This window comes from Kitasatospora sp. NPDC005856 (assembly GCF_040629945.1).
Lineage (GTDB): Bacteria > Actinomycetota > Actinomycetes > Streptomycetales > Streptomycetaceae > Kitasatospora.
In genome coordinates this window covers 1-57,051 of record NZ_JBEXWT010000060.1, presented here as the reverse complement: position 1 = coordinate 57,051, position 57,051 = coordinate 1, and the positions used below count along the sequence as shown (strand labels likewise).

Genomic DNA, 57,051 nt, shown 5'->3' with positions numbered 1-57,051 from the left:
GCTCGGCCGTGTGGAGGTCCTCGGGCCGCCGCACCCGGTTCACGTCCAGCGCCGGTTCGGCGACCGGCCCGGGCAGGCGCAGCATGATCGGCATCTGCCAGCTGCGCATGCCCAGGTGGCTCAGGTCGGTCGAGTCGAACGGGTCCTCGACGTTCACCGGGCCCGCGGCCCGCCGGACCAGCTCGCTCAACTCGGCCACGTCGCCCGGGTCGAGGTCGGGTTCCTGGATCAGGATCCGCTGGCCCGCCCGCTCGTCGCCGTCGACCGCGACGAAGCCGCGGCGCCGGATCACCTCGTGCCCCCGGCTCCGGCCGGTGGCGATCCAGAAGGCGGCGGAGTTCCGGGCCTGGCACACCGGTGCCTCGGCCAGGGACACGGGCTGGTCGGTCGAAGTGGATCCTGTTGTCATTGCGCCTACGGTAGTACGGAATTGACCCACCGCACGGGCCGATGACCTGCGAGCCGACCGGGCCGCCTCCGGCCCGAACGGCGGCAGGCCCGAACGGCGGCGGGCCCGGACACTCGCGTGCCCGGGCCCGTTCGGTGAGGGGGCCGTCAGTGCGCGGCGGCCTCCCAGTTGGGGCCGACGCCGACGGAGACGTCCAGCGGGGCGCGCAGCGGGTAGGCGCCCGCCATCTGCTCGCGGACGATGGCCTCGACCTGCTCGCGCTCGCCCGGGGCCAGCTCCAGCACGATTTCGTCGTGCACCTGGAGCAGCATCCGGGAGGTGAGTCCGGCCGTGCGCAGCGCCTCGTCCACCCGGAGCATGGCGATCTTGACGATGTCGGCGGCCGAGCCCTGGATCGGGGCGTTGAGGGCCATCCGCTCGGCCATCTCGCGGCGCTGGCGGTTGTCGCTGTTGAGGTCCGGCAGGTAGCGGCGGCGGCCGAGGAGGGTCTCGGTGTAGCCCGTCGCCCGGGCCTCGTCGACGACCCTGCGCAGGTAGTCCCGCACGCCGCCGAAGCGCTCGAAGTAGGTGTCCATCAGGCCCTGGGCCTCGGCCGGCTTGATGCCGAGCTGCTGGGAGAGCCCGTACGCGGACAGCCCGTACGCCAGGCCGTAGGACATCGCCTTGATCTTGCGGCGCATCTCGGCGTCCACCGCGGCGCGCGGCACCTCGAAGACCTGGGAGGCGACGGTGTTGTGCAGGTCCTCGCCGGAGGCGAAGGCCTCGATCAGTGCCTCGTCCTCGGACAGGTGCGCCATGATCCGCAGTTCGATCTGCGAGTAGTCGGCGGTGAGCAGCGACTCGTAGCCCTCGCCGACGATGAAGGCGCGGCGGATGGCCCGGCCCTCCTCGGTGCGGACCGGGATGTTCTGCAGGTTCGGGTCCTGCGAGGAGAGCCGGCCGGTGGCGGCGACCATCTGGTTGAAGGTGGTGTGGATCCGGCTCTTGGGCGAGACGGTCTTGAGCAGGCCCTCGACGGTGGTGCGCAGCTTGGCCTGGTCGCGGTGGCGCAGCAGGATGACCGGCAGTTCGTTGTCGGTCTGGGTGGCCAGCCAGGTGAGCGCGTCGGCGTCGGTGGTGTAGCCGGTCTTGATCTTCTTGGTCTTGGGGAGCGCGAGCTCGCCGAAGAGGATCTCCTGGAGCTGCTTGGGCGAGCCGAGGTTGAACTCGTGCCCGGCGGCGGCGTGCGCCTCCTCCACGACGCGCTGGATCTCGGCGGCGAACTGGGCTTCCAGGCCGGTGAGCCACTCGCGGTCGGCGGCGATGCCGTAGCGCTCCATCCGGGCCAGCAGGGCGGCGATGGGCAGTTCCATGTCGTGCATCAGCCCGGCGGCGCCGACCTCGGCGAGGCGGGTGTCGAAGAGCGCGGCGAGGTCGAGCACGGCGCGGGCCTGGAGCATCAGCGACTGGGCGTGCGCCGTCGGGTCCTCCTCCGGTGCGTCGAAGGCGAGTTGGCCGCTCTCGGTGGCGGGGGCCGGAGTGAGCGAGCGGGCCAGGTACTCCTCGGCGAGCACCTCCAGGGTGAAGGTGCGGCGGCCGGGCTTCTCCAGGTAGGCGGCGAGCGCGGTGTCGGCGACCACGCCCTCGATCGTCCAGCCGCGCTCGGCGAAGGCGCGCATGACCTGCTTGGCGATGTGCAGGGCCTTGGGGGCGGCGGGGTCGGCGAGCCAGGCGGCGAAGGCCCGTTCGTCCTCCTCGGCGAGCAGCGCCGGGTCGAACCAGGCGGCCGTCTCCCCGGCGGCCAGCGCCACTTCGGTGACCTCGCCGGAGCCGAGCGCCCACTGGTAGACGGCGGCGAGCGCGACGGTGGTCTTGCCGTCGCGGGCGTGCTCGGCGAGCCAGCCGGCCAGGGTGCCGGGGTCGATGAGGAGTTCGCCGTCCACCTCGACGCCGGGGGCGAGCTCCACCTCCCCCGAGTCCTCGCCGGCGGACGGGTCGAGGCCGAAGACGCGGTCGCGGAAGTTGGCGTTGCGGAACTCCAGGGACTCCATCAGGGTGCCGACGGCGTCCTTGTCGAACGGCTTGCGGTCCAGGTCGGCGACGCCGAGCGGGAGTTCGACGTCGCGGACCAGTTCGGTGAGCACCCGGTTGCGCTTGACCGAGTCGAGGTGGTCGCGCAGCTTCTCGCCGATCTTGCCCTTGACCTCGTCGGCGCGGGCGACGAGTTCGTCGAAGGAGCCGAACTGGTTGACCCACTTGGCGGCGGTCTTCTCGCCGACGCCCGGGATGCCGGGCAGGTTGTCGGACGGGTCGCCGCGCAGCGCGGCGAGGTCCGGGTACTGGCGCGGGGTGACGCCGTACTTCTCGGTGACCTTCTCCGGGGTGAAGCGGGTGAGCTCGGAGACGCCCTTGGTCGGGTAGAGGACGGTGACGTGGTCGGTGACCAGCTGGAGCGAGTCGCGGTCGCCGGTGACGATGTCGACGTCGTAGCCGGCCGCCTCGGCGGCGGTGGCCAGGGTGGCGATGATGTCGTCGGCCTCGAAGCCCTCGACCGTCAGCCGGGGGATGTGCATGGCGTCGAGCAGTTCGCCGATCAGGCCGACCTGACTGCGGAACTCGTCCGGCGTCTTGGCGCGGTTGGCCTTGTAGTCGGGGAACTCGACGGAGCGGAAGGTCTGCCGGGAGACGTCGAAGGCGACGGCGAGGTGGGTGGGCTGCTCGTCCCGGACGGTGTTGGCGAGCATCGAGGCGAAGCCGTAGACGGCGTTGGTGGGCTGGCCGGTGGAGGTGTTGAAGTTCTCCACGGGCAGGGCGTAGAAGGCCCGGTAGGCCATCGAGTGCCCGTCGAGCAGCATCAGCCGGGGCCGCGGGCCGGCCCCGCCGCCACCCGTCGCGCTCTTGTCCGTACTCTGCGTAGCCACGTCAACGTCCGTTCCTGCCGATTCCACTACCGGCCACCGATCCTATGGCCCGGCACCGACAAAAAGGACGCCGCGCCGGTCCGGCCGCAGCCGCTACCTCCGAGTAGGACGGTCGTACGATCTCAGGCGGCACGTCCCGACACACCCGCCAACACGTCCCCAGCACCTCCCAGCGGCAGGAGTTCCTCCCCATGACCGACGCGGCCCCCGGCACCGCCCCCGACACGGCCACCGCCACCGGCCCCGCCCCCGACGCCGAGCACGTCCTGAAGGTCCCGCAGGACGTCCTGGACCACTTCGCCAAGCTCGGCGTGAGCCCGGAGACCTTCTCCGGCGGCCACCTCGGCGAGAAGCTCGGCATCCGGATCGTCGAGGCCTCCGGCGACCGCGTGGTCGGCACCATGCCGGTGGAGGGCAACCAGCAGCCGTACGGGCTGCTGCACGGCGGCGCGTCGGCGGCGCTGGCGGAGACGCTGGGATCGATCGGGGCGATGCTGCACGCCGGTCCCGGCCGGTACGCGGTCGGCGTGGACCTCAACGCCACCCACCACCGCTCGGCCACCTCCGGACTGGTGACCGGGGTGGCGACGGCGGTGTTCAAGGGCCGCACCGCCGCCACCTACGAGATCGCGATCACCGACGACACCGGTCGGCGGATCACCAGCTGCCGGCTGACCTGCATGCTGCGCGACCTCTGACGGCAGCTCGGCCGCGGCCTCCCGTCCGACAACGTCCGCACCGCGGCCACGAGTTCACTCCGGACGACATCAAGTCCCTTTTCCGCCCCCTTGTTTGACCTTCCGCCACCTTGGGCAGGCGTTGGTCTGGACAAGGGGGCGTCGACATGCCCGGGCGCGGCCGGCGCGCATCCCGCGCCCGGTCGGCACGAATCCCGTGCCCGGCAGGCGTGAATCCCACCCCTGTAACGCTGCGTAACAAGTAGGAAATCCGATCAATTGCCGGTTCCGCGACCCCCGAGCGCCACGGGACCATCCGGCCGCGCCCTCTCTGTCCGAAATACGGACGCTCAAGGTCGAAAGCAGAGCATCGGACACAAGCGTCCGATAATCGACGCTGCCAGCTGCAACCCCCATTTCTGGCCCTTACATCGCCCTACCAGCGGGTAAACGCCCACCATCGCGGGATCGATCGAGCCGGAACGACCACATGGTGAGACAAATGCTCCGTGTGCTCATAACAAGAGAATCACAGCCTGCTCCCAGCACTGCCCGAGCCGCCCAACGGCATCTAGAGTCACGGCCAGTCACCGCGCCATTCGATTGGGCCAGGCCCTCCGCGCACTCCGGCTCCCGCCATTCCGGCGCGGGCGCCTCCCGAACCGAAGGGGACCCTCGTGCGTCATCGTTCAGCAGTTGTCGTGAGCATTGCCGTGATCGGCGCCCTCAGCCTCACCGCCTGCGGCTCCCGCGGAGAGAAGAAGGGCGGCGACGGCGGCAGCGCCAACTCCGGCTCCACCACGGTCGTCATCGGCGTCGACGCCCCCCTCACCGGCGACCTCTCCGCCCTCGGCCTCGGCATCCGCAACTCCGTCGACCTCGCGATCAAGAAGGCCAACGAGAGCAACGAGGTCCCCGGCGTCAAGTTCGAGATCAAGGCCCTGGACGACACCGGCAAGCCCGCCCCCGGCCAGCAGAACGCCACCCAGCTGGTCGGCGACAGCAAGGTCCTCGGCGTCGTCGGCCCGCTCAACTCCAGCGTGGCGCAGTCGATGCAGCAGATCTTCGACGACGCCGGCCTGGTCGAGGTCTCCCCCGCCAACACCGGCGTCGCCCTCAGCCAGGGCGAGAAGTGGGCCAGCGGCGAGAAGAAGCGCCCCTTCCAGTCCTACTTCCGCACCGCCACCACCGACGCCGTCCAGGGCCCGTTCGCCGCCCAGTTCCTCTACACCGACGCCAAGAAGACCAAGGTCTTCCTCATCGACGACCAGAAGACCTACGGCGCGGGCCTGGCCGGCACCTTCAAGGGCGAGTTCACCAAGCTCGGCGGCACCCTGGTCGGCGAGGAGCACGTCAACCCCGACGACCGCGACTTCGCCGCCATCGTCACCAAGGTCAAGAGCTCCGGCGCCGAAGCCGTCTACTACGGCGGCGAGTACCCCGCCGCCGGCCCGCTCTCCCTCCAGCTCAAGGAGGCCGGCGTCAACATCCCCCTGATGGGCGGAGACGGCATCCAGAGCGGCGACTTCATCAAGCTCAACCCCAAGAGCCAGGGCGACTACGCCACCGCCGTCGGCCTGCCCGTCGAATCCCTCGACACCGCCAAGAAGTTCATCGCCGACTACAAGGCCGGCGGCTACAAGGACGCCTACGAGACCTACGGCGGCTACTCCTACGACAGCGCCTGGGCCATCATCCAGGGCGTCAAGCAGGCCGTGAAGGACAACAACGGCAAGGTCCCCGACCGCAAGGCCGTCCGCGACGCCGTCCAGAAGGTCACCTTCGACGGCGTGACCGGCAAGGTCTCCTTCGACGAGTTCGGCGACACCACCAACAAGCAGCTCACCGTCTACACCGTCAAGGACGGCAAGTGGGCCGTGGAGAAGTCCGGCACCTTCAAGGGCTGACATGCCGTCACGGAACGCATCCGCCTGACACGACGTCACCACCAGCACCACCGGCGCCACTTCACCACCACAGCGCGCGGGGGCGCCACGAGTGCCCCCGCGCGCACCCACATCCACCACCCACGCGGACACCCCCGAACGCACTACGGAGGCCCAGCGGTGCACGACCTACCGCAGCAGCTGGCCAACGGCCTGATCCTCGGCGCCCTCTACGGGCTCGTCGCGATCGGCTACACGATGGTCTACGGCATCGTCCAGCTCATCAACTTCGCCCACGGCGAGATCGTCATGGTCGGCGGCTTCGGCGCCCTGACCGCCTACCTCGCCCTCCCCGGCGGCACCACCCTGTGGCTGGCCCTACCGCTCATGCTGATCGCCGGCATCCTGGTCTCCACCCTCACCGCCGTCGCCGCCGAGCGCTTCGCCTACCGCCCCCTGCGCAACGCCCCCCGGCTCGCCCCGCTCATCACCGCCATCGGGCTGTCCATCTTCCTCCAGCAGCTCGTCTTCTCCTTCTACCCCGACGCCAAGAAGGCCCGCGTCTTCCCCAAGCTCCCCGGCGACCCGTTCAGCCTCGGCTCCGTCACCATCCAGCGCAGCGACCTCTTCCTGATCATCGCCGCCCCGCTGTGCATGCTCGCCCTCGGCTGGTTCGTCACCCGCACCCGCTCCGGACGCGCCATGCAGGCCACCAGCCAGGACCCCGACACCGCCAAGCTGATGGGCATCGACACCGACCGCATCATCGTCATGGCCTTCGCCATCGGCGCCGCGTTCGCCGCCGTCGCCGCCGTCGCGTACGGGCTGCGCAGCGGCCAGGTCGACTTCCGGATGGGCTTCATCCTCGGCCTCAAGGCCTTCACCGCCGCCGTCCTCGGCGGCATCGGCAACATCTACGGCGCCATGCTCGGCGGCCTCGCCCTCGGCCTCGCCGAAGCCCTCGCCACCGGCTACATCCAGCACCTGCCCGGCATGCACCTCTTCGGAGGCGGCGCCTGGAAGGACGTCTGGGCGTTCGTTCTCCTCATCCTCGTACTGCTGATCCGGCCCCAGGGCCTGCTCGGCGAGCGCGTCGCGGACAGGGCGTGACCACCATGACCACCACCCACACCGAAACCACCCCGGTCATCCCGCTGCCGGCCCGCGCCGCCGCGGCCGTCACCGCACTCGGCGCCCTCGCCACCGCCGCCTCCGCCGCCATGTCCTGGACCTGGACCTCCGACTTCCCCGGCGACCTCACCTACTACGGCTCCCCGGCCGGCCTCCAGTGGCTCGCCCTCGCCGCCGGACTGCTCACCCTCGTCCTGCTGCTCGCCGCCCAGGGCGTCCCCGGACTGCGCTGGGCCGCCCCCACCCGCAGCAACAACGCCGTCCTGCTCGCCGCCACCGGCGCCCTCGCCGTCGCCGTCTACTCCGTCGCCGCCGTCTCCGTCGAACTCGGCGGTCTCGCCAACCTCGAACCCGGCGGCTGGGTGCTCACCGCCGGCGGCCTCATCGCCGTCCTCGGCGCCCTCGGCCTGCCGCTCGACCGGCGCACCGCCGTCCCGCTGCGGATCCTCGACAAGCGCCTCTTCGTGCTCGTCCCGGTCGCCCCCGCCGCCTGGTTCGGCGCCCACGCCGTCCCCACCGACAAGCCGGTGGCCCCCGTCCTGACCGCCCTCGCCGGCGGGCTCGCCATCGCGGCCGGCGCCGTCCTGCTGCTCCAGCTCGGCCACCTCGCCAACAGCGCGCTGCGGCTCGGCCGCATCGACCGACCGCTGCCCCCGCCGCGCGCGCTCCCCTCCTGGGCCGAGGTCCTGCTCATCGTCCTCGCCTTCGGGCTCGGACTGTTCGCCATCACCTTCGGCATCGACACCGAGTACGGCGAGCTCTTCACCGGCTACCTGCTGCTCGTCGCCCTGGCCGTCCCCGCCCTGGCCAAGGCCGGCCTGCTCGCCCGGCTGCGCGCGCTGACCGTCAAGCACCGCCCGGTCACCACCGGCGCCGCGTTCGCCGCCGCCGCCAGCTTCCCGTTCACCCAGACCAGCGACCAGTACACCTCCGTCGCCACCAACATCCTGATCTTCGCCACCGTCGCCCTCGGCCTCAACATCGTCGTCGGCCTGGCCGGCCTGCTCGACCTCGGGTACGTCGCCTTCCTCGGCGTCGGCGCCTACGCCGCCGCCCTGGTCTCCGGCTCCCCCGCCTCCCCCATCCACGTCCAGTTCCCGTTCTGGGCCGCGATGCTCACCGGCGCCGTCGTCTCGATGGTCTTCGGCGTCCTGATCGGCGCCCCCACCCTGCGGCTGCGCGGCGACTACCTCGCCATCGTCACCCTCGGGTTCGGCGAGATCTTCCGCATCACCATGCTCAACCTCAACGGCACCACCGGCCCCAAGGTCACCAACGGCTCCAACGGCATCCCGCGCATCCCCGACCTGAAGATCCTCGGCTTCGACCTCGGCAAGCCGCACACCGTCCTCGGCGTCGAGCTCGGCCGCTTCTCCAACTACTACCTGCTGATGCTCCTCGTCACCGCCCTGGTCGTGCTGGTCTTCGCCCGGGTCGGCAACTCCCGCATCGGCCGCGCCTGGGTCGCCATCCGCGAGGACGAGACCGCCGCCGAGGCCATGGGCATCAACGGCTTCCGGCTCAAGCTGCTCGCCTTCGCCCTCGGCGCCCTGCTGGCCGGCCTGGCCGGCACCGTCCAGGCCCACGTCAGCTACACCGTCACCCCCGACCAGTACACCTTCGCCGAAGCCCTCCCGCCGAACTCCGCCTTCCTGCTCGCCGCGGTCATCCTCGGCGGCATGGGCACCATCAGCGGCCCGCTGGCCGGCGCCACCCTGCTCTTCCTCATCCCGAAGAAGCTCGAATTCCTCGCCGACTACCAGCTCCTCGCCTTCGGCGCCGCCCTCATCGTCCTGATGCGGGTGCGCCCCGAGGGCCTCATCCCCAACCGGCGCCGGCAGCTGGAGTTCCACGAGGCCGCCCTCCCGGCCCAGGCCACCGGCGAGCCGACCGCACTCACCAAGGCAGGGGCGTGACCGACCCGATGACCACCACCGCCGCACCCCTGCTCGAAGTCACCGGCGTCACCATGCGCTTCGGCGGCCTCACCGCCGTCAACGACGTCTCCCTCACCGTCGGCGAAGGCGAGATCATCGGTCTCATCGGCCCCAACGGCGCCGGCAAGACCACCTTCTTCAACTGCCTCACCGGCCTGTACGTCCCCACCGAGGGCGCCGTCCGCTACCGCGACACCCTGCTGCCGCCCAAGCCCCACCTGGTCACCCAGGCCGGCATCGCCCGCACCTTCCAGAACATCCGGCTGTTCGCCAACATGACCGTCCTGGAGAACGTCCTGGTCGGCCGGCACACCCGCACCAGGGAAGGCATCTTCTCCGCCATCCTGCGCGGCCCCGGCTACCACCGCGCCGAAGCCGAGAGCCGCGAGAAGGCCATGGAACTCCTGCAGTTCACCGGCCTCGCCGAGAAGGCCGACCACCTCGCCCGCAACCTCCCCTACGGCGAGCAGCGCAAGCTGGAGATCGCCCGCGCCCTCGCCTCCGAACCCGGCCTCCTGCTGCTCGACGAACCCACCGCCGGCATGAACCCCCAGGAGACCCGGGCCGCCGAGGAACTCGTCTTCGCGATCCGCGACAAGGGCGTCTCCATCCTCGTCATCGAGCACGACATGCGCTTCATCTTCAACCTCTGCGACCGCACCGCGGTGCTCGTCCAGGGCCAGAAGATCGTCGAGGGCGACCGCGAGACCGTCCAGAACGACGAACGCGTCATCACCGCCTACCTGGGCGCACCGCTCGAAGGCACCACCCCGGCTGTTCCGGAGAGCGTTCCGGAGAACGTTACGGAGACCGACCAGTGACCGCACTCCTCGAGGTCGAGGACCTCCGCGTCGCCTACGGCAAGATCGAAGCCGTCAAGGGCATCAGCTTCACCGTCGAACAGGGCGAGGTCACCACCCTCATCGGCACCAACGGCGCCGGCAAGACCACCACCCTGCGCACCCTGTCCGGCCTGCTCAAGCCCACCGCCGGACGGATCACCTTCGACGGCCGGGACCTCTCGACCGTCCCCGCCCACAAGATCGTCGCCCTCGGCCTCGCCCACTCCCCCGAAGGCCGGCACATCTTCCCCCGGATGACCATCGAGGAGAACCTCCTCCTCGGCGCCTTCCTGCGCACCGACGCCGCCGGCATCACCGCCGACGTCGAACGGGCCTACGGCCTGTTCCCGATCCTCGGCGAACGCCGCCGCCAGGCCGCCGGCACGCTCTCCGGCGGCGAGCAGCAGATGCTCGCGATGGGACGGGCGCTGATGTCCCAGCCCAAGCTGCTCATGCTGGACGAGCCCTCGATGGGGCTCTCCCCGCTGATGATGCAGAAGATCATGTCCACCATCGTGGAGCTGAAGTCCTCCGGCACGACCATCCTGCTGGTCGAGCAGAACGCCCAGGCGGCGCTCTCCCTGTCCGACCGGGGGTACGTCATGGAGACCGGCCGCATCGTCCTCTCGGGGACGGGAGCCGACCTCCTGCACGACGAGTCCGTCCGCAAGGCCTACCTCGGCGAGGACTGAGCCACACCATGCGAAAGGGCCCGGCAGAAACGTTCTGCCGGGCCCTTCGCGCACGCCTTACTCGGACTTTCCCTCTTCCGCCTTCTTGCGGTCCTGGGCCTCGCCCTCCTCGATGACCGCCTCGGCCACCGCCGCCATCGTCATCCGACGGTCCATCGAGGTCTTCTGGATCCACCGGAAGGCGGCCGGCTCGTTCAGCCCGAACTTGGTCTGCAGCACGCCCTTCGCCCGGTCCACCAGCTTCCGGGTCTCCAGCCGCTGGCTGAGGTCCCCGATCTCCTTCTCCAGCGCCCGCATCTCGGCGTACCGGCAGACCGCCATCTCGATCGCCGGCACCAGGTCCGACTTCGAGAACGGCTTGACGATGTACGCCATCGCCCCGGCGTCGCGCGCCCGGTCCACCAGCTCCCGCTGCGAGAAGGCCGTCAGCATCAGCACGGGGGCCAGGTGCTTCTCATGGATCTGCTCGGCGGCCGAGAGCCCGTCCAGCACCGGCATCTTCACGTCGAAGATCGCCAGATCCGGCTTCAGCTCCTCCACCAGCCGCACCGCCGTCTCCCCGTCCCCGGCCTCACCGACGACGGTGTACCCCTCCTCCTCCAGCATCTCCTTCAGATCGAGGCGGATCAGCGCCTCGTCCTCGGCGATCACGATCCGGGTGATCTGGGGCGTATCGGTCTCAAGCGGCTGCGCCTGCTCGTCGGCGGTGCTCACGGGGCTCCTAGTTCCGGCGGGGTACTGCATGCACGAGGGTACCCAGACACGGTATGTTTGAGTCACCTGGTCGAGCCTTCGGGCTTCGATTCGTAGGCCCCGATAGCCCAATTGGCAGTAGGCAATGGTCTCAAACACCATACAGTGTGGGTTCGAATCCCACTCGGGGCACTTTTCCTTCGAATCGAAGGGATCCAATAGCCGGACATCGGTTGGCGACCTTCACCGGTTCGAGTGAAGTTTCGACCATTCGCCAGACCACCCGTGAGCATTCGCACACGCTCGGCACCATGCACGAGTTCTCTGTTCGCGAACAAGCTGTCCATCTCCTGCGGCGTGGCACCGGAACCGCTGAAACAGCCCGTCGACTCGGCCTTCCCGTTGGCACGGTCTCCTGGTGGAAGCACCAGGATCTAGCCAAGCGCGGCGAACTCCCCGGCCGAAAGCGCTCCCCCTGCGTGCGCTGCTACGGCGACGACCTGGACCGCCCCGCGTACTCGTACCTACTCGGGCTCTACCTGGGCGACGGTCACATCAGTCACCCGAAGCAACACCGAGTCTCCAGCCTGTCCATAGCCTGTGACGACAAGTGGCCCGGGATCATGGACGCCGTCGAAGCGGCCATCCGGCAGGTGCTGCCCACTCTCACCCCGTGTCGCGTGCGGCGGCCCGGTTGTCACAACGTCAAGGTGTACTCAAAGCACCTGGCCTGCTACTTCCCCCAACATGGTCCCGGCAAGAAGCACGAACGCACCATAGCCCTGGAGCCCTGGCAGCAGGAGATCGTCGACGCCCACCCCTGGGAGTTCCTGCGCGGGCTCATCCACTCCGACGGCTGCCGCATCACCAACTGGGCGACCAAGACGGTCGACGGCGTTGTCCGCCGCTACGAGTACCCCCGATACTTCTTCACCAACACCTCGACCGACATCACCGGCCTCTTCACCGCCACCCTCGACGCCGTCGGCGTCCAGTGGAAGGCCTCGATCCCCCGCCCCACCGGTCAGGTCAACATCTCCATCGCCCGCAAGGACTCCGTCGCCCTCATGGACGCCCACATCGGCCCCAAGTACTGACGGCGGCGCGGCGCCCTGAGGGACCGCGCCGCCGATGGGAGCTCAGGCGTCCAGGGTCCCCACGTGGTGGACGCGGACGAGGTTGGTGGAGCCGGCCAGGCCGGGCGGGGAGCCCGCCGTGATGACGACGATGTCGCCCTTCTGGCAGCGACCGAGGGACAACAAGGCCGCGTCGACCTGTTCGACCATCTGGTCCGTCGTCGGGGCGAACGGGCCGAGGAAGGTCTCCACGCCCCAGGTGAGGGCGAGTTGGCTGCGGACGGCCGGTTCGTAGGTGAAGGCGAGCACCGGGATCGGCGAGCGGTAGCGGGTGAGCCGGCGGGCGGTGTCCCCGGACTGGGTGAAGGCGATCAGGTACTTGGCGTGCAGGAAGTCGCCGATCTCGGCGGCCGCACGGGCGACGGCGCCGCCCTGGGTCCGCGGCTTGCTGCCGGTGGTCAGGGGCGGCAGTCCGGCCGCCAGGATGTCGTTCTCGGCGGCCTCGACGATCCGGGCCATGGTCTTGACGGTCTCGACCGGGTACTTGCCGACCGAGGTCTCCCCGGAGAGCATCACCGCGTCCGTGCCGTCCAGGACGGCGTTGGCGACGTCGGAGGCCTCCGCTCGGGTCGGCCGGGAGGTGTTGATCATCGAGTCGAGCATCTGGGTCGCGACGATGACCGGCTTGGCGTTGCGACGGGCGAGCTTGATGGCGCGCTTCTGGACCAGCGGGACCTGTTCGAGGGGCATCTCCACGCCCAGGTCGCCGCGGGCCACCATGATGCCGTCGAAGGCGTCGACGACGGATTCCAGGTTCTCCACCGCCTGCGGCTTCTCGATCTTGGCGATGACCGGGACGCGGCGCCCCTCCTCCGCCATGATCCGGTGGACGTCCTCGACGTCCCGCCCGCTGCGGACGAACGAGAGCGCGACGAGGTCGGCCCCGGTCCGCAGCGCCCACCGCAGGTCGGCGACGTCCTTGTCGCTGAGTGCGGGGACGGAGACGGCGACGCCGGGGAGGTTGAGGCCCTTGTGGTCGGAGACCAGGCCGCCCTCGATGACGAGGCACCGCACGTGCGGTCCGTCGACGGCGACGACCTCCAGGGTGACCCGGCCGTCGTCGACCAGGATGCGCTCGCCGCGGCCGACGTCCCCGGCGAGCCCGGAGTAGGTGGTTCCGCAACGGTCCTTGTCCCCCACGACGCCCTTGTCGGTGGAGATGGTGAACTCGTCGCCGCGTTCGAGTAGTACGGGTCCGTGGGCGAAGGTGTCGAGCCGGATCTTCGGGCCTTGAAGGTCGACGAGGACGCCGACGCTGCGGCCGGTCTCGTCGGCGGCCTTGCGGACGCGGCGGTAGCGTTCCTCGTGCTCGCTGTGCGAGCCGTGACTGAGGTTCAGTCGGGCGATGTCCATCCCGGCGTCGACCAGGGACTTGATCTGGTCGTACGAGTCGGTGGCGGGCCCGAGGGTACAGACGATTTTTGCTCGGCGCATAGTGCTGAGACTAGGCATTACCGGCGCGTAACCACGACGTGGGTCCGGACTGCGGGATGGCCTTTGCGGTAAGGCGAGTTGAACAATCTGACACATCCTCGGACCGCTGTGCGAGCGCCCCGCTCCCCACCGCGCGCGCACGCCTCCCGAACACCTCCCGCGCCGTCCTCCGATGCGATTCCGTGAAGGGGTGTTCACCCGTGGTTCACCGCCGCGTCCGCCACCGCTCCCCGCCCGGCGAGACGCTCGTCACCCCCGGGCTGCTGCCCGGGCGCCCCGGGTCACCACCCGGACGAAGGAGCGGACGAGGGGGAGGCGTTCGGTATGCGACGCGCACTGGGGGTGGTTGCGGCCCTGGCCCTGTTGGGCGGGGTCGCCTTCGCGCTGATCCCCGACGACCACGAGGACGACCCGAAGAAGGACGCCAAGACGGTCACCGTCACCGGCCTGATCGGCTCGGAGAAGCGTGCCTTCTTCGAGAACGACGAGGTCAAGGCCGAGTTGGCGAAGCAGGGCCTGGAAGTCCGGACGGACTCGACGGGCTCCTGGACGATGAGCGACCAGGCGGGCAAGAAACCGGGGCTGGACTTCGCCTTCCCCGCGAGCGCTGCGCCGGCCCGGGAGATCCAGCGCATCTGGAACCTGCAGGACTCCCCGCTGGTGCCGTTCTACTCCCCGCTGGTGATCGTGGCCCACGAGCCGGTGGCCAACGTCCTGAAGCAGAACAGGCTGGCCGAGAAGGACCCCACCGGCGTCTGGACGTTCCGGATGGACGAGTACGTCAACGCCCTGAAGAGCGGCCGCAGATGGGAGGACCTCGACGGCGCCCGCGAGCACCCCGAGCTGTCCGGCCAGCTCTTCGTGACCACCACCGACCCGGAGAGTTCCTCCTCCGGCGCGATGTACCTCGCGCTGCTCTCGTACGTCGTGAACAACCACCAGGTGGTGTCGGACGACGCCGGCGTCGCCGCCGTCAAGGACGTGGTGCACACCGCGAACGCGCTGCAGGGCATCCAGAAGAGCAGCAGCGACGAACCGTTCCGGGACTTCGGCGCGGGGATCGGCAGCCCGCTGATCTTCGCGTACGAGTCGCAGGCCGCCGCCCTGTCGCTGCAGGGCAAGCCCACCGGGGACATGGTGGTGCTGTACCCGGACACCACGGTCTACTCGGACCACACCGTCGTGGCCCACAGCGCCAACGGCCGCAGGCTCGCCGAGGTCCTCCAGAACGACGAGGTGCTGCGCGGCCTGGAGGCCCGGTTCGGGCTCCGGCCGCAGGCCAAGCCGGAGGCCTTCGCGAACCTGATGCACGGCAAGAGCCCGACCTTCGCACCCGATCTGACCGCCGCCAGGATCAAGCAGGCGACGCTGCCCTCGCTGGACAACCTGCTCAAGCTGACCGCCGTGGCGAAGGGGACCAAGTGACCATCCCGATGAAGCGGCGCGGCCGGCTGGTGGCCGCGCTGGCCGCCGTGCTCGCCGCGGCGACCGCCTGCACCTCCGGCGGCTCGGGCCCCGGGCCCGGCCCCAGCGACCCGCCCGCCGAGACGGCCCGTTCCGGGGTGCTGCGGGTCCTGGCCGGCAGTGAACTCCAGGACCTGGCACCGGTCCTGGAGGACGCCCGGAAGGCCACCGGGGTGACCGTGCAGTTCTCCTGGACGGGCACCCTGGACGGCGCGGACACCGTCTCCTCGGGCCGGGCCGACGGCAAGTACGACGCCGTGTGGTTCCCGTCCAACCAGTACCTGCGGCTCGATCCGGCCGGCAGGTCCAAGGTGGTCTCCGAGACCCCGGTGATGGTCTCGCCGGTGGCGATCGGGGTGCGTTCCTCGGCGCTCGGGGAACTCGGCTGGGGCGACGGCTCGAAGGTCACCTGGGCGCAGGTCGGTGCCGCGGCGGCGGCCGGCAAGCTGCCGTACGGGATGGCCGACCCGTCCCGCTCCAACTCGGGCTTCTCCACGCTCGTCGCGGTGGCCTCGGCCTTCTCCGGCGCGGGCGCGGCGCTGACCGACGCGGACGTGCAGAAGGCCACGCCGCAGCTGAAGGAGTTCTTCAAGGGCCAGAAGCTGACCTCCGGTTCCTCCGGCTGGCTGGCGCAGGCGTACACCCGGGCCGAGTCGGGCGTGGTGGGCGCGCTGGTCAACTACGAGTCGGTGCTGCTGTCGCTGAACAGGACGCTGCCGCCGCAGCAGCAGCTGACGGTGGTGCGGCCGGTGGACGGCGTGGTGTCGGCGGACTACCCGCTCTCGCTGATGGCCGCCGCAGCGCCGGAGCAGCGCGACTCCTTCCAGCGGCTGACCGCGTACCTGCTCAAGGAGGACGTGCAGAAACGGATCTCCGAGGTGACGCTGCGCCGCCCGGTGACGGCGGGCGCGGCCCCGGCGGCCGGGCTGCCCACGGACCGCCGCAGGGAGCTGCCGTTCCCGGGCACCAGGGCGGTCGCGGACGGCCTGCTGGCCGCGTACCAGAACGAGCTGCGCCGCCCGTCCCGGACGGTGTACGTGCTGGACACCTCGGGCTCCATGGAGGGCTCGCGGATCGCCGCGCTGAAGAGCGCGCTGGGCCGGCTGACCGGGGCGGACGACACCCGCGGAGTGCGCCGCTTCCGGGACCGCGAGGAGATCACGCTGCTCTCCTTCGCCTCCGCGGTCAAGTGGACCAAGACCCACGTGGTGCCGCCCACCGGCAGCCAGCCGGGCCCGCAGGCGGAGCTGGCCTCGATCGACGCGGACGTGCAGTCGCTGGCCGCCTCGGGCGGGACGGCGGTGTACTCCTCGCTGGAGGAGGCGTACCGGGTGATCGAGCGCCAGCAGGCGGCGGCCGGCGACGACCGGTTCACCTCGATCGTGCTGATGACGGACGGGGAGAGCAACGCCGGTGCGACGGACGCCGACTTCAAGCGCTTCCACGACGCGCTTCCGGCCGGGGAGAAGTCGATCCCGGTGTTCCCGATCAAGTTCGGGGAGGCGGCGGTGGGCCAGCTCCAGGGGATCGCGGACCTGAGCGGCGGCAAGCTGTTCGACGGCACGGGCTCGCTGGACGGGGTGTTCGAGGAGATCCGTGGCTACCAGTGACGGTGACCGGTTCGGCCCCCGGGTGCTGCGCTACCTGGAGTCGGCCCGGAACCTGGTCGGCTGCGCCGGCGGCGCGGTCGGCCTGGGGCTGCACTTCGCCGGGCTGGGCGGCGTCTGGTGGCCGGGGGTCGTGGCCGGGCTCTACGGGGTGGGCGCGCTGCTGACGCCCGCCCCGGGGCCCCGCGGGGGCCGCCGCGGGGTGTCCCGCGGCGGGACGGGGACGGCCCTCGGGGGGACGGGAGCCGGCGGGGCGCGGGCGCCGGAGCACGGGGCGCCGGAGCACGGGGGGCCGGAGCACGGCGGGTCGGGACCAGGGCGGCCGGAAGCCGGGGCGCCAGTGCACGAGCAGCCGGAGCACGAGCGGCCGGTGCACGAGCGGCCGCCGCTCCCGGCCCCCGGGCCCGACCCCGAGCTGGTGGCGCTGGCCGCCTACCTGGACACCGTGCCGCTGCCGCCCTCGGCCGGGGTGGACGGCCTGCTGGCGGCGCTGCGCGCGGCCGGCCCGGGTCCGGTGTCGGAGCGGATCGTCCGGCAGCGGCTGCCGGTCGCGGTGGCCGGCTACCTGCGGGCGCGGACCTGGCAGCCCTGGGCGGGGCCGGGCGATCCGGACCCCGCGGTCCAGCTGGGCCGCGAGGTCGACCGGCTGGTGGGCGAGCTGTCCTGACCGGGCGTCGACCGGCTCGTGGGCGAGCAGTCCTGACCGGGCGTCGACCGGCCCGCCCCGCTCCCCACCACCCCGCGTCCGCCCCCGTTCCCGTCACGAACGAGTCGCCAAGATCTCACCGATTGGACAGGTCAGGGGACTGTTCAGCACCCTGGCCCGCACGGCACACTTCTACGCGCGTCCCTCTACGCGCGTCGACGCGTGCACGCACACTTTTGTTCACGAATACCAGTTGACGGTCCATCCGCCGTCGCCCCACTCGGGAGAGTCGTCCATGCCCCTGAACCGCCGTGACTTCGTCACCCGGTCCGCCGCCACCGCCGCCGGTGCCGCCCTGGCCGGTGGCGCCGCCCTGGCCGCCGCCCCCTCCGCCGCGGCCGCCCAGCCGGACACGGCGGCCGCCAAGGGCCAGCAGCGCAAGCCGCGCAAGCAGGCCTTCACCGTCATGGGCACCACCGACCTGCACGGCCGGGTGCTCAACTGGGACTACTTCACCGACGCCGAGTACACCGACAAGGCCCACAACGCGGTCGGCCTCGCCAAGATCTCCACCCTGGCCAACCAGGTGCGCGAGGAGAAGGGCTGGGACCGCTGCCTGCTGATCGACTCCGGCGACACCATCCAGGGCACCCAGCTGTCCTACTACTACGCCCGGATCGAGTCGATCGACACCGAGGCCAACACCGTGCCCGACCACCCGATGGCCGTCGCCATGAACCTCATGGAGTACGACGCCGCCGCGCTCGGCAACCACGAGTTCAACTACGGCATCCCGCTCCTGAAGGCCTACGAGGACCAGCTGGAGTTCCCGCTGCTGGGCGCCAACGCGCTCAACGCGAAGAACGAGAAGCCGGCCTTCAAGCCCTACGTGATCAAGGAGCTGCGCCTGGGCGGGGGCCGGCCGGTGAGGGTCGGCATCCTCGGCCTCACCAACCCGGGCATCGCGATCTGGGACAAGGCCAACGTCAGCGGCAAGATGGTCTTCCCGGGCATCGTCGAGACCGCCGCCACCTGGGTGCCGCGGATGAAGGCCGCGGGCGCGGACGTCATCGTGGTCTCGTCGCACTCCGGCTGCGACGAGGCGACCACCTGGGGCGACCAGCTGCCCTGGGGCGAGAACGTCTCGGTGGCGCTGGCGGAGACCGTCCCCGACGTCGACGCGGTGCTGGTGGGCCACGCCCACAAGGAGATCGCGCAGCGCCTGGTCGTCAACAAGAAGACCGGCCGCACCGTCGTCCTCTCCGAGCCGCTCTGCTACGGCCAGCGGCTGACCTGCTTCGACTTCGAGGTCGACTTCGTCGACGGCGTCTGGAAGGTCACCTCGGTCTCCTCCCGACTGCTGAACTCCAACACCGTGCCGGAGAACCCGGAGATCACCAACGCGATCGCCGAGCAGCACAAGAAGGTCGTCGCGTACGTCAACCAGAACATCGGCACCAGCAAGATCGAGCTGTCGATCGCCGACGCCCGCTTCAAGGCCACCCCGATCATCGACCTGATCGGCAAGGTCCAGGCCGACGCCGTCAAGGCCGCGCTGGCGGGCGGGCAGTACGCCAAGCTCCCGGTGCTGGCCCAGGCCGCCCCGTTCAACCGCACCGCCGTGATCCCGTCCGGCCAGGTCAAGCTGCGCGACGCCGCGGGCCTCTACATCTACGAGAACACCCTGGAGGCCCGCATCCTGACGGGCGCCCAGCTCAAGGACTACCTGGAGTACTCGGTCAAGTACTACAACCAGCTCGCCCCTGGGGCCCCGGTCGACAAGGAGGCCCTGACCGGCGCCGAGGCCACCCCGGACTACAACTACGACTCGGTCTACGGCCTGAGCTACGACATCGACATCGCCCAGCCGAAGGGCTCGCGGATCGTCAACCTGTCCTTCCAGGGCAAGCCGATCGACCCGGCCGCCGAGTTCGTCCTCGCCGTCAACAACTACCGCGCCAACGGCGGCGGCAACTTCCCGCACGTCGCCAAGGCCAAGGTGGTCTGGTCGAACTCCGACGAGATCCGCAACACCATGATCGCCTGGGTCAAGGCCAAGGGCACCATCGACCCCGCCGACTTCTTCACCGACTCCTGGCGCCTCGTCCGCGCCGGCCAGCCGGTCTTCTGACCCGCACTCCCCCGTCGGAAGGCCGTCGCCCGCCGGGCGACGGCCTTCCGGCCCTTCCGGCCCTTCCGGCCCTTCCGGCCCTTCCGCTGGAGAATGGCGCCGTGAGCGAGTTCCAGATCCCCGACCGCCATGCCCGGCTGCCGGCCTACGCGCAGAGCCTGACGCCTCCGGCCGGGTGGAAGATCGAGATCTCCGGCGACGAGATCATCACGATGGCCGGGCCGTCCGTGATCCACCAGCGCGACCTGCTGCTCGTGCGCAAGCACCGGCTCAGAAGGGGAAGACCGCGCGCTCGTGCTGGACGGAGATCCACTTCACCGTGGTGAAGGCGTCCACCGTGGACTCGCCGTTGAGGCGGCCGACGCCGGAGTTCTTCTCGCCGCCGAAGGGCACGCCCGGCTCGTCGGCGATGGTGCCGCCGTTGACGTGGATCATGCCGGTCTCGATCCGCTGGGCGAGCTTCACGCCGCGCTCGACGTTCGCGGTGTGCACCGCGCCGCTGAGCCCGAACGGCGTGTCGTTGGCGAGCCGCACGGCCTCGTCCTCGCCGTCGAAGGGCACCAACAGCACGACCGGGCCGAAGAGTTCGTTCCGCAGGATCGGCGCGCCCGGCGCCAGGCCGGTGAGCACGGTCGGCGCCATCAGGCTGCCGACCGTGGTGCCGCGCAGCAGCGCGGTGGCGCCGGCCGCGATCGCCCGGTCGACCTGGGCGTCGAGGGCGTCGGCCTGGACGGGGTTGATCAGCGGGCCGATGTGGGTGGCCGGGTCCTTCGGGTCGCCGACGGTGAGCGAGGCGACCTTGGCGACGAACTTCTCGGTGAACTCGGCCTCGACGGCACGGTCCACCAGCACCCGGTTGGCGGCCATGCAGACCTGTCCCTGGTGGACGAAGCGGCTGAACACGGCGGCGTCCACGGCGTGGTCCACGTCGGCGTCGTCGAGGACGATCAGCGCGCTGTTGCCGCCGAGCTCCAGCACCGTCCGCTTGAAGTGCGCGGCGGCGACGGTGGCGACGTGCCGCCCGACCTTGTCGGAGCCGGTGAAGGAGATCACCTTGGGCACCGGGTGCTCCAGGAAGCTGTCGCCGATCTCGGCGATGTCGGTGACCACCACGTTCAGCAGGCCGGGCGGCAGCCCCGCGTCCTCGAAGAGCTTCGCGATCAGTCCGCCGCCGACCACCGGGGTCTCCTGGTGCGGCTTGAGGACGACGCCGTTGCCGAGCGCGAGCGCCGGGGCGACGGCCTTGAGGGCCAGGAACAGCGGGAAGTTGAACGGGCTGATCACGCCGACCACGCCGACCGGCAGCCGGTAGAGCCGGTTCTCCCGGCCGGGGGCGGGCGAGGCCAGCAGCCGGCCCTCGGCGGCCACCGAGAGGTGCAGGCACTCCCGCAGCACGTCCTTGACCAGCGACAGCTCGAAGCCGGCCTTCAGCGCGGTGCCGCCGAGTTCGACCATGATCGCCCGGACGATCTCCGGCTCGCGCTCCTCCAGCAGCCGCAGCGCGCGTTCGAAGACCAGCCGCCGCCTGTACGGGTTGGCGGCGGCCCATGACTTCTGGGCGCGCTCGGCGGCGCGGTAGGCCCGGTCGACCTCGGCGACGGTGGCGACGGTGATGGTGGCGAGCTTGTCGCCGGTGTAGGGATCGACGTCGACGATGTCCCAGGAGCCGTTGCCGCCGCACCACTCGCCGTCGATGTACTGCAGCGCCAACTCGGAGAAGTACGACATCTGTTCCCTCTCGTGCACCGATCTGATGGGAACTCATCGTACTGACGGGCTACAGCTCCTGGCGCATCGCGTACAGCAGGTCCCGGGTCGGCGCCGGGTCCAGGCTGTCCGCGACGAGGTCGTCCATCGCCTGCCGGTACTCGGCCACCTCGGCGGGCTTGTCGAGGTAGAGCGCGGTGGTGAACTGCTCCAGGTACACCACGTCCGCCAGCTCGGTCTCGGTGAAGCCCAGGACGGTGAAGGCACCGCTCTCCGCGCTCAGCCCGGCGTTGCCCAGCGGCAGCACCTGGAGCCGGACGTTGGGCAGCTCGCCGAGTTCCAGCAGCCGGTCCAGCTGGCCGCGCATCAGCTCCGGCCCGCCCCAGGGCCGGCGCAGCGCGGCCTCGTCCAGGACGGCGACCAGCTGCGGCGCCCGCTCGGCGGTCAGCACCGCCTGCCGCCCGAGCCGTACGTCGACCCGGCGCTCGATCTCCTGCGGCCCGTGGGCGTGGCAGCCGGCGGTGACCACGGCCCGGGCGTAGTCGGCGGTCTGGAGCAGCCCGTGGACGAACTGGACCTCGTAGCTGTGGATCTCGGCGGCGGCCTCCTCCAGCCCCAGGTAGTTCTGGAACCAGCCGGGCAGCACGTCGCCGTACTCGTGCCACCAGGAGCTGGCGTTGGCGTCGCGCAGCAGCCCGAGGACGCCGGCGCGCTCCTGCTCGGCCTCGACGCCGTACAGGGTCAGCAGGTCGGCGACGTCGCGCTCCTTGAAGCCGACCCGGCCGAGCTCCATCCGGCTGATCTTGGACTCGGAGGCCCGGATCGAGTACCCGGCCTCCTCCCGACTGACGCCTCTGGCCTCGCGGAGCTTGCGCAGCTGGCTGCCGAGCAGCAGACGCCGTACGGTGGCGCCCCCGCCTGCCTGAGTCGTGCCCATCGAAGTCGTCCTCCGCACTCGCCCAGCCCCCCGGCCGTCGGCCGCAGTCTGCCACCTGGCACCGACGAACAACAGCCCACTTGCGGGATCCCGCCGCGCGGTGGACGACTCCGGACGCCCGGCACCGCCGCACCGTCGGAGAACGTCGCAGGACCGTCGGAGAACGCGGCCGGGCCTTCGGGAAACGCGGCCGGACCGTTCGGAGAACGCGACGGCGCCCGCCCTCCAACTGGTCGGGGAAGAGGGCAGGCGCCAGGAGACCGCGTTGGCCCGGCGACGCTGGCGGGGGCAGCGGGTTGAGCTCCCGGCGATGCGGCGCCGGGCGTTCGGTGGGGGCCGGTCGGACCGTCCGTCCGTCAGACCACCAGGGGGCGGTCCGTGGGCCGGATCGGGGCGGGAAGCGGGGTCTTGCCGCCCAGGTACCTGTCCACCGCGGCTGCGGCCGAACGGCCTTCCGCGATGGCCCAGACGATCAGCGACTGGCCACGGCCGGCGTCTCCGCAGACGTACACGCCATCGACATTGGTGGCGAACCGGCCATCGCGGGCAATGTTACCGCGCGCGTCGAGGTCCGCTCCCAGCTGCTCGACCAGCCCGTTCCTGACGTCCGTCCCGGTGAAGCCCATGGCCAGGGTGACCAGCTGCGCCGGGACGGCCCGCTCGGTGCCGGGCACCGGCTCGAACCGGCCGTCCTTGAACTCCACCTCGACGAGGTGCAGTTCCTGGACGTTGCCGTCCTCGTCGCCGGTGAAGCGGGTGGTGTTGACGGAGTAGATCCGCTCACCGCCCTCCTCGTGCGCGGAGGTGACCTTGTAGGTCATCGGCATGGTCGGCCACGGCTGGTGTCCGGGCCGCTCCTCGCCGGGCCGCGGCATGATCTCCAGCTGGGTGACGGAGGCCGCCCCCTGCCGGTGCGCGGTGCCGACGCAGTCCGCGCCGGTGTCGCCGCCGCCGATCACGACCACGTGCTTGCCCTTGGCGCTGATCGGGGACTCGACGAAGTCGCCCTCCTGCACCTTGTTGGCCAGCGGCAGGTACTCCATGGCCTGGTGGACGCCCTTGAGCTCGCGTCCGGGCACCGGCAGGTCGCGGGCGGTGGTGGCGCCGGCCGCGACGACCACGGCGTCGAAGCGCTCGCGCAGCTGCTGGCCGGTGATGTCCTCGCCGACGTGCACGCCGGTGCGGAACCGGGTGCCCTCCGCCCGCATCTGCTCGACGCGGCGGTTGATGTGGCGCTTCTCCATCTTGAACTCGGGGATGCCGTAGCGCAGCAGTCCGCCGATCCGGTCGGCCCGCTCGTACACCACGACGGTGTGCCCGGCCCGGGTGAGCTGCTGGGCGGCGGCGAGGCCGGCCGGGCCGGAGCCCACCACGGCGACGGTCTTGCCGGAGAGCCGCTCGGGCACCTGCGGGGTGACCCCGCCGCGGTCCCAGGCCTTGTCGATGATGGTGACCTCGACGTTCTTGATGGTCACCGCGTCCTGGTTGATGCCGAGGACGCACGCCGACTCGCAGGGCGCCGGGCAGAGCCGCCCGGTGAACTCCGGGAAGTTGTTGGTGGCGTGCAGCCGCTCGATGGCGCCGACGAAGTCGTCCCGGTAGGCCAGGTCGTTCCACTCGGGGATGAGGTTCCCGAGCGGGCAGCCGTTGTGGCAGAACGGGATGCCGCAGTCCATGCAGCGGCCGGCCTGCTTGGTGATGACCGGCAGGAGGCTGCGCTCGACGTAGACCTCGTTCCAGTCCTTGATCCGGACGTCGACCGGGCGGCGCTCCGCCAGCTGCTTGGGCGTGGTCAGGAAGCCCTTGGGGTCAGCCATTAGCCGCCTCCATCATCTTCGCGGTGGTCTCGGCCTCGGAGAGGCCATCGCGCTCAGCGGCGTCCTTGGCGGCGAGCACTGCCTTGTAGTCGGTCGGCATGATCTTGGAGAAGCGGGAGACCCCGCTGCCCCAGTCGGCCAGGAGTTCGGCGGCGACGGTGGAGCCGGTCTCCTCGTAGTGCTGCTGCACGGTCTCGCGCAGCCAGTCGCGGTCGGCGGCGGTGGGCGCCTCGATGCCCACCATGCCGTCGTTGACGTTGGCGGGGCGCAGGTCCAGGACGTACGCGATGCCGCCGGACATGCCCGCCGCGAGGTTGCGTCCGGTCTCGCCGAGGACGACGACCCGGCCGCCGGTCATGTACTCCAGGCCGTGGTCGCCCACGCCCTCGACCACCAGGGTGGCCCCGGAGTTGCGGACGGCGAAGCGCTCGCCGGCCTTGCCGCGCAGGTGGATCCGGCCCGAGGTGGCGCCGTAGCCGATGGTGTTGCCGGCGATGACGTGGTTCTGCGCGTCGTTGCCGATGGCCGCGGCCTCGCGGGCCGGGCGGACGACGACCACGCCGCCCGAGAGGCCCTTGCCGACGTAGTCGTTGGCGTCGCCCTCCAGTCGCAGGGTCACGCCGCGCGGCAGGAAGGCGCCGAAGGACTGCCCGGCGGAGCCGGTGAAGGTGACGTCGATGGTCCCCTCCGGCAGGCCCTCGCCCCGGTACCGCTTGGTCACCTCGTGGCCGAGCATGGTGCCGACGGTGCGGTTGACGTTGCGGATCGGCAGCTGGATGCGGACGGCGTCGCCGCGCTCCAGCGCGTCCTCGGCGAGCGTGATCAGCTGGTTGTCCAGGGCCTTGTCGAGCGCGTGGTCCTGGGTGGTGGTGCGGTGCCGTGCGGCGCCCTCGGGCAGGTCGGGCACGTGGAAGAGCGGGGTGAGGTCGAGCCCGGCGGCCTTCCAGTGGTCGATCGCGGCCCGGGCGTCGATGTGCTCGGCGCGGCCGACGGCCTCCTCGATCGAGCGGAAGCCCAGCGAGGCCAGGATCTCCCGGACCTCCTCGGCGATGAACTCGAAGAAGTTGACGACGAATTCGGGCTTGCCGGCGAACCGCTCGCGCAGCACCGGGTTCTGGGTGGCGACGCCGACCGGGCAGGTGTCCAGGTGGCAGACGCGCATCATGATGCAGCCGGAGACCACCAGCGGGGCGGTCGCGAAGCCGAACTCCTCGGCGCCGAGCAGCGCGGCGATCACCACGTCGCGGCCGGTCTTCAGCTGGCCGTCGGTCTGGACGACGATGCGGTCGCGCAGCCCGTTGAGCAGCAGGGTCTGCTGGGTCTCGGCGAGCCCGAGCTCCCAGGGTCCGCCGGCGTGCTTCAGCGAGGTGAGCGGGGAGGCGCCCGTCCCGCCGTCGTGCCCGGAGACCAGCACCACGTCGGCGTGCGCCTTGGACACGCCCGCGGCGACCGTCCCGACGCCGACCTCGGAGACCAGCTTCACGTGGATGCGGGCCGCCGGGTTGGCGTTCTTGAGGTCGTGGATCAGCTGCGCCAGGTCCTCGATCGAGTAGATGTCGTGGTGCGGCGGCGGCGAGATCAGGCCGACGCCCGGGGTGGAGTGCCTGGTCCGGGCGACCCACGGGTACACCTTGTGGCCGGGCAGCTGGCCGCCCTCGCCGGGCTTGGCGCCCTGGGCCATCTTGATCTGGATGTCGTCGGCGTTGACCAGGTACTCGGAGGTGACGCCGAAGCGGCCGGAGGCGACCTGCTTGATCGCCGAGCGGCGCTCCGGGTCGTACAGCCGGTCCGGGTCCTCGCCGCCCTCGCCGGTGTTGGACTTGCCGCCGAGGCGGTTCATCGCGATGGCCAGGGTCTCGTGCGCCTCGCGGGAGATCGAGCCGTACGACATGGCGCCGGTGGAGAAGCGCTTGACGATCTCGGAGACCGGCTCGACCTCCTCGACCGGGATCGGCTCGCGTCCGAGGCCCTCCAGCTGGAACAGGCCGCGCAGCGTCATCAGCCGCTCGGACTGCTCGTTCACCCGGTCCGTGTACTGCTTGAAGATGTCGTAGCGGCGGTTGCGGGTGGAGTGCTGGAGCCGGAAGACGGTGTCCGGGTCGAACAGGTGCGGCTCGCCCTCGCGGCGCCACTGGTACTCGCCGCCGATCTCCAGGGCGCGGTGCGCGGCCGGGATGCCGGAGGCCGGGTACGCCTTGGCGTGCCGGGCGGCCGTCTCGCGGGCGATCTCCTCCAGGCCGATGCCGCCGAGCTTGGTGGTGGTGCCGGCGAAGTAGCCGTCGACGAGGTCCTGGGAGAGGCCGATGGCCTCGAAGACCTGGGCGCCGCGGTAGGAGGCCACGGTCGAGATGCCCATCTTGGACATGACCTTGAGCACGCCCTTGCCGAGCGCCTTGATCAGGTTCTTGATGGCCTTCTCGGGCTCGACGCCCTCGATGAACACTCCCTGGGCGACCAGGTCCTCGACCGACTCCATCGCCAGGTACGGGTTGACGGCCCCGGCGCCGTAGCCGATCAGCAGCGCGACGTGGTGCACCTCGCGGACGTCGCCGGCCTCGACCAGCAGCGACACCCGGGTGCGCTGCTTGGTGCGGATCAGGTGGTGGTGGACGGCCGAGGTGAGCAGCAGCGAGGGGATCGGCGCGTGCTCGGCGTCCGAGTGCCGGTCGGAGAGGACGATGATCCGGGCGCCGTCGGCGATCGCCGCGTCGGCCTCGGCGGCGATCTCGGCGAGCCGGGCGGCCAGGCCCTGGCCGCCGGAGGCGACCCGGTAGAGGCCGGAGAGCGTGACGGCCTTGAGGCCGGGCTGGTCGCCGTCGGCGTTGACGTGGACGAGCTTGGCCAGCTCGTCGTTGTCGATCACCGGGAAGGTGATGCCGACGGAGCGGCAGGAGGCGGCCTCGGCGGCCAGCAGGTTGCCCTCCGGGCCGAGGTTGGACAGCAGCGAGGTGACGAGCTCCTCGCGGATGGCGTCCAGCGGCGGGTTGGTGACCTGGGCGAAGAGCTGCACGAAGTAGTCGAACAGCAGACGGGGCTTCTCGCTCAGCGCGGCGATCGGCGAGTCGGTGCCCATCGAGCCGAGCGCTTCGGCGCCGGTGCGCGCCATCGGGGCGAGGATGACCCGCAGCTCCTCCTCGGTGTAGCCGAAGGTCTGCTGGCGGCGGGTGACGGAGGCGTGGGTGTGCGCGATGTGCTCGCGCTCGGGCAGCTTGGCGAGCTGGATCTGCCCGCCGTCGACCCACTCCTGGTACGGGTGCTCGGCGGCGAGAGCGGACTTGATCTCCTCGTCCTCGACGATCCGGCCCTGGGCGGTGTCCACCAGGAACATCCGACCGGGCTGGAGGCGGCCCTTCCTGACGACCTTCTCCTGGTCGATGTCGAGCACGCCGACCTCGGAGGAGAGGACGACCAGACCGTCCTCGGTGATCCAGTACCGGGCGGGGCGCAGACCGTTGCGGTCGAGCACGGCGCCGATCTGGGTGCCGTCGGTGAAGGTGACGCAGGCCGGGCCGTCCCAGGGCTCCATCAGGTTGGAGTGGTACTGGTAGAACGCACGGCGGGCCGGGCTCATGGTGGCGTGGTTCTCCCACGCCTCCGGGATCATCATCAGCACCGAGTGCGGCAGCGAGCGTCCGCCCAGGTGGAGCAGTTCCAGGACCTCGTCGAAGGAGGCGGAGTCGGAGTGGTCCGGGGTGCAGATCGGGAAGATCCGCTCCAGGCCCTGCCCGTTCCTGTTGGCGGGGATGAGGTCGGTGGCGAGCTGCGACTCCCGGGCCTGCATCCAGTTGCGGTTGCCCTTGACCGTGTTGATCTCGCCGTTGTGGGCGACGAAGCGGTACGGGTGGGCGAGCGGCCAGCTCGGGAAGGTGTTGGTGGAGAAGCGGGAGTGCACCAGGCCGATCGAAGACGTGTAGGTGCGGTCCGACAGGTCAGGGAAGAAGGGTTCCAGCTGGCCGGTGGTCAGCATGCCCTTGTAGACGATGGTGCGCGCGGACAGCGACGGGAAGTAGACCCCGGCCTCGCGCTCGGCCCGCTTGCGGACCACGAAGGCGATCCGGTCCAGCTCGATGCCGGTCCGGTCGGCTCCGGCCAGGAACAGCTGGCGGAAGCGCGGCATCACGCTGCGGGCGGTGGCGCCGAGCAGGTCCGGGGTGACCGGGACGTCGCGCCAGCCGAGGACGGCCAGGCCCTCTTCGGCGGCGATGGACTCGATCCGCGTGACGGCCGCGGTGTCCTTCTCGTCCTCGTCCGGCAGGAAGGCGATGCCGACGGCGTAGGACCCGGCCGCCGGGAGGTCGAAGTCGACCTTCCCGCGCAGGAAGGCGTCCGGGACCTGGGTCAGGATGCCCGCACCGTCGCCGGAGTCGGGCTCGGCGCCGGTGGCGCCGCGGTGCTCCAGGTTGCGCAGGACGTTCAACGCCTGCTCGACGATGGTGTGGTCGGCGATGCCGGTCAGCGTGGCGACGAAACCGACGCCACAGGCGTCGTGCTCGTTCCGCGGGTCGTACAGGCCCTGAGCAGCAGGTCGCGCATCCGGCACGAGCGCGTACGGCTGGCGGGCGGCGCCGGCCTGGGGCTCGTTGGCGGAGTGCATGGATGCAGACAGCATCGGCTCTCCCGTCGTCGTCTTTCGGCAAGTTGGTGCAAGTAGGGACGACGTTGGCCCTGATGCGATGGTGCGGTGTCGTGCAAGTTACATGATGCCCACGATCCCGAGAAGCGGAATATCCCGTCCACATCGCGGGACGGCGCGCAGGTCAGGGGGTGCGGGAGAAGGACGCGCCACAGTGCGCGTCCCGACGATTGTGCCCAACCGTCCGCGGCCTGAAACAGGGGCGAAACCGGATCGCCACACAAGCCGATCATGGATGCCTGCGAATCCATCCCGGGAGCCCGTCCGCGGATGCGAATCCGCGGCTCGGGGGCCCGAATGATGAGACAGTGCGAGGCGCCGCCGGACGTCCATGTGTGAAACGTCACTCACTGCACAGCATAACCATGCAGGCCGCCGGCTACCCCACGTGCCCGCCGATCAGCCACCCGAGCAGGTAGGTCACCCCGGCCGCGGCGCCGCCCAGCACCAGCTGCCGCAGCCCGCTGAACCACCAGCTGCGCGCCGTCATCCGGGCCACCACCGCACCGCACAGGAACAGCCCGGCCCCCGCCAGCAGCAGCGCGGGCAGCAGCGCGGTCGCCCCCAGCAGGTACGGCAGCAGCGGCAGCAGCGCGCCGAGCGCGAAGCACAGGAACGACGAGCCGGCCGCCACCAGCGGCGAGGGCAGGTCGGTCGGGTCGACGCCCAGCTCCTCGCGGGCGTGCACCTCCAGGGCCAGCTCCGGGTCGGCGGACAGCTGCCGGGCCACCTCGTGGGCCAGCTCCGGATCCACCCCGCGCGAGACGTACAGCTGGGCCAGCTCGGCCAGCTCCCCGTGCGGGTTGCGGCTCAGCTCCAGCCGCTCGACCTCGATCTCGGCCTGCACCAGTTCCCGCTGCGAGGCCACCGAGGTGTACTCCCCCGCCGCCATCGAGCAGGCGCCGGCCGCCAGGCCCGCCAGCCCGGTCAGGATCACCGTCCCGTTGGACGCCGCGCCGCCGACCACCCCGGTCATCAGGGCGAAGTTGGACACCAGCCCGTCCACCGCGCCGAACACGGCCGGCCGCAGCCAGCCTCCGTTGACGTCCCGGTGGTGGTCGGCCGCGGGTATCCGGGGCTGGTGTCCCGCGTCGGCCTCCACAGTGATCGCACTCATCGTCGTTCCCCTCCGTCGTCGTTCGTCAGCCCCGAACGTAGCCCGCCTGACCTGGGCATTTCCAGCAAAGTAAGGCTGTCCGAACACGACTGAGGCCACCCTTCGCAGAGCTCGCGAAGGGTGGCCCCGGTCGGGGGAAGCCCCAGGTCAGATCGGGTTCTTGGCGTCCTCGCCGACCGTCTCGGCAGCCGTCTCGGCGGCCACGGGCCCGGCCGGCTTGCTCAGCACCGGCTTCCCGTCGCCCTTCCCGGCCTTCTCGGCCTTCTCGGCCTGCCCGTCGGCGCTCTTCCCGGCCTTCCCGCCGGCCGCCTTCTGATCGGCCGCCTTCTCGCCCTGCCCGCCGGACCCGGCCTCCTCCGCCTCCGGGTGCGCGGCCGGGTCGATGCTCGCCGGGTCCTCCCGACCGGGCCGCGTCCTGCCCAGGATCACGAAGTACGCCACCGCGCCCAGGAACACCGCGATGGACACCCAGTCGTTCAGCCGCAGGCCGAAGTAGACGTGCGCGTCGTCGATCCGCAGCCACTCGATCCAGAACCGGCCCACCGTGTACGCGGCCACGTACAGCGCGAACGCCCGGCCGTGGCCCAGCGTGAACCGGCGGTCCGCCCAGATCACCAGCAGCGCGACACCGACGCACCAGAGGGACTCGTACAGGAAGGTCGGGTGGTAGACGCCCTTCACGACCTCGCCGTTGGCCAGCGTCTTGTCGATCTCCAGGCCCCACGGCAGGGTGGTCGACCGGCCGTACAGCTCCTGGTTGAAGTAGTTGCCCCACCGGCCCAGCGCCTGCGCGAGCGCGATGCCCGGTGCGATGGCGTCGGCGTACGCGGGCAGCGGCACGCCCCGGCGGCGGGCGCCGATCCAGGCGCCGACCGCGCCCAGCGCGACGGCGCCCCAGATACCGAGGCCGCCCTCCCAGATCTTGAGGGCGTCCCAGGGGTTCTTCCCCTCGGCGAAGTACAGTCGGCCGCCGTCGGTGATCACGTGGTACAGGCGGCCGCCGACCAGGCCGAACGGCACGGCCCAGACGGCGATGTCGCCGACGGTGTGCTTGGCACCGCCCCTGGCGACCCAGCGCCTGCTGCCGAGCCAGACGGCGACGACGACACCGAGGATGATGCAGAAGGCGTAGGCGCGCAGCGGGATCGGTCCGAGGTACAGGACGCCCCGCGACGGGCTGGGAATGTAGGCGATATCCATGGCAGTTCCGACGCTACAGGGTCCGACGGCCCCCTCGGACCCCCGTGGGGTCACAGAAGCCGAACAACGGGCGGCGCCGCCCCCTCCGGACGGGGAGGGGGCGGCGCGGCAGAGCGGGCTCAGCCGGCCGTCGGCGACGGGTTGTTGGCCTCCGAGGCGGTGCTGGTCGGCGCCGGGGTCTGCCCGTGCGAACCCGCCGTGCCCAGCTGCTTGCCCTGGTTCGCGGCGTCCACCCAGGCCACCAGGGTGGCCGGGGTGATCTCCTCGCTGCCGTTCTTCGGGTAGATCGGCTGGCCGTTGAGCAGCACCGTCGGGGTGGACTTGTAGCTGGACTTGTCGAAGTCCTGCTGCACGGCGGACACCCACCCGCCGAACTTGTTGTCGTTCACGCAGGACCGGAACTCGGGCGTGTCCAGGCCGTTGACCTGCTTGGCCAGGCTGAGCAGCACGGCCTTGTCGCCGAAGGCGTCGTTGGTCTCGTCCGGCTGGTTGCGGTACAGCACGTCGTGGAAGTCCCGGAAGTGCCCGGCGTCCTGGGCGCAGCCCAGCGCGTTGGCGGCCGTCCTGGAGCCCTTGCCCCCCACGGCCCGGTCGATGAACGACACGATGTGGTAGTTCGTGTAGATCTTCCCGGCGTCCTCCAGCTGGTCGATGGTGGACGAGAACTCGCGCTCGAAGGTGCCGCAGGCGGGGCAGCGCGGGTCCTCGTAGACGGTGAGGACGGAGGGCGCGTTGCCCGCGCCGACCGGGATGACCAGGTTCTTGTCGCCGATCGTCCCGGCCGGGGCGGCGGTCGGCGTCTCCGGCTTGGAGCGCTGGTTCTGCACCACGACGCCGACGATCACCGCGGCGGCGATCACCGCGAGCACGGAACCGCCCACGATCAGCTTCTTCTTGCGCCGGGAGGAGGCCTCGTCGGCCGCCCGCTGTTCCAGCATCCGCTCGCGGGCGGTGCGCTTGCCTTCTCGGTTCTTCTCGCTCATTGCCTTGACGTCCACGGTCGGGGGGCCTTCGTCGGGTGCGGGGATGTGGGGTGCGGGGGTGCGGGTCGGCTCGCCGGTGCGGGGTGCGGGACCGGCTCGCCGGAGCAGGGGGCGGGCGGGCCGGGTCAGCTCGCCAGCCAGGCGTCCAACGACAGCCGGGTGCGGGGCCGCCACAGCAGCCACCCGGCCAGCAGCAGGAACCCGGTGTCGCGAAGGATCTCCTGGATGTACTTCGTCTGGGACTCGTCGACGTGCCCGCCGCCGCCGAAGCAGCCGCAGTCGATCGAGAGGCCGCGCGCCCAGACGGAGCCGATCCCGGCGATGAAGACCAGCAGCAGCGCCGCGGAGATCCCGGCCACCACCCGGACGCCGAGGCCCACCACCAGCAGCAGGGCCAGGGCCAGCTCCAGGAACGGCAGGCCGTAGCCGATGGGTTTGACCAGGCCCTCGGGCAGGAGCTGGTAGGCACGGACGGCCTGCGCGGCCTCCGCCGGATCGGAGATCTTCGCCAGCCCGGCCCACCCCCAGACCACTGCGAGGCAGAGCCGGACGACCGTGCCGAGCCATTCGCTCCAGACCGGCACCGGCCGCCCGGCCCTCGGCGTGGGCGCGGAGCCGCCGGGCTGCGCGGTCATCAGGGAAACCCCCTCGGGAAACTCGTTCACTCCCTGATGAACCGTGCGGAGGGATGGGTGGTTTCTCCGCATTCAGGAATTAAGCCGGATGGGTGAGGCTCTGTCCGAATGGACCGAACGCCCGTGCGTCAGCGGCACCCCGCCGACCACCCCGCTTCGAACAGGTCGGGGTGCCGGGCCGCCTCCGCGCAGGCCACCGCCTCCCGCTCCGCCCGCTCGGCCGCCCGCCTGGCCAGCGCGTGCCCCACCTCGACGTGCACCCCGATCGCACCGCCGAGGACCAGCACGGCCGTCGCCGCCCGCAGCAGGACGGCCCGCTGGAGACTCCGCACCGGCTCACCCCTTCCGCTCGCCCCCGCAACCGTTCGTGCACTCCTCCCTCCTCTCAACGTCCGCCAACCCCGGCTGATGCGTGTCCCCACCCCTTGTTCACCCGTTCGGGTCCGCGGCCCCGGCCGGGGCGCGTGCCGAAGCCGCGCGCCCGCGCCCACGCCCCGCAAAGGCCGACGGCCCCCCACTCCCCGAGGAGTGGAGGGCCGTCGGCCGTACCTTGGCGGTGCGTCAGCGCCTGCGGACACCCTCCGCCAGCTCGCCGGCGAGCGCCCGCACCGCGTCCAGCGCCGCGGCCTCGTCCTCGCCCGCGGCCAGGATCCGCTTCACGAAGGCCGATCCCACGATCACCCCGTCCGCGAACCGGGCGACCTCGGCCGCCTGCACCGCGTCCGAGACCCCGAGCCCGACGCAGACCGGCAGGTCCGTCGTCGCCCGGGTCCGGGTGACCAGGTCCTCGGCCATCGACCCGACGGCCGAGCGCGTCCCGGTCACGCCCATCACCGCGGCCGCGTACACGAACCCGCTGCCGGCCGCCGTGACCTCCGCCAGCCGCGCGTCCTTGCTGCTGGGGGCGACCACGAACACGGTGTCCAGCCCGTGCTCGTCCGCCGCCTTGCGCCACTCCTCGGACTCCTCCACCGGGAGGTCCGGCAGGATGCACCCGGCGCCGCCGGCGGCCGCCAGGTCCGCCGCGAAGCGCGCCACGCCGTAGCGGTCGACCGGGTTCCAGTACGTCATCACGAGCACCGGGGTCCCGGGGTGCGCCGCGGCGACCTCCTGGACGGTCCGCAGCACGTCCTTGATCCGCACGCCGCCGCGCAGCGCGATGTCGTCGGCGGTCTGGATGACGGCGCCGTCCAGCACCGGGTCGGAGTGCGGCAGCCCGACCTCGACCACGTCGCAGCCGCCCTCGATCAGCGCGTCGATCGCCCGGATGCCGCCGTCCACGGTCGGGAACCCGGCGGGTAGGTACCCGATCAGCGCGGCCCGGTCCTCGGCCTTGGCGGCCGCCAGAACGCCGCTCAGCTTGGAAGTCATGATCACTTACCCCCCTCGGCGGAGCCCTCGCCGGAGCCGCCGGCCTGCTCGTCGTACAGGCCGAAGTACTCAGCCGCGGTGTGCATGTCCTTGTCCCCGCGCCCCGACAGGGAGACCAGGATGGTCGCCTCCGGCCCGAGCTCGCGCCCCAGCTCCAGCGCCCCGGCGAGCGCGTGGGCGCTCTCGATGGCCGGGATGATCCCCTCGGTGCGGGACAGCAGCCGCAGCGCCTGCATCGCGGCGTCGTCCGTGACCGGCCGGTACTCCGCCCGCCCGGTGTCCTTCAGCCAGGCGTGCTCCGGCCCGACCCCCGGGTAGTCCAGCCCGGCCGAGATCGAGTGCGACTCGACGGTCTGCCCGTCCTCGTCCTGGAGGACGTACGTCCGGGAGCCGTGCAGCACCCCCGGGTCCCCCTTGGTGAGGGTGGCCGCGTGCCGGGGCGTCTCGGCGCCGTCACCCGCCGCCTCGCAGCCGATCAGGCGCACCCCGGCGTCCGGGATGAACTCGTGGAAGATCCCCATCGCGTTGGAGCCGCCGCCGACGCAGGCCACGACCGCGTCGGGCAGCCTGCCGGTCCGGTCGAGCACCTGCTGCCGCGCCTCGACGCCGATGATCCGGTGGAAGTCCCGGACCATCATCGGGAACGGGTGCGGCCCGGCGACGGTGCCGAACAGGTAGTGGGTGGAGTCGACGTTGGCGACCCAGTCCCGGAAGGCCTCGTTGATGGCGTCCTTGAGCGTCCGGCTGCCGGACTTGACGGCCACCACCTCGGCGCCGAGCATCCGCATCCGGGCGACGTTGAGCGCCTGGCGCTCGGTGTCGACCTCGCCCATGTAGATGGTGCAGTCGAAGCCGAACAGCGCGCAGGCGGTCGCGGTGGCCACGCCGTGCTGGCCGGCGCCGGTCTCGGCGATGATCCGGGTCTTGCCCATCCGCCGGGTGAGCAGCGCCTGGCCCAGCACGTTGTTGATCTTGTGCGAGCCGGTGTGGTTGAGGTCCTCGCGCTTGAGCAGGACGCGCGCGCCGCCCGCCTCGGCGGAGAAGCGGTGCACGTCGGTCAGCGGGCTCGGGCGCCCGGTGTAGTCCTTGAGCAGCGCGTCGAGCTCGGCGGCGAACGCCGGGTCGGCCTTGGCCTTCTCGTACTCCTCGGCGACCTGCTCGACCGCGGCGACCAGCGCCTCGGGGATGAAGCGGCCGCCGTACGCGCCGAAGTAGCCGCGCGCGTCCGGCACCTGGGCACCGGGCAGGTAGTCCTTCTCGGACATGGTGGTTTCCCTTGAACGGAGATGAACGACGATGACGTCTTCTCGGCCGGATCCAGCCGGGAGGCCGGACTGGATTCAGCCGGACGTCACGCGCCATCGCCGCCCCGGCACCTGCCCGGGCTCGCACCCGATGACGTACCGCACCCGACGCCCCAGCACCCGGCGTGCGGGTGCGCGGCAGCCGCGCGGGCGGCAACCGGGGGCGAGTCGGGCGGCGATCTTCATGGGGTCGGTGTCAGTCCTTGTGCCGGACGGCGGGGTGGGCCCCGGCGGCGACCAGGTCGGCGACCGCGGCGCGCGGGTCCTTGCCGGTCACCAGGGCTTCGCCGACGAGCACCGCGTCGGCACCGAGGTTGGCGTAGTTGATCACGTCCAGCGGGCCGCGCACACCGGACTCGGCGATCTTGACGATGCCGTCCGGGATGGTGTGGGCGATGTTCTCGAAGGTGTTGCGGTCCACTTCGAGCGTCTTGAGGTTGCGGGCGTTGACGCCGATGATCCGGGCGCCGGCGTCCACCGCGCGCTTGATCTCCTCCTCGTCGTGCACCTCCACCAGCGGGGTGAGGCCGATCGACTCGGCGCGCTCGATCAGCGACACCAGGGCCGGCTGGTCGAGGCCCGCGACGATCAGCAGCGCGAGGTCGGCGCCGTGCGCGCGGGCCTCCCACAGCTGGTAGGCGGTGACGATGAAGTCCTTGCGCAGCACCGGCGTCTCCACCGCTGCGCGGACGGCGTCCAGGTCGGCCAGCGACCCGCCGAAGCGGCGCCGCTCGGTCAGCACGCTGATCGCCGCGGCACCGCCGGCCGCGTAGTCGACCGCCAGGGCGGCCGGATCCGCGATCGAGGCCAGGGCGCCCTTGGACGGGCTGGAGCGCTTCACCTCGCAGATCACCCGGACCCCGTCGCCACGGAGGGCGGCGACGCCGTCCCTGGCCTCCGGGGCCCTGGCGGCGAGCTCCTTGAGCTCGTCCAGGGAGACCCGGGCCTGCCGCTCGGCGAGGTCCTCGCGGACCCCTTCGATGATCGAGTCGAGCACACTCACTCAGGAGCCCCCATCTTTTCTGCCAGTTGGTCGGCGCGAGCCGGCGGGCGACAGCCCATCGGCCCTTCGATGGTATCGGCACCCGGGGGCGGGGGGCGCATCGGTTCGAACCGCGTCTCGCCGACCGGACGCCTGCCCGGTCGGCCGCCAGCTGCGGTTTCGCCGGCCCCCACTTGTTTTCGGACGGCCTTCGTACTGGTTTTCGGACGGTCTTCGAGCCCGACGCGACCGGTGGCCGGGAAGCGACGGCCGATGGCGGAGAAGCGACGGCCGGGGCCTCGGCGGTCCCCGGGAGGCGCCGCGGTGCCCGGATCAGACCAGCGGCGGTGCCAGCCCCGCACCGATCGGCGAGTTGCGCACCACCGTGAACACCAGCACCAGCAGGGCGATCAGCGCCCAGCGCCGGGCCCCGACGGTGATCCTGGGCGGCGGCCCGCCGGTCAGCGCGGCCCAGCCCCAGCGCAGCCACACCACCGCCAGCACGCCGAACAGCAGGACGGCGACGGCGTTGTCGTGCAGGGCACCGGTGAGGTCCCCGTGGGTCAGCGCATGGACGCAGCGCAGCGCCCCGCAGCCGGGGCACCACCAGCCGGTGGCGGTCAGGAACGGGCAGTCGGGGTAGTGCCCGGGGGTGTTCGGGTCCACCACGGCGACGTACGCGGTGGGGACGGCCACCGCCGCCAGCGCGGTCAGCGGCGGGCTCAGCCGGCGCAGCACGGGCGGCGGGGCGGAGGCGGTGGGGGCGGAGGTCACGCCCCGATTCTGCCCGGGCCGGGCCCGGACACGACGAAACGGCGGGCGTGGCGCGCCCGCCGTTCCGATGTACGACAAACGTGTGGTGCTACGACCCGTCGTCAGGCGGCGGCGACGGCGGCACGGGCGTCGCGGGCCGCGACCTGCTCCTCGACCGTCTTGTAGACGTTGGTGCTGGGCTGCTGGCCCATGCCGGCGAGGGACATGGCCTTGCCGACCACGCCGCCGGCCAGGACGACCGCCAGGCCGACCCAGACGAGCAGCACCGACGGCAGGATCATCGCGACGCCCGCGACGCCGAAGCCGACGAAGGAGATGACGACGCCGGTCCAGGCGGCGGTGGTGTGGCCGTGTGCTGCTGCTGCCATCTGAGTGGTGCTCCTTGGCTCTCGGGGCCCGGCCGGGCCTGCGGGGCCGCCGGCGGGTTGACGGGTTCCATTGTGCCGGGCCACACACCGGTGACCCAAAGCGGGTGGTGGGTCTATCGCGTCACATGCGCGCAGCTCACACCGCGGTCGGGTCCTCGCCCCGGTCGAGGGCCTTCCACAGGTCCCCCGGCGTGTCCGTCTTCGCCGGGGCCTTGCGGGTCGGCGCCTCGTAGCGGCTGCCCATGGCGGGCCAGCCCCGGCCGTAGCGCAGGGTGAGCAGTCCGGCCAGGGCGAGCAGCAGCCCGCCGACCAGCGCGACCCAGGGCCAGGCGCTGTGCGCGACCTCGGTGGCCGTCGAGCCGGTCAGCGCCAGCTTGCGGGCGGCCTCGGCGTCCAGCGCGGCGGTGTCGCCCGCCCCGGCCACCGAGGCGGCGGCCACGCCGAGCCCGGCCAGCAGGGTCAGCGCGCCGACGGCCAGCCGTCCGACGCCGCGCACCGCGAACACCGCGACGGCCGCGGCGAGGCCCACCAGGGCCAGTCCGCCGGGCAGTTCGGAGATCCTGCCGCCGCTGACGGACACGTCCAGGGTGCCCGCCCGGCCCTCGGCCCAGGTCCGCCCGGCCGCGGTCAGCACCAGCACGGCGCTCAGCACGGTCAGCAGCAGCATCACGCCGAGGGTGCGGCGGCTGGGGTTGGCGGGGGCGGGGGTCTGCTCAGCGGTCACCCGTCCACTATCCCCCGGCCGACGCCCGGGCCCGTACCCGGGGGTGGGGAACGGCGCCGGGCGGGGCGGCGGCGGTCGGGCGGATCGGAAACGGATCGGGTGCGAGGGCGACGGCGAGGACGGGGAGGGACGTCAGGTCGGGAAGTCGTCCGTCCGCAGCACCACCGTGCGGCCGCCGAGCGGCAGGAACAGGTCGTTGCCGAACGGCACCCGCTCGGCCTCCCGGTACACCCCCTCGGGGGACGGCGCGGTGTGCACGGTGCAGACCGCCGCCGCCGGATCGACCACCACGTACAGCGGCACGCCGCTGCGCGCGTACGCCCTCGCCGCCTCCGCCAGGCCGGGCCGGGCCACCTCCAGCACCGCCTCGACCCCGGCCGCGGCGAACCGGCCCCGCCCGCCCCGCACCGCGTCCCGGGCGAGCACCGCCAGGTCCGGGGCGAGCACCGTGCCGGTGCCGGGGCCCTGGCCCGGCTGGGGTTCGGGTCCGGGTCCGGTGCCGCCGGGTACCGACGGGAAGTCGACCGCCACCCCGGACAGCACCCGGCCGTGCCCCGCCGGCTGCTCGCCGAGCTGTCCGGCGGCGCCGAGCACGACCGCCCAGCGCAGCTCGTCGTACGGCACCTCGGGCATCCCGGCCGCCTCCTCGCACCTCAGGACAGTTCCGGCCTCCGCAGCGTATTGGCGGTGGCGACGGCCCGCAGCACGGCGGCCGCCTTGTTGCGGCACTCGGTGTCCTCGCCGTGCGGGTCGGAGTCGGCGACCACGCCCGCGCCGGCCTGCACGTACGCGGTGCCGTCCCGCAGCACCGCGGTGCGGATCGCGATCGCCGTGTCCGAGTCGCCGGCGAAGTCCAGGTAGCCGACGCAACCGCCGTACAGGCCGCGGCGGGTGGGCTCCAGCTCCTCGATGATCCGCATCGCCCGGGGCTTGGGCGCGCCGGAGAGGGTGCCGGCCGGGAAGCAGGCGGTCAGCACGTCGAAGGCGGTGCGCCCCGGGGCGACCTTGCCGGTCACCGTCGAGACGATGTGCATCACGTGGCTGTAGCGCTCGATCTGCATGAAGTCGACCACCTCGACGCTGCCCGGCTCGCAGACCCGGCCGAGGTCGTTGCGGCCGAGGTCCACCAGCATCAGGTGCTCGGCCCGCTCCTTGGGGTCGGCGAGCAGCTCGGCGGCCAGGTCAGCGTCCTCGTGCGGGGTGGCGCCGCGGTGCCGGGTCCCGGCGATCGGGTGCAGCATCGCCTCGCCGTCGGTGACCTTGACCAGCGCCTCCGGGCTGGAGCCGACCACGTCGAAGCCGCCCTCGGCCCCGCCGTCCGGCCCGGGGAAGCGGAACAGGTACATGTACGGGCTGGGGTTGGTGCTGCGCAGCACGCGGTAGACGTCCAGCGCGGAGGCCGGGCAGGGCGCCTCGAAACGCTGCGAGGGCACCACCTGGAAGGCCTCGCCGGCCCGGATCCGCTCCTTGATCTCCTCCACCGCGGCCCGGTACGGCGCGCCGCCGAACGGCGAGTGCACCTCGCCGGGGCCGGCCGGGGTGAAGGTGGCCAGGCCCGGGTCGACCGGCTTGAACAGCTCGGCCTCCATGGCGTCCAGCCGGGCCACGGCGTCCGCCCAGGCCTCGTCCACGCCGCTGGCCAGGTCGTTGTGGTTGACGGCGTTGGCGATCAGCAGCACCGTGCCGTCGACGTGGTCGAGCACCGCGAGGTCGGTGGCGAGCAGCATGGTCAGCTCGGGCAGGCCCAGGTCGTCCGGGTTGAGGTCGGGCAGCTTCTCCAGCCGGCGGACGATGTCGTAGCCGAGGTAACCGACCAGGCCGCCGGTGAGCGGGGGCAGGCCGTCGTCCTCCCGGCGCGGGGTGTGCAGGGCCTGCAGGGCGGCGCGCAGCACCTCCAGCGGGTCGCCGGCGGTGGGGATGCCGACCGGCGGGGTGCCGAGCCAGCGGGCCCCGCCGTCCGGGCCGACGGTGAGCGTGGCGGCGCTGCGCACCCCGACGAAGGAGTAGCGCGACCAGCTGCGGCCCTGCTCGGCGGACTCCAGCAGGAAGGTGCCGGGCCGCTCCTCGGCGAGGCTGCGGTAGAGGCCGATCGGGGTGAGGCCGTCCGCGAGGAGCCTGCGGGTGACCGGGATGACCCGGGTGTCGACGGCGAGCTTGCGGAAGGCTTCGAGATCCATGCGGGGCGGCACCTTCTGGAGTTCCGTGGAGTGACTGGGGTCAGGACAGCGGGAGCACGTCGGCGTCGAAGCAGGTGCGGTCGCCGGTGTGGCAGGCCGCGCCGGTCTGGTCGACCTTCACCAGCAGGGTGTCGCCGTCGCAGTCCAGGGCCACCGACTTGACCGCCTGGACGTGGCCCGAGGTGTCGCCCTTCACCCAGTACTCGCGGCGGCTGCGGCTCCAGTAGGTGCAGCGGCCGGTGGTGAGGGTGCGGTGCAGTGCCTCGTCGTCCATCCAGCCGAGCATCAGCACCTCGCCGGTGTCGTACTGCTGGGCGACGGCCGGGATCAGGCCGTCCTCGGTGCGCTTGAGCCGCGCGGCGATCTCGGGGGCGAGGGCGGTGCTGCCGGGAGCGGCGGGTGTGGTGGACATGAGCCCATTGTGTCAGCCCGCCCCACCGCCCCCGGTCGTCACGGGCGCAGTTGCCCGGTGAGCTTGGGGCCGCCCTGCTTGTTGCCGGCGGTCAGGGTGCAGGTGTAGTCGCGCCAGCCCTGCTGGTAGTTGGCCATGGCCGGGCCGAACTGGCGGCCGTAGTAGGTCCTTCCGTCGCCCTGGCGGGCCTTGGCGGCGGCCTCGGCCTCCTTGCAGCCGTCCCGCATGGCGAGGGCGAGCGGGATGTCGCCGGTGATGCCGTCGGCGAGCTTGAGGTCGGCGATCACCTCCCCGTCGTGGTCCCCCGCGCAGGGGCGCTCCTCGGGCTTGGTGATCACCGGGCTCAGCTGCGGGTGGTCGAAGCAGGCGCCGACCGGGAAGAAGGCGTACGGCGGCTGCGGCTTGTCCGGGGTGGGCGTGGGGGTCGGTGTCGGCGTCGGGGTGGCCGTGGGCGTCGGCGGAGGCGGCGCGGCGGCCGGCTTCACGTCGTCCGGCCAGAGCACCGCGGTGGCCACCACCGCGAGCAGGACGACCAGCACGGCGGCGACGGTGAGGACCAGGCCGCGGGACGGGCGGGAGCCGGCTGCGGGCGGCTGCTGCTCGGAGGTCATGGCCACGAGGATGGCCCACCCGACCCCCACCTGACAGCCAGTTCGCCGAACTCACCCCGTCCGGGCTGCCGTCCGCACCTGCAACGATGCCGTGGGAGACGCCCTCAGAAGAACAAAAGCTATTCAGATGGACGGGATTCCGGTGCGGGCTCCCGGCATGCCGGGGGCCCGCACCGAACCAGCCACGCCTGGCTTCATTGCCCGGGGCAGGGTGCGGGCCGAGGCCTCGTCGAGTGGTGAGCGGCCGCCCGGACGCGGTACAGGCGGGGGCCGGCCGGGTGGACCGGGGTCATGACTGCGGAGCCTATCCGTAGGGTCATCGGAGGCGGACCGGTATCGAGGTGGCGGTGACTTCGGTTTCCGCACCGGGCTCCGCCGGTCGAGCGCCTAGGCTGACGGCATGTCGAACCACGCCCTCGCCGAACGTCACCGGCTCGCCCGACTGCTCGTCGCCGCCGGGCCGGACGCGCCCACGCTCTGTGCCGGGTGGACGACCCGGGACCTCGCCGCCCACCTGGTGGTGCGGGAGCGCCGGCCCGATGCGGCGCCCGGGATCCGGGTCGGGGCGCTGGCCGGGTGGACGCGGCGGGTGCAGGACGGGTACGCGGAGCGGCCGTACGAGGAGCTGGTGCGGCTGTTCCGGGCCGGGCCGCCGGTCTACTCGCCGTTCGCCCTGCCGGGTGTCGACGAGGCGGCGAACACCGTCGAGTACTTCGTCCACGCCGAGGACGTCCTGCGCGCGGCCGAGGACTGGACCCCGCAGCCCGTCCCGCCGGGCCGGGCCGAGGCGCTCTGGCGGCGCCTCCCGCTCATCGCCCGCCTGGAGGCCGGCCGCCGCTCGCCGGTCCGGCTCGTCCTCACCCACCCCGACGGCCGCTCCCTCACCGTCGGCCCGGCGGGCGCCTCCACCGTGCACCTCACCGGCGAACCCGCCGAACTCGTCCTCTTCACCTACGGCCGCGGCGCCCGGACCACCCTGGACGTCGACGGCACCCCGGACGCCGTCGAGGCCCTGCGCCACGTGCTGCCGCTGCCCCCGAGGTAGGGCGCACGGCGAGGTGCCCCCTCAGCGCGCCGAGGGGGCAGCGCCGGTGCGGGATCAGCCGAGGTCGCCGGCGACCGGGGCGAGGGCCCAGTCGAGGGCGAGGTCGGCGACGGCCTCCCAGCCGTCCTCGCCGCAGGTGTAGTGGCTGCGGCCGTCGAAGAGCTTGTACGCGGTGATCGCCCTGGAGTGCTTGGCGTTCTTCTCGTAGTTCTCGCGTTGCACCGCGGGCGGCAGGATGTGGTCGTGGCCGCCGGAGACGAACAGCAGCGGGGCCCGGTGGTCGTTGCCGAAGTCGTAGGCCGTCGCCGCGTTCGGGGTGAGGTTGGCGAAGCCGCCCTGGAAGAGGATGCGGCCGGAGACCGGGACGGCGTAGCGGTCGTAGACGGCCTTCGACTCCTCGGTGCTCAGGTTGTTGGTGAACGCGTAGTGGAACTCCTTCTCGGTGATCGGCACGGCGCGGCTCTTGTTGGCCGGGTTGTGCAGGACCGGGAAGGTCGCCTTGATCTCGCTGAACGGGAGCGCCAGCACGCCCTTCACGGCCGCGCCGTCGATGGACACCCCGGCCGCGCCGTGGCCGGCGTCGAGGAGGAGCTGGACGAAGGCTCCGCCGAACGAGTGGCCCATGATGATCGGCTTGGTGTCGAGCGCGCCGATGACCTCGGCGAGGTGGTCGAAGACCTCGCGCACGCCCATCCCCGCCAGGGGTGACGGGTCCCTGCGGAGCGCCTCGACGCCCTCCGGGCCCGGTTCGATGCCCGGGTAGCCGGGGGTGATCACCTTCAGGCCCCGCTGCTCGTAGCGGGTGACCCAGTGCTCCCACGACAGCGGCGTCATCCAGAGGCCGTGGATGAGGACGACCGTGTCCGCGGCTGCTGCGTTCTCCATCTGCCGGCTCCGAATCTCCAGGGGTGCGGTGGCCCTGTTCAAGCTAGCCCGGTCCGGGCGGCCCCGCGCGGCCCACCGGCCCCGTGCGTCCCACCGGCCCGGCCGCCTCCGGCTGCGGACGGCGGGGGCCGGGTGCAGACTCGCAGGTGGCCGGGGTCCCGCTCCGGGCAGGCCGGTCACTCTCCGTCGAAGGGCACCCGCACATGCTCACCACCGACTTCCCCATCGGTTCGCCCTGCTGGATCGACCTGGGCACCCCGGACATCCCCGCCACCGCCCGGTTCTACGGCCAGGTGTTCGGCTGGACCTTCCTGGAGGTCCCCGGGACCGGCGGCTACGGCTTCGTCCAGTCGAACGGCAGGACCGTCGGCGCCCTGGGCAATCTCGACGAGGGCGCGCGGTCCGCGTGGACGACGTACTTCCGCACCCGGGACGCGGACGCCACCGTCAAGGCCGCCGAGCAGGCCGGCGCCACCGTCCGGGTGCCGCCGACGGACGTCATGCAGGAGGGCCGGTTCGCGGCCCTCACCGACCCGACGGGCGCCGAGTTCGCCGTCTGGCAGGCCGGGAACACCACCGGGCTGGACCTCGTCTCGGAGGAGGGCGCGCTGGTCTGGTCCGAGCTGCACACCTCCGGCCAGGACATCGCCTTCGCCTTCTACGAGAAGCTCTTCGGCTGGCGGATGGAGAACTTCGAGCCGTCGCCGGGCATGACCTACCGGGTGCTCTCCACCGCCGAGGGCGACCAGCAGGCCACCAGCTTCGGCGGCATCGCCCCGACGATGTCCCCGGAGCAGCCGTCCGCCTGGACGCCGTACTTCGCCACCGAGGACGTGGACGCGGTGATCGCGAAGGCGACGGCGGCCGGCGGCTCGGTGCTGATGCCGGCCTCGGACGTGGAGAACGTCGGCCGACTCGCCTGGCTGGCGGACCCGAACGGTGCCCCGTTCGCACTGATCAAGGGCGAGCCGCAGGAGTAGCGAAGAGCGCGAAGGGCCCGCCGTCCGGAACCGGACGGCGGGCCCGAAAGCCGTACGAGACGATCAGCGCACCGGGTGGCCGGCCTCGCGCAGCGCGTCCTTGACCTCGCCGATCCGCAGGTCCCCGAAGTGGAACACGCTGGCGGCCAGCACCGCGTCCGCGCCCGCGTCGACGGCCGGCGCGAAGTCGGCGAGCTTGCCCGCGCCGCCGGAGGCGATCACCGGCACCGAGACGGCCTGGCGCACGGCCCGGATCATCTCCAGGTCGTAGCCGTCCTTGGTGCCGTCCGCGTCCATCGAGTTGAGCAGGATCTCGCCCGCGCCCAACTCGGCCGCGCGACCCGCCCATTCGACGGCGTCCAGGCCGGTGCCCTGGCGCCCGCCGTGGGTGGTGACCTCGAAGCCCGAAGGGGTCTCCACGCCGGCGGGGCAGCGCCGGGCGTCCACCGAGAGCACCAGGACCTGCCGCCCGAACCGCTGGGCGATCTCGCGGACCAGCTCCGGCCGGGCGATGGCCGCGGTGTTGACGCCGACCTTGTCGGCGCCGGCCCGCAGCAGCTGGTCGACGTCGTCGACGGCACGGATGCCGCCGCCCACCGTCAGCGGGATGAAGACCTGCTCGGCGGTGCGTCGGACCACGTCGTAGGTGGTCTCCCGGTCGCCGGAGGAGGCGGTGATGTCGAGGAAGGTCAACTCGTCGGCGCCTTCGGCGTCGTAGAGCTTGGCCATCTCGACCGGGTCGCCGGCGTCGCGCAGGTTCTGGAAGTTGACGCCCTTGACCACCCGCCCGGCGTCCACGTCCAGGCAGGGGATGACACGTACTGCGAGGGTCACGGCTGTTCGCCTTCCAGGGCTTCCGGAGCCTCCAGGGCTTCCAGGGTCTTTGCCAGCCCGGACCGGTACGCGTCGATCTCGACCTCGACCAGCATCCGGGAGTCGATCAGTCCGTCGACCACCACCATGGTGGCCACCGGGCGGGCGGCGTCGAAGAGTTCACGGTGGGCGCGGCCCACCTCCTCGGCGTCGCGGACGTGGGTGATGTACATCCGGGTGCGGACCACGTCGTCGGTGGTCAGACCGTACGCGGCCAGGGCCTTGAGCCCGACGCCGAACGCGGCGAGGGTCTGCCGGTACGGGTCGCCCTCGTGCTCGATCCGGCCGTCCACCCAGGCGGTGGAGCCGGCCACGTGCACGTGGTCGCCCGCGGCGACGGCCCGGGAGCAGCCGAACTCGTCCTCCCAGGGGGAGAACCCGCCGACCCGACCGCGCACGACGCCGCCGCGCGCGAGGCCGACACGCGCGACCTCGTCCCGCACGACCCCGCCCCGCGCGACCCCGCCCCGAGCGTCCTCGCCCCGCACGACCTCGCCGCGTACGATCCGACCGTCCGTCATCCGGAAACCGCCTCCAGGGCCTCTTCGAGGGTGAACTTCTGCTCGTAGAGTGCCTTGCCCACGATGGCGCCCTCGACACCCTCACCGACGAGCGAGGCGATGGCCCGCAGGTCGTCGAGCGAGGAGACGCCGCCGGAGGCGACCACGGGCTTGTCCGTCGCGGCGCAGACGTCGCGCAGCAGCTGGAGGTTGGGACCGGTCAGGGTGCCGTCCCGGTTGACGTCGGTGACGACGTAGCGGGCGCAGCCCTCCGCGTCGAGCCGCGCCAGCACGTCGAAGAGCTGGCCGCCGTCGCGGGTCCAGCCACGGCCGCGCAGGGTGGTGCCGACGACGTCCAGGCCGACGGCGATCCTGTCGCCGTGCTCGGCGATGGCCTTGGCGACCCACTCCGGGGCCTCCAGGGCTGCGGTGCCGAGGTTGACCCGGGTGCAGCCGGTGGCCAGCGCGCGGGCGAGCGACTCGTCGTCGCGGATGCCGCCGGACAGCTCGACCTTGACGTCCAGCCGTCCGGTGACCTCGCGCAGCAGCTCGTAGTTGGAGCCGGTGCCGAAGGCGGCGTCGAGGTCGACCAGGTGCAGCCACTCGGCGCCGGCGTTCTGCCAGGCGAGGGCGGCGGCGAGCGGCTCGCCGAAGGAGGTCTCGGTGCCGGAGGCACCCTTGACCAGGCGGACGGCCTGGCCGTCGCGGACATCGACGGCGGGCAGCAGTTCGAGGCTCATCAGAGATCCAACTCTCGGAAAGTCAGAGGGTGTTGACCCAGTTGGTCAGCAGGGCGGCGCCGGCGTCGCCGGACTTCTCGGGGTGGAACTGGGTGGCCCACAGCGGGCCGTTCTCGACGGCCGCGACGAACGGCTGCCCGTGGGTGGCCCAGGTGACCAGCGGCGGGTTGATCCGCGCGCTGTGGGCCTCCAGTTCCCAGTGCCGCACCCCGTAGGAGTGCACGAAGTAGAAGCGGGTCTGCGGGTCGAGGCCGGCGAACATCCGGCTCTCCTCGGGCGCGTCCACGGTGTTCCAGCCCATGTGCGGGACGACGGGGGCCTCCAGCGGCTCCACGGTGCCCGGCCACTCGTCACAGCCGGCCGTCTCCACGCCGTGCTCGACCCCCTTCTCGAAGAGGATCTGCATGCCGACGCAGATGCCCATGACCGGTCGGCCCCCGGCGAGCCGGCGGCCGATGATCCAGTCCCCGCGGACGGACTTGAGTCCGCGCATGCAGGCCTCGAAGGCGCCCACCCCGGGGACGAGCAGGCCGTCCGCGGCCATCGCGGTGTCGTAGTCGGAGCTGACCGTGACGTCCGCTCCGGTCCGCTCCAGGGCGCGCTGCGCCGAGCGGAGGTTGCCGGAGCCGTAGTCGAGGACGACGACGTTCTTGCCCATGTTCAGGTGTCCAGTCTCTCTACGGCGGGTCTACAGGCGCATGAGGCCGGAGGCCAGGCACATCACGGAGCCGAAGGCGAGCACCAGGATGACGCTCTTCGAGTGCTTCTGCTTCCAGAAGGAGATGACTCCGCCGGCCAGGAAGAGGCCGACGAAGATGAGGATCATCGCGGTATTGCTCACAGCGCACCCTTGGTCGACGGAAGGATTCCGGCCGCGCGCGGGTCGCGCTCGGCGGCGTAGCGCAGCGCCCGGGCGAGCGCCTTGAACTGGCATTCCACGATGTGGTGCGCGTTGCGCCCGTACGGCACGTGGACGTGCAGCGCGATCTGCGCCTGGGCCACGAAGGACTCCAGGATGTGCCGGGTCATCGTGGTGTCGTACGAGCCGATCATCGGTGCGATGCCCTCGGGCTCGGTGTGCACCAGGTACGGCCGGCCGGAGAGGTCCACGGTGACCTGGGCGAGCGACTCGTCCAGCGGCACCGTGCAGTTGCCGAAGCGGTAGATGCCCACCTTGTCGCCGAGCGCCTGCTTGAAGGCGGCGCCGAGCGCGAGGGCGGTGTCCTCGATGGTGTGGTGGGTGTCGATGTGCAGGTCGCCGTCGGTCTTGACGGTGAGGTCGAACAGGCCGTGCCGGCCGAGCTGGTCGAGCATGTGGTCGTAGAAGCCGACGCCCGTGGAGATGTCGGTCCTCCCGGTGCCGTCGAGGTCTATCTCGACCAGGACCGAGGTCTCCTTGGTGGTGCGCTCGACGCGTCCGATGCGGGACATGGGGGGTTACAGCTCCTTGATCACATTGCGGACGGCGGCCAGGAAGGCGTCGTTCTCGGCGGGCGTGCCGGCGGTGACGCGCAGCCACCCCGGGACGCCGTTGTCGCGGACCAGGACCCCCTGGTCGAGGATGGCCCGCCACACCGCGTGGGTGTCGGCGAAGCGGCCGAACTGGACGAAGTTGGCGTCCGAGTCGGTGACCTCCAGGCCCATCCCCCGCAGTGCGTCGACCAGCCGGTCGCGCTCCTCCTTGAGCCGCCCGACGTACCCGAGCAGGGTGTCGGTGTGCTCCAGGCAGGCCAGCGCGGTGGCCTGGGTGACGGCCGACAGGTGGTACGGCAGGCGCACCAGCTGCACCGCGTCCACCACGGCCGGGTCGGCGGCCAGGTAGCCCAGGCGCAGCCCGGCCGCGCCGAAGGCCTTGGACATGGTGCGGCTGACCACCAGGTCGGGGCGGCCCTCGATCAGCGGCAGCAGCGAGGCGCGGTGCGAGAACTCGACGTACGCCTCGTCCACCACCACCAGGCTGGGCCGGGCGGCCTGCGCGGCGTCGTACAGCCGCAGCACGGTGTCGGCGTCCACGGCGGTGCCGGTCGGGTTGTTGGGCGAGCAGACGAAGACCACGTTCGGCCGGTGCTCGGCGATGGCGGCGACGGCGGCGTCCACGTCGATGGTGAAGTCGTCGTTGCGCGGCCCGGAGATCCAGTCGGTGCCGGTGCCGCGGGAGATCAGCGCGTGCATCGAGTACGAGGGCTCGAAGCCGAGGGCGCTGCGGCCGGGGCCGCCGAAGGTCTGCAGCAGCTGCTGGAGCACCTCGTTGGATCCGTTGGCCGCCCACACCTGCTCACGCCGGACGGGGAAGCCGGTGGTCTTCGCGAGGTAACCGGCGAGGCCCTCGCGCAGCTCGACCGCGTCCCGGTCGGGGTAGCGGTTCAGCCCGCGGGCGGCCTCGGCGACGCGCTCGGCGATCCGGGCGACGAGCTCCTCGGGCAGCGGGTACGGGTTCTCGTTGGTGTTCAGCTGGACGGGCACGTCCAGCTGCGGCGCGCCGTACGGGGACTGGCCGCGCAGCTCGTCCCGGATCGGCAGGTCGTCGATGCGGGTCACCGGGATCACCGGGGTCACCGGGGTCGAAGCGGCGGTCGAAGCGGTCGAAGGAGAAGGAGTCGAAGGAGTCACGAGCCGGGAACCGTCCAGTCGAAGCGGGCCTTGATCGCGTCCCCGTGCCCCGGCAGGTCCTCGGCGTTCGCCAGGGTGACCACGTGCGCGGCGACGTCCGCCAGCGCCTCCCGGTCGTACTCGACGACCTGGACGCTGCGCAGGAAGGTCTGCACCGACAGCCCGGAGGAGTGGCAGGCGCAGCCGCCGGTCGGCAGCACGTGGTTGGAGCCGGCCGCGTAGTCGCCCAGCGACACCGGGGTCCAGCGGCCGATGAAGATCGCGCCGGCGTTGACCACCCGGGCCGCCACGGCGTGCGGGTCGCGGGTCTGGATCTCCAGGTGCTCGGCCGCGTACGCGTTGACCACGGCGAGGCCCTGCTCCAGGTCGTCGACCAGGATGATGCCGGACTGCTTGCCGCCCAGCGCCTCGGCCACCCGCTCGCCGTGCTTGGTCCTCGCGACCTGCACGGCCAGCTCGGCCTCGACCGCGTCGGCCAGCGCCGGGGAGTCGGTGACCAGCACCGAGCCGGAGGTCGGGCCGTGCTCGGCCTGGCTGATCAGGTCGGCGGCGACGTCGGACGCCAGCGCGCTGTCGTCGGCGAGGACGGCGATCTCGGTCGGGCCGGCCTCGGAGTCGATGCCGATCCGGCCGGCGAAGTAGCGCTTGGCGGCGGCCACGTAGATGTTGCCCGGGCCGGTGACCATGTTCACCGGCGCGCACTCCTCGGTGCCGAGGGCGAACATCGCGACCGCCTGGGCCCCGCCGACGCTGTAGACCTCGTCCACACCGAGCAGGGCGCAGGCCGCCAGGATGGTCGGGTGGACGCGGCCACCGCCCCACTCACTGTTGAAAGGGGCCTTCTGCGGCGGCGAGGTGACCGCGATGCCCTTGACGCCGGCCTCCTGGGCCGGCACCACGTTCATCACCACGGAGGACGGGTAGACCGCCAGACCGCCGGGCACGTACAGGCCGACCCGCTCGACCGGCACCCAGCGCTGGGTGACCGTGCCGCCCGGCACCACCTGGGTGGTGTGCCCGGTGCGCCGCTGGTCGGCGTGCACGGCGCGGGCCCGGCGGATCGACTCCTCCAGCGCGGCGCGGACCTTCGGGTCCAGCGTCTCCAGCGCCGCGGTCAGCTGCTCGGCCGGGACCCGGGTCGACTCCAGCCGGACGCCGTCGAAGCGTTCGGTGATCTCGATCAGCGCCGCGACCCCGCGATGGCGTACGTCCTCGGCGATCGGCCGCACCTTCTCCAGGGCGGCCGCCACGTCGAACTCGGCACGGGGCAGCAGGTCACGCGGGTCGTCGAGCGAGCCGCGGAGGTCGATTCGAGAGATCACGCCATCCAGTGTAAGGAGTGGCCGGAACCGCTGGCCCCGCATTTCAGTCCGTGATACGAAAGGCGAGACGACCGGGGGGACGGGGAAAACGATGGCGGAGCGCGCTCCGGAGAGCTGGACCGAGACCGAACGCGCGCTCTGGGAGGCCTACCACCAGGGCGAGATCCTGGACCTCCGCAGTGGTGACGCCGCCACCGACGACGCCTTCGGCGACGCCGTCTGGGGCCCGGAACGCACCGTCCGCGCCGAGGCACTCGCCCACCTGCTGCTGGTCCGTCCGGAGCCGGCGCCCGGGCGGGTCGCCTCGCTGCGCCTCAGCGGCGTCCTGGTCACCGGCGCGCTCAACCTGGCCGGCGCGGCCATCGGCGACTACGTCGAGCTCCGCGACTGCCGTTTCGAGCACAAGGTCCTCATCTCCGAGGCGGCGGTCTCCACGCTGCGCTTCGTGAAGTGCCTGATCCCCCGCCTGGAGGCCTCCCGGCTCTCCACCACCGGCGACCTCCACCTGGCCCGCTGCCGCCTCCCCGACGGCATCCGGCTCACCGACGCCCGGATCGGCACCGACCTGCTGCTCAACCAGACCCTGGTCGGCGGCGACCGCCACGGCCGCGCCGTCTCCGCCGACGGGATCAGCGTCAACCAGGACTTCGAGGCCGAACGCCTGGAAACCCTGGGCGAGTTGAGCATACGCACCGCCCGGATAGGCGGCCGGCTCTCGCTGCGCGGCGCCCAGCTGCGCGCCGTCCCGGACAAGAACCGCATCTGCCTCAACGCCGTCCGGGTCAGCGTCGGCCACACCCTGTACCTGACCGGCTCCGCCGACCTCGGCTGGGTCGGCTCGCGCGGCTACTACGGCTCCGGCTACGGCGAGTACCCGCCGCCCGACGGCCCGGTCACCCCGTTCCGCGCCTGGGGCCAGGTCCGCCTCTCCGACTCCCGCTTCGACGGCGCCTGCCTGATCTCCGGCGAATTCCACCTGGAGGGTGACGACGAGCTCTCGCTGCGCCGCATCCACACCCCCGAGCTGCGCTTCACCTGCAAGGTCCGCCCGACCGGCACCGTCTCGCTCTCCCGGGCCCGGGTCGGCAACCTGGTCGACACCCCGACGGCCTGGCCGCTCGGCAAGCACCTGGGCCTCACCGGCTTCGTCTACGAGAACCTCCGCCCGGTCGACCCGTTCCCCATCCAGCGGCGGATCGCCTGGCTGGAGGGCTCCGCGGTGGACTTCCAGCCGGAGTCCTACGAGCAGCTGGCCGCCGCCCTGCGCCGCGACGGCGCCGACGACGACGCCCGCGAGGTGCTGTACGCCAAGCAGCGCCGGCGCCGGCGCACCCTGCCGCTGCCCGCCCGGGTCTGGGGCGCCGTCCAGGACGCCACCGTCGGCTACGGCTACCGGCCCGGCCGGGCGGGCCTGTGGCTGCTGCTCGCCTGGATCCTCGGCAGCCTCTGGTTCGCCACCCACCCGTTGGAGCCGCTCAAGGCCGACGAGCGCCCGCACTGGAACCCGGTGCTGTACACCCTCAACCAGCTGCTGCCGATCGTGGACCTCAACCAGGGCGGCTGGAACCCCGGCGGCGTCAGCCAGTGGCTCTCCGCCGGGCTGGTCGTGATCGGCTGGTTGCTCGCCTCCACGGTCGTGGCCGGCGCCACCAGGATGCTCCAGCGCGGCTGAGCCGGCGGTCGGTCGGCGGCCCGTCGACCGAAGGCGCCGGCCCGTCGACCGGAAGGCGCCGGGCCATCGGCCGGAAGGCGGCGGGCCCGGTCGAGCGGGCCCGCCGACCGGCCGACCCCGATAACCGTGCGACAAGGCCCCCGTTCGGGGAACTACGCTGTCCGCCGTGACAGAACGGCTGCCGCTCTTCCCGCTGAACACCGTGCTCTACCCGGGCCTGGTGCTGCCCCTGAACGTCTTCGAGGAGCGCTACCGCCGTCTCGTCGCCGACCTGCTCGAACAGTCCGAGGACACCCCCCGGCGGTTCGGCGTGCTCGCGATCAGGGACGGCCGGGAGGTCGCCCCGGTCAGACCCGAGGAGGGCCCGGCCGGTCCGCTGGACGGTCTGGGCACCGTCACCGGGGACCCGCTGGAGGCGATGTTCCACATCGGCTGCGTCGCCGACATCGCCTCGGTCGAGCACCGGCCGGACGGCCGCTACGAGCTGCTGGTCACCGGCACCACCCGTTTCCGGCTGCGCTCGGCGGACGTCTCCGGCCCGTACCTGACCGGTGAGATCGAGCCGATCGAGGAGCGCCCCGGCGAGGGCTCTGGCGCGCTGGCCTCCGAGGTCGAGCGGGCGTTCCGGGTCTACCAGAAGCGCCTGGCCGGCGCCCGCGAGGCCAGCACCGTCGGTCACCAGGACCTCCCGGACGACCCGCAGGTGCTCTCCTACCTGGTCGCCGCCGCCTCGGTGTTCGAGACCCCGGTCAAGCAGCGGCTGCTCGCCTGCCCGGACAACGCCCAGCGGCTGCGCACCGAACTCGACCTGCTGCGCCGCGAGACGGCCGTCCTCAGCTGGCTGCCCTCGCTGCCCGCCGCCGACCTCACCCGCCAGCGCTTCAGCCCCAACTGACCGAGGATCCCGAGGACCCGACATGGCCAAGAAGCCCCGGAAGGGCGGCCAGGGCACGCCCGCCACCGTCGCCCTGGAAGCCGCCGCCGTCCCGTTCACCGTGCACGCCTACGACCACGACCCGGCCGCCGCCTCCTACGGCGGCGAGGCCGCGGAGGTCCTCGGCATCTCTCCCGAGCGGGTCTTCAAGACGCTGGTCGCCGACGTGGACGGCACCCTCACCGTCGGCGTGGTCCCGGTCGCCGGCCAGCTCGACCTCAAGGCCCTGGCGGCGGCCGTCGGCGGCAAGCGCGCCGCCATGGCCGACCCGGCCGCCGCCGAGCGCAGCAGCGGCTACGTCCTCGGCGGCATCTCCCCGCTGGGCCAGCGCCGCCCGCTGCGGACCGTGATCGACGCCAGCGCGCTCGGCCACCCCACGGTCTACGTCTCGGCGGGCCGCCGGGGCCTCGAAGTCGAGCTGGCCCCCGCCGACCTCATCACCCTCACCGAGGCCCGCACCGCCCCCATCGCCCGCTGAGCCCGCCGAACGCACCCCGCGCCCGCAGGACTCCGGGGGCGCGGGGGGCGGGCGCGCGCGTCAGTGCCCCGTACCGCTCCCCGGCTCCGGTTCCGTCCCCGTCCCCGTCCCGGGGAGCGGCCCGGCCCATGGCCCCGTCGGCGCCCCCGCCGACGGCGCCCCCAGCGGCGACTGCGCGACCGGCGCCCAGTACGGCGGCGGGTCCTCCTCCCGCTTCCCGAACGCCGCCGAGAGCAGGAGCAGCACCACCATCGCCGCCATCGGCCAGACCAGCAGCGCCCCCAGCGCCCCCAGGTCGATGCTCGCGTCGAAGTGCCCGCCGTTGCCGACCCGCCGGGCCTCGCCGATCAGGTCGTTGCCCGGCCCGAGCCGGCGCCCGATCCGCCAGGCCCCGATCGATCCGAGCAGCCCGCCGATGGTCAGCCCCAGCGCGACCGCGATGCCGCCGCCGCGCCTGCGGGTGACCAGGAAGGCCCCGAGCGCGGTCAGGATCCCCGCACCCAGGCCGATGAGCACGAACACCGCGTCGGCCCCGGCCCGCTGCTCCCCCTCGGGGTCGGCGTAGAGGATGCGGTCCCCGTCCACCACCAGCGGCACCTTCGGCGCCAGCCAGGCCCACAGCCCGGCCGCCACCACACCGGCCACCAGACAGGCGATCACGACACCCGCTCCGACCCGCGCCTCCGGCAGCAGCCGCTGCCCCAGCGGGGTCGTCGTCCCGTGTCCGAGGGCGGTGGCCCCGTGCGGCGGCGCGAACGGGTCGGAGGCTGCGGCCGGCACCGCCTGCACGTCGCGCCCGGCGTGCACCTCGTGCACGTCGGCGGGGGCGGGATCCGGAGGTGTGTTCGGTACGGTCACAGGCCCCATCGTGTCACGACGGCCACTCGAACGACCCACCACCGTACCGACCGCTGTACCGACCGCCCGCACCCGCCGGACCCGGCCACCGCCATCGGGTGCCCTACCGGGAGACCGCCCGCCGGTACGCCCAGGTGGCGACGGCCAGCGACACCACGCCCACCCCCGCGCAGACCGCCAGGTCCCCGAGCACCAGCGCCCAGTCCGGATCCGGCGCGAAGGTCCGCGCGAAGGCGTCCACCCCGTACGTGGACGGCAGCAGGGCCCGCAGCCACTGCACCGGCTGCGGCAGGTGGTCCACCGGCAGCACGCCCAGCAGCAGCGCGGCCGACATCCCGAGCTGCCCGAGCATCGTCGCGATCTCCTGGCGCGGCGCCAGCAGCCCGCAGGCCGCTCCCAGCCCGGACAGCGCGGCCCCGGACAGCGGCACGACCGCCAGCAGCACCCACAGCTGCCCGAGCGGCAGCCCGAAGGTCACCGCCCCGAACACCGCCGTGACCAGCGTCCCGGGCAGGGTGAAGGAGGCGTACGCGCCGGCCGCCCCCAGCACCACCGAGGCGGCCGGCACCGGCAGCGTCGCGTAGTGGTCGAGCCCGCCGGTGGCGCGCAGCTTCCCGAAGTACTGGGCGAGCAGGTTCAGCGCGACGAAGGCCACCACCAGCACGCTCGACCCGGCGACCACCGACCGCGCCTCCGAGGTCTGCCCGGCGTCCACCACGCCCCGCATCATCACCAGGATGCCCAGGGACTGGAAGGTGGCCACGAACAGCAGCGGGATGCGCGCCACCCGCGCCCGGGCGAGCTGCGCCCGGTACACGGCCGCGAGCGCCGGCAGCAGCCTGGCCGCGGGGGCGAGCGGAGCGGGGGCGGCCGTGGACCGGTCGGTCCGCGGGGGCACCGAGAGCAGCGTCACTTGGCCAGTCCTCCGTGGCGGCCGCCCAGCTTGAGGTACGCGTCCTCAAGGCTCGGGGTGGCGAGGGTGAAGTCGTCGAGGGCGGCGAAGGCCGGGCCGGTGGTGACGGCGGCGACCAGTTCGCGGGCCTGCTCGGGGGTGGTGCGGACGGTCCAGCGGCGGCCGGTGCACTCGGCCCGCTCGCGCAGCGCTGCGACGGCGGGCACCCCGAGCGGCGCCTCGTCCCGCCAGACCAGGTCGAGCCGGACGTCGCCGTCCACCAGTGCCTTGAGCCCGCCGGGCGTGTCGCAGGCGATCACCCGGCCGTCGTCCACCACGGCGACCCGGTCGAGCACCGTCTCCGCCTCGATCACGTTGTGGGTGACCAGCAGCACCGTCGTCCCGCGCTCGGCGCGCCGCCGGTCCACGGCGCTCCACACGGCCCGCCGGGCGACGGGGTCCATGCCGGTGGTCGGCTCGTCCAGGACGAGCAGCGGCCGGTCCCCCACCAGGGTGGCCGCGAAGCAGGCGAGCCGCCGCTGTCCGCCGGACAGCTTGGCGAGCGGCCGGGTGGCGATCGGCTCCAGGCCGAGCTCCGCCAGCACGTCCGCGGCCGCGTCGCGGGCCTGCGCCCGGGTGAGTCCGCGCAGCCGCCCGGTGGTCTCGGCGGCGAGCGCCACCGTCAGCTCGTCCAGCGCGGTGGACTCCTGCCCGAGGTAGCCGAGCAGCCGGGCGGCCCGCTCGGGGTGCCGCACGATGTCGTGGCCGAAGAGTTCGACGGATCCCGAGTCGGGGCGCAGCAGTCCGGTGAGCTGGCGCACCAGCGTCGACTTCCCGGCTCCGTTGGGCCCGAGCAGTCCGAAGATCTCGCCCGTACGGACGGTGAGGCTGATCCCGTCGTTGGCCCGGATCTCGGTGGCGGCGGCGCCGCGGCCGCTGCGGTAGGTCCTGACCAGGTCGCGCACGACGGCGCACGGCTGGGGTTCCTCGGGTGCTCGCCCGGCCGTCTCGTTCACGACCGAAGACTCTACGCGCTCGTACGGGCGAACCGGACAACGGGGCCCTACCGGCCCCCGGGCCGCCGACCGGTCGGCCCAGTCGTCGGCTCGGTTCCCTCACCGGGGCGCTTCGACGGGCGGTTCCGCGGGCGGCCCGACCCTCGGCCCGACCCCGGCCCGACCGTCCGCCCGGCTCAGTCGTCGACGACCATCGACCCGCCCGGCACCCTGGCCGCCAGTTCCTTCCAGAACCCGGCCCGGATGGCGTAGCGGTCGTGCTCGTCGATCTGGTCGTCCTTGTGCGCCAGCAGCCCGAAGCGGGCGGCGTAGCGCAGCAGTTCGCCGTCCACCCGGTGCGGGATGCGCGGGTAGTCGGGCCAGAGCACGGTGAGTCTCTCGCCGTCGCCGACGCGTTCGCTCCAGCGGCGGGCGAAGACCTGCCCGACTTCGTGGGCGTCGCCGCCGATGGAGGTGATGTCCTCCTCGCGGTCGGCCCAGCGCTGCTCGGCGGTGGTGAGCTGGGCGAGGGTGGGCAGGCTGTCGCCGGCGGTGACGGCGGGCTCCGGGGCGGGCCGGTCCACCCAGCCGCGGTCGGAGGACCACCGCAGCACCGGCCCGGCCTGCGCGACGGCCCCGGACCCGTTGGCGCCGTGCCCGTTCGCGGCGTGCCCGTTCGCGCCGTGGCCGTTGACCGCGTGGCCGTTGGCGCCGTGGCCGTTGGCGCCGTTCGCGACCGGGGTGATCGGGGTGATCGGGGTGACGGAGGAGGCCCGCCCGGCCAGGTCCTTCGGCGTCGGGACGACCTTGAGCGCGGCCGCGGCCGGCTGGGGCCGTCCGTCGGCGGGGTGGGGGACCCCCCCATCCGGAGGCGGCGCGCGGAGCGTACAGGGGGGGGGTTGGAAAGATGGTGCATGTAGGGGGGTTAGT

The 57,051-nt window shown here is 72.3% G+C and carries 52 protein-coding genes, 1 tRNA gene and 1 pseudogene (1 of these 54 only partly in view); 18 read left to right on the top strand and 36 right to left on the bottom strand.

Annotated elements, in window-relative coordinates; all coding sequences use genetic code 11:
* Positions 1–409, bottom strand: the 5' portion of a protein-coding gene (locus ABZ449_RS29225) for a GNAT family N-acetyltransferase (RefSeq protein WP_360352041.1). 371 nt of this gene lie to the left of the window's left edge; the window shows 409 of its 780 coding nt (coding positions 1–409); the start codon lies at positions 407–409; its stop codon lies off the left edge, out of view.
* A gap of 146 nt (positions 410–555) precedes the next feature.
* Positions 556–3,243 (bottom strand): DNA polymerase I, encoded by a 2,688-nt coding sequence (gene polA / locus ABZ449_RS29220; protein ID WP_360352064.1) that lies wholly within the window; start codon positions 3,241–3,243, stop codon positions 556–558.
* Positions 3,244–3,500: 257 nt separating this feature from the next.
* Between polA and ABZ449_RS29215 the strand changes: the two genes are divergently transcribed.
* The 6 genes from ABZ449_RS29215 to ABZ449_RS29190 all read left to right on the top strand — a co-directional run bounded on the left by ABZ449_RS29215 (position 3,501) and on the right by ABZ449_RS29190 (position 10,474).
* Entirely contained in the window at positions 3,501–4,007 is a 507-nt protein-coding gene (locus ABZ449_RS29215; protein WP_360352038.1) for a hotdog fold thioesterase, read from the top strand.
* Between the two features lie 656 nt (positions 4,008–4,663).
* Positions 4,664–5,893, top strand: a complete 1,230-nt coding sequence (locus ABZ449_RS29210; protein ID WP_360352035.1) for a branched-chain amino acid ABC transporter substrate-binding protein — start codon at positions 4,664–4,666, stop codon at positions 5,891–5,893.
* 159 nt (positions 5,894–6,052) lie between these two features.
* Entirely contained in the window at positions 6,053–6,982 is a 930-nt protein-coding gene (locus ABZ449_RS29205; protein ID WP_359819021.1) for a branched-chain amino acid ABC transporter permease, read from the top strand.
* A 5-nt stretch (positions 6,983–6,987) separates the two neighbouring features.
* Entirely contained in the window at positions 6,988–8,919 is a 1,932-nt protein-coding gene (locus tag ABZ449_RS29200; protein WP_360352061.1) for a branched-chain amino acid ABC transporter permease, read from the top strand.
* A gap of 8 nt (positions 8,920–8,927) precedes the next feature.
* Positions 8,928–9,761 (top strand): ABC transporter ATP-binding protein, encoded by an 834-nt coding sequence (locus ABZ449_RS29195; protein WP_360352058.1) that lies wholly within the window; start codon positions 8,928–8,930, stop codon positions 9,759–9,761.
* Positions 9,758–10,474 (top strand): ABC transporter ATP-binding protein, encoded by a 717-nt coding sequence (locus ABZ449_RS29190; RefSeq protein ID WP_360352032.1) that lies wholly within the window; start codon positions 9,758–9,760, stop codon positions 10,472–10,474. Before ABZ449_RS29195 ends, ABZ449_RS29190 begins: the two co-directional genes overlap by 4 nt.
* Before the next feature lie 57 nt (positions 10,475–10,531).
* Here the strand turns inward: ABZ449_RS29190 and ABZ449_RS29185 are convergent, their stop codons facing one another.
* Positions 10,532–11,188, bottom strand: coding sequence for a response regulator (locus ABZ449_RS29185; protein WP_360352030.1), 657 nt, complete (start codon positions 11,186–11,188; stop codon positions 10,532–10,534).
* A gap of 96 nt (positions 11,189–11,284) precedes the next feature.
* On the opposite strand from ABZ449_RS29185, the gene ABZ449_RS29180 reads away from it, so the two are divergent.
* A tRNA-Leu gene (locus tag ABZ449_RS29180) sits at positions 11,285–11,359 on the top strand.
* Between the two features lie 119 nt (positions 11,360–11,478).
* The gene (locus ABZ449_RS29175; protein ID WP_360352055.1) at positions 11,479–12,264 is read left to right on the top strand and encodes a helix-turn-helix domain-containing protein; all 786 of its coding nucleotides are present in this window, start codon (positions 11,479–11,481) and stop codon (positions 12,262–12,264) included.
* 42 nt (positions 12,265–12,306) lie between these two features.
* Here ABZ449_RS29175 and pyk read toward each other — a convergent pair whose 3' ends face one another.
* Positions 12,307–13,737 carry a pyruvate kinase gene (gene pyk, locus ABZ449_RS29170; RefSeq protein ID WP_360352027.1) on the bottom strand — a complete coding sequence of 477 codons (1,431 nt, stop codon included), beginning with the start codon at positions 13,735–13,737 and terminating at the stop codon, positions 12,307–12,309.
* 324 nt (positions 13,738–14,061) lie between these two features.
* On the opposite strand from pyk, the gene ABZ449_RS29165 reads away from it, so the two are divergent.
* From ABZ449_RS29165 to ABZ449_RS29145, 5 genes are all read left to right on the top strand, one after another.
* Positions 14,062–15,162, top strand: a complete 1,101-nt coding sequence (locus tag ABZ449_RS29165; protein ID WP_360352024.1) for a hypothetical protein — start codon at positions 14,062–14,064, stop codon at positions 15,160–15,162.
* An 8-nt stretch (positions 15,163–15,170) separates the two neighbouring features.
* On the top strand, positions 15,171–16,811 hold the full coding sequence (locus ABZ449_RS29160) for a VWA domain-containing protein (protein ID WP_360352052.1): 1,641 nt from the start codon (positions 15,171–15,173) through the stop codon (positions 16,809–16,811).
* On the top strand, positions 16,798–17,475 hold the full coding sequence (locus ABZ449_RS29155; protein WP_360352021.1) for a hypothetical protein: 678 nt from the start codon (positions 16,798–16,800) through the stop codon (positions 17,473–17,475). The genes ABZ449_RS29160 and ABZ449_RS29155 overlap by 14 nt, the downstream gene beginning before the upstream one ends.
* A 274-nt stretch (positions 17,476–17,749) precedes the next feature.
* Entirely contained in the window at positions 17,750–19,585 is a 1,836-nt protein-coding gene (locus ABZ449_RS29150) for a 5'-nucleotidase C-terminal domain-containing protein (protein ID WP_360352018.1), read from the top strand.
* A 101-nt stretch (positions 19,586–19,686) separates the two neighbouring features.
* On the top strand, positions 19,687–19,911 hold the full coding sequence (locus ABZ449_RS29145; protein ID WP_360352015.1) for a hypothetical protein: 225 nt from the start codon (positions 19,687–19,689) through the stop codon (positions 19,909–19,911).
* On the opposite strand, the gene ABZ449_RS29140 is transcribed toward ABZ449_RS29145, so the two are convergent.
* From ABZ449_RS29140 to ABZ449_RS29050, 19 genes are all read right to left on the bottom strand, one after another.
* Positions 19,856–21,313 (bottom strand): aldehyde dehydrogenase family protein, encoded by a 1,458-nt coding sequence (locus tag ABZ449_RS29140; protein ID WP_360352050.1) that lies wholly within the window; start codon positions 21,311–21,313, stop codon positions 19,856–19,858. The two genes, ABZ449_RS29145 and ABZ449_RS29140, sit on opposite strands and share 56 nt — an antisense overlap.
* A 49-nt stretch (positions 21,314–21,362) precedes the next feature.
* On the bottom strand, positions 21,363–22,229 hold the full coding sequence (locus ABZ449_RS29135; RefSeq protein ID WP_360352012.1) for a helix-turn-helix transcriptional regulator: 867 nt from the start codon (positions 22,227–22,229) through the stop codon (positions 21,363–21,365).
* Between the two features lie 356 nt (positions 22,230–22,585).
* The gene (locus ABZ449_RS29130) at positions 22,586–24,046 is read right to left on the bottom strand and encodes a glutamate synthase subunit beta (RefSeq protein WP_360352009.1); all 1,461 of its coding nucleotides are present in this window, start codon (positions 24,044–24,046) and stop codon (positions 22,586–22,588) included.
* A complete protein-coding gene (gltB, locus tag ABZ449_RS29125) occupies positions 24,039–28,655 on the bottom strand; it encodes a glutamate synthase large subunit (RefSeq protein ID WP_360352006.1) in 4,617 nt (1,538 codons plus the stop codon). The genes ABZ449_RS29130 and gltB overlap by 8 nt, the downstream gene beginning before the upstream one ends.
* A 403-nt stretch (positions 28,656–29,058) precedes the next feature.
* Entirely contained in the window at positions 29,059–29,796 is a 738-nt protein-coding gene (locus tag ABZ449_RS29120; protein WP_360352003.1) for a VIT1/CCC1 transporter family protein, read from the bottom strand.
* Positions 29,797–29,943: 147 nt separating this feature from the next.
* Positions 29,944–30,996 carry a prolipoprotein diacylglyceryl transferase gene (gene lgt / locus ABZ449_RS29115; RefSeq protein WP_360352001.1) on the bottom strand — a complete coding sequence of 351 codons (1,053 nt, stop codon included), beginning with the start codon at positions 30,994–30,996 and terminating at the stop codon, positions 29,944–29,946.
* Between the two features lie 119 nt (positions 30,997–31,115).
* Entirely contained in the window at positions 31,116–31,979 is an 864-nt protein-coding gene (locus ABZ449_RS29110; RefSeq protein ID WP_360351998.1) for a thioredoxin domain-containing protein, read from the bottom strand.
* 125 nt (positions 31,980–32,104) lie between these two features.
* On the bottom strand, positions 32,105–32,614 hold the full coding sequence (locus ABZ449_RS29105) for a MauE/DoxX family redox-associated membrane protein (protein WP_360351995.1): 510 nt from the start codon (positions 32,612–32,614) through the stop codon (positions 32,105–32,107).
* Between the two features lie 128 nt (positions 32,615–32,742).
* The gene (locus tag ABZ449_RS29100; protein WP_360351992.1) at positions 32,743–32,946 is read right to left on the bottom strand and encodes a hypothetical protein; all 204 of its coding nucleotides are present in this window, start codon (positions 32,944–32,946) and stop codon (positions 32,743–32,745) included.
* Between the two features lie 229 nt (positions 32,947–33,175).
* Positions 33,176–33,985, bottom strand: coding sequence for a tryptophan synthase subunit alpha (gene trpA / locus ABZ449_RS29095; RefSeq protein ID WP_360351989.1), 810 nt, complete (start codon positions 33,983–33,985; stop codon positions 33,176–33,178).
* 2 nt (positions 33,986–33,987) lie between these two features.
* Positions 33,988–35,250, bottom strand: coding sequence for a tryptophan synthase subunit beta (trpB, locus tag ABZ449_RS29090; protein WP_360351987.1), 1,263 nt, complete (start codon positions 35,248–35,250; stop codon positions 33,988–33,990).
* A gap of 235 nt (positions 35,251–35,485) precedes the next feature.
* Positions 35,486–36,292 carry an indole-3-glycerol phosphate synthase TrpC gene (gene trpC / locus ABZ449_RS29085; RefSeq protein WP_360351984.1) on the bottom strand — a complete coding sequence of 269 codons (807 nt, stop codon included), beginning with the start codon at positions 36,290–36,292 and terminating at the stop codon, positions 35,486–35,488.
* Between the two features lie 312 nt (positions 36,293–36,604).
* Positions 36,605–37,045, bottom strand: coding sequence for a DUF2752 domain-containing protein (locus tag ABZ449_RS29080; RefSeq protein ID WP_360351982.1), 441 nt, complete (start codon positions 37,043–37,045; stop codon positions 36,605–36,607).
* Positions 37,046–37,146: 101 nt separating this feature from the next.
* Positions 37,147–37,413, bottom strand: a complete 267-nt coding sequence (locus tag ABZ449_RS29075) for an HGxxPAAW family protein (protein ID WP_360351979.1) — start codon at positions 37,411–37,413, stop codon at positions 37,147–37,149.
* A gap of 136 nt (positions 37,414–37,549) precedes the next feature.
* A complete protein-coding gene (locus ABZ449_RS29070) occupies positions 37,550–38,137 on the bottom strand; it encodes a TIGR02234 family membrane protein (RefSeq protein ID WP_360351977.1) in 588 nt (195 codons plus the stop codon).
* Between the two features lie 132 nt (positions 38,138–38,269).
* Positions 38,270–38,770 carry a Uma2 family endonuclease gene (locus tag ABZ449_RS29065; protein ID WP_360351974.1) on the bottom strand — a complete coding sequence of 167 codons (501 nt, stop codon included), beginning with the start codon at positions 38,768–38,770 and terminating at the stop codon, positions 38,270–38,272.
* A 20-nt stretch (positions 38,771–38,790) separates the two neighbouring features.
* Positions 38,791–40,314: an anthranilate synthase component I gene (locus tag ABZ449_RS29060; RefSeq protein ID WP_360351971.1), complete on the bottom strand. Its 1,524-nt coding sequence runs from the start codon at positions 40,312–40,314 to the stop codon at positions 38,791–38,793.
* Positions 40,315–40,354: 40 nt separating this feature from the next.
* A complete protein-coding gene (gene hisI, locus ABZ449_RS29055) occupies positions 40,355–40,726 on the bottom strand; it encodes a phosphoribosyl-AMP cyclohydrolase (RefSeq protein ID WP_360351968.1) in 372 nt (123 codons plus the stop codon).
* Between the two features lie 38 nt (positions 40,727–40,764).
* Complete coding sequence (locus ABZ449_RS29050) at positions 40,765–41,337, bottom strand: hypothetical protein (protein WP_360351965.1); 573 nt, start codon at positions 41,335–41,337, stop codon at positions 40,765–40,767.
* 400 nt (positions 41,338–41,737) lie between these two features.
* Here ABZ449_RS29050 and ABZ449_RS29045 point away from each other — a divergent pair, with 400 nt between their 5' ends.
* The gene (locus ABZ449_RS29045; RefSeq protein ID WP_360351962.1) at positions 41,738–42,382 is read left to right on the top strand and encodes a TIGR03085 family metal-binding protein; all 645 of its coding nucleotides are present in this window, start codon (positions 41,738–41,740) and stop codon (positions 42,380–42,382) included.
* Positions 42,383–42,436: 54 nt separating this feature from the next.
* On the opposite strand, the gene ABZ449_RS29040 is transcribed toward ABZ449_RS29045, so the two are convergent.
* Positions 42,437–43,267, bottom strand: a complete 831-nt coding sequence (locus tag ABZ449_RS29040) for an alpha/beta hydrolase (protein WP_360351959.1) — start codon at positions 43,265–43,267, stop codon at positions 42,437–42,439.
* A gap of 203 nt (positions 43,268–43,470) precedes the next feature.
* Here ABZ449_RS29040 and ABZ449_RS29035 point away from each other — a divergent pair, with 203 nt between their 5' ends.
* Complete coding sequence (locus tag ABZ449_RS29035) at positions 43,471–44,247, top strand: VOC family protein (protein WP_360351956.1); 777 nt, start codon at positions 43,471–43,473, stop codon at positions 44,245–44,247.
* A 63-nt stretch (positions 44,248–44,310) separates the two neighbouring features.
* Here ABZ449_RS29035 and hisF read toward each other — a convergent pair whose 3' ends face one another.
* The 8 genes from hisF to hisD form a co-directional block, all read right to left on the bottom strand.
* On the bottom strand, positions 44,311–45,081 hold the full coding sequence (hisF, locus tag ABZ449_RS29030; RefSeq protein ID WP_360351953.1) for an imidazole glycerol phosphate synthase subunit HisF: 771 nt from the start codon (positions 45,079–45,081) through the stop codon (positions 44,311–44,313).
* On the bottom strand, positions 45,078–45,641 hold the full coding sequence (locus tag ABZ449_RS29025; protein ID WP_360351950.1) for a Rid family hydrolase: 564 nt from the start codon (positions 45,639–45,641) through the stop codon (positions 45,078–45,080). Before ABZ449_RS29025 ends, hisF begins: the two co-directional genes overlap by 4 nt.
* Positions 45,638–46,363 (bottom strand): bifunctional 1-(5-phosphoribosyl)-5-((5-phosphoribosylamino)methylideneamino)imidazole-4-carboxamide isomerase/phosphoribosylanthranilate isomerase PriA, encoded by a 726-nt coding sequence (priA, locus tag ABZ449_RS29020; RefSeq protein WP_360352047.1) that lies wholly within the window; start codon positions 46,361–46,363, stop codon positions 45,638–45,640. The genes ABZ449_RS29025 and priA overlap by 4 nt, the downstream gene beginning before the upstream one ends.
* A 19-nt stretch (positions 46,364–46,382) precedes the next feature.
* Positions 46,383–47,018: an imidazole glycerol phosphate synthase subunit HisH gene (gene hisH / locus ABZ449_RS29015; RefSeq protein ID WP_360351947.1), complete on the bottom strand. Its 636-nt coding sequence runs from the start codon at positions 47,016–47,018 to the stop codon at positions 46,383–46,385.
* Positions 47,019–47,048: 30 nt separating this feature from the next.
* On the bottom strand, positions 47,049–47,201 hold the full coding sequence (locus ABZ449_RS29010; RefSeq protein WP_359828256.1) for a hypothetical protein: 153 nt from the start codon (positions 47,199–47,201) through the stop codon (positions 47,049–47,051).
* Positions 47,198–47,791 carry an imidazoleglycerol-phosphate dehydratase HisB gene (gene hisB / locus ABZ449_RS29005; RefSeq protein ID WP_049650368.1) on the bottom strand — a complete coding sequence of 198 codons (594 nt, stop codon included), beginning with the start codon at positions 47,789–47,791 and terminating at the stop codon, positions 47,198–47,200. The genes ABZ449_RS29010 and hisB overlap by 4 nt, the downstream gene beginning before the upstream one ends.
* Positions 47,792–47,797: 6 nt before the next feature.
* Positions 47,798–48,898 carry a histidinol-phosphate transaminase gene (locus tag ABZ449_RS29000; protein WP_360351944.1) on the bottom strand — a complete coding sequence of 367 codons (1,101 nt, stop codon included), beginning with the start codon at positions 48,896–48,898 and terminating at the stop codon, positions 47,798–47,800.
* A 68-nt stretch (positions 48,899–48,966) separates the two neighbouring features.
* Positions 48,967–50,292, bottom strand: coding sequence for a histidinol dehydrogenase (gene hisD / locus ABZ449_RS28995; protein WP_360351941.1), 1,326 nt, complete (start codon positions 50,290–50,292; stop codon positions 48,967–48,969).
* Between the two features lie 91 nt (positions 50,293–50,383).
* Here hisD and ABZ449_RS28990 point away from each other — a divergent pair, with 91 nt between their 5' ends.
* From ABZ449_RS28990 to ybaK, 3 genes are all read left to right on the top strand, one after another.
* Positions 50,384–51,964, top strand: coding sequence for an oxidoreductase (locus ABZ449_RS28990; RefSeq protein ID WP_360351938.1), 1,581 nt, complete (start codon positions 50,384–50,386; stop codon positions 51,962–51,964).
* 166 nt (positions 51,965–52,130) lie between these two features.
* On the top strand, positions 52,131–52,859 hold the full coding sequence (locus ABZ449_RS28985) for an LON peptidase substrate-binding domain-containing protein (RefSeq protein ID WP_360351935.1): 729 nt from the start codon (positions 52,131–52,133) through the stop codon (positions 52,857–52,859).
* Positions 52,860–52,881: 22 nt separating this feature from the next.
* Positions 52,882–53,376: a Cys-tRNA(Pro) deacylase gene (gene ybaK / locus ABZ449_RS28980; protein WP_360351932.1), complete on the top strand. Its 495-nt coding sequence runs from the start codon at positions 52,882–52,884 to the stop codon at positions 53,374–53,376.
* A gap of 60 nt (positions 53,377–53,436) precedes the next feature.
* Here ybaK and ABZ449_RS28975 read toward each other — a convergent pair whose 3' ends face one another.
* From ABZ449_RS28975 to ABZ449_RS28960, 4 genes and pseudogenes are all read right to left on the bottom strand, one after another.
* Entirely contained in the window at positions 53,437–54,234 is a 798-nt protein-coding gene (locus ABZ449_RS28975; RefSeq protein ID WP_360351929.1) for a hypothetical protein, read from the bottom strand.
* Positions 54,235–54,337: 103 nt separating this feature from the next.
* A complete protein-coding gene (locus tag ABZ449_RS28970) occupies positions 54,338–55,141 on the bottom strand; it encodes an ABC transporter permease (RefSeq protein WP_360352044.1) in 804 nt (267 codons plus the stop codon).
* Between the two features lie 2 nt (positions 55,142–55,143).
* Positions 55,144–56,142 carry an ABC transporter ATP-binding protein gene (locus ABZ449_RS28965; RefSeq protein WP_360351926.1) on the bottom strand — a complete coding sequence of 333 codons (999 nt, stop codon included), beginning with the start codon at positions 56,140–56,142 and terminating at the stop codon, positions 55,144–55,146.
* A gap of 176 nt (positions 56,143–56,318) precedes the next feature.
* Positions 56,319–57,051 (bottom strand): annotated as a pseudogene (locus ABZ449_RS28960) (NYN domain-containing protein); the annotation flags it as partial.

Coding starts and splice junctions, on each gene's coding strand:
- ABZ449_RS29040 (WP_360351959.1), bottom strand. CDS start 43,267: ATGGAGAACGCAGCAGCCGCGGACACGGTCGTCCTCATCCACGGCCTC.
- ABZ449_RS29150 (WP_360352018.1), top strand. CDS start 17,750: ATGCCCCTGAACCGCCGTGACTTCGTCACCCGGTCCGCCGCCACCGCC.
- ABZ449_RS29025 (WP_360351950.1), bottom strand. CDS start 45,641: ATGACGGACGGTCGGATCGTACGCGGCGAGGTCGTGCGGGGCGAGGAC.
- pyk (WP_360352027.1), bottom strand. CDS start 13,737: ATGCGCCGAGCAAAAATCGTCTGTACCCTCGGGCCCGCCACCGACTCG.
- ABZ449_RS29140 (WP_360352050.1), bottom strand. CDS start 21,313: ATGTCGTACTTCTCCGAGTTGGCGCTGCAGTACATCGACGGCGAGTGG.
- lgt (WP_360352001.1), bottom strand. CDS start 30,996: ATGGATATCGCCTACATTCCCAGCCCGTCGCGGGGCGTCCTGTACCTC.
- ABZ449_RS29075 (WP_360351979.1), bottom strand. CDS start 37,413: ATGGCAGCAGCAGCACACGGCCACACCACCGCCGCCTGGACCGGCGTC.
- ABZ449_RS29120 (WP_360352003.1), bottom strand. CDS start 29,796: ATGAGTGCGATCACTGTGGAGGCCGACGCGGGACACCAGCCCCGGATA.
- ABZ449_RS28990 (WP_360351938.1), top strand. CDS start 50,384: ATGGCGGAGCGCGCTCCGGAGAGCTGGACCGAGACCGAACGCGCGCTC.
- ABZ449_RS29065 (WP_360351974.1), bottom strand. CDS start 38,770: ATGCCCGAGGTGCCGTACGACGAGCTGCGCTGGGCGGTCGTGCTCGGC.
- trpA (WP_360351989.1), bottom strand. CDS start 33,985: ATGACTTCCAAGCTGAGCGGCGTTCTGGCGGCCGCCAAGGCCGAGGAC.
- ABZ449_RS29035 (WP_360351956.1), top strand. CDS start 43,471: ATGCTCACCACCGACTTCCCCATCGGTTCGCCCTGCTGGATCGACCTG.
- hisI (WP_360351968.1), bottom strand. CDS start 40,726: ATGTCCACCACACCCGCCGCTCCCGGCAGCACCGCCCTCGCCCCCGAG.
- ABZ449_RS29200 (WP_360352061.1), top strand. CDS start 6,988: ATGACCACCACCCACACCGAAACCACCCCGGTCATCCCGCTGCCGGCC.
- ABZ449_RS29110 (WP_360351998.1), bottom strand. CDS start 31,979: ATGAGCGAGAAGAACCGAGAAGGCAAGCGCACCGCCCGCGAGCGGATG.
- ABZ449_RS29050 (WP_360351965.1), bottom strand. CDS start 41,337: ATGACCTCCGAGCAGCAGCCGCCCGCAGCCGGCTCCCGCCCGTCCCGC.
- ybaK (WP_360351932.1), top strand. CDS start 52,882: ATGGCCAAGAAGCCCCGGAAGGGCGGCCAGGGCACGCCCGCCACCGTC.
- gltB (WP_360352006.1), bottom strand. CDS start 28,655: ATGCTGTCTGCATCCATGCACTCCGCCAACGAGCCCCAGGCCGGCGCC.
- ABZ449_RS29060 (WP_360351971.1), bottom strand. CDS start 40,314: ATGGATCTCGAAGCCTTCCGCAAGCTCGCCGTCGACACCCGGGTCATC.
- hisH (WP_360351947.1), bottom strand. CDS start 47,018: ATGGGCAAGAACGTCGTCGTCCTCGACTACGGCTCCGGCAACCTCCGC.
- ABZ449_RS29105 (WP_360351995.1), bottom strand. CDS start 32,614: ATGACCGCGCAGCCCGGCGGCTCCGCGCCCACGCCGAGGGCCGGGCGG.
- ABZ449_RS29135 (WP_360352012.1), bottom strand. CDS start 22,229: ATGGGCACGACTCAGGCAGGCGGGGGCGCCACCGTACGGCGTCTGCTG.
- ABZ449_RS29215 (WP_360352038.1), top strand. CDS start 3,501: ATGACCGACGCGGCCCCCGGCACCGCCCCCGACACGGCCACCGCCACC.
- trpB (WP_360351987.1), bottom strand. CDS start 35,250: ATGTCCGAGAAGGACTACCTGCCCGGTGCCCAGGTGCCGGACGCGCGC.
- ABZ449_RS29195 (WP_360352058.1), top strand. CDS start 8,928: ATGACCACCACCGCCGCACCCCTGCTCGAAGTCACCGGCGTCACCATG.
- ABZ449_RS29160 (WP_360352052.1), top strand. CDS start 15,171: ATGAAGCGGCGCGGCCGGCTGGTGGCCGCGCTGGCCGCCGTGCTCGCC.
- ABZ449_RS29165 (WP_360352024.1), top strand. CDS start 14,062: ATGCGACGCGCACTGGGGGTGGTTGCGGCCCTGGCCCTGTTGGGCGGG.
- ABZ449_RS29045 (WP_360351962.1), top strand. CDS start 41,738: ATGTCGAACCACGCCCTCGCCGAACGTCACCGGCTCGCCCGACTGCTC.
- hisB (WP_049650368.1), bottom strand. CDS start 47,791: ATGTCCCGCATCGGACGCGTCGAGCGCACCACCAAGGAGACCTCGGTC.
- ABZ449_RS29130 (WP_360352009.1), bottom strand. CDS start 24,046: ATGGCTGACCCCAAGGGCTTCCTGACCACGCCCAAGCAGCTGGCGGAG.
- ABZ449_RS29175 (WP_360352055.1), top strand. CDS start 11,479: ATGCACGAGTTCTCTGTTCGCGAACAAGCTGTCCATCTCCTGCGGCGT.
- polA (WP_360352064.1), bottom strand. CDS start 3,243: ATGCTGCTCGACGGGCACTCGATGGCCTACCGGGCCTTCTACGCCCTG.